Below are 56,516 nucleotides of genomic sequence, written 5' to 3' on the forward strand. Positions count from 1 at the left end.
CGCCATGCTCGCTTGATCAGCGCATAGACTTCGGCGTGCTCGCTCGCCGTGAGCGAGAAGTAGGACTCCACATGTCTTTTCGGGACGACCTCGACATGCCCCTTGGCGGCTGGGAAGTTGTCCCACCGGACATAGATCTCGTTTCCCTTGAACAGAAGGTCATTCACCGAAGCGTCGTCGAAATGACAGAAGAGGCAATCGGCGGTCACCGGTTCGGCTTCGTTTTCCTTCGCCATCGCCGGTTTCATAACCGATACTCCTCGTCATTGATCGATCACTTGAAGTCATACCCATGGTCAACTTAGCTTCGTCGCAGACAAAGCAGAAGCGTACTCGCACTAACGGTTGATATCTAAACCTCTGTCGCGACACGCCGAGGTCATCAGCCGCAGTACCTGCTCGACGGTGAGCTCGGTGGTGTCGATTCTGATGGCGTCCTCGGCGGGGACCAACGGCGACGTCGTCCGGGACATGTCGGCCTCGTCCCGGCGGATCACGTCGTCGAGAACGTGTTCGTAGGACGCCGCCCGCTCTTGCCGTACTCGCCGCATCGCGCGGACTTCGGGCTTGGCGGTCAAGTAGAACTTCACGGTCGCGGCGGGAAAAATGGTGGTGCCGATGTCCCGGCCTTCGATGACGCACCGCGGCTGTGCTCCGGCCCAAAGCCTGATGAGGCTGGTGACCCGCCGGCGCACCTCCGCGATCTTGGCGACGGCCGAAACGGCGACATTGACCCGGGTCGCGCGCAGGTTGTCCGGGGCGTAGCGCTCGGAAGTCAACAGGTTCGCGGAACGGCTCGCCGTGATCAATTCGTCGCAGAGCCTGGTGACTTTCGTGGCGTTGTCGACCGGAATGCAACGCTGAAGTGCTTCGAAGGCGATGATGCGATAAGTTCTGCCGCTTTCCAGATAGCGCAGGTCGAACGATTTCGACAGTGCCAGACAGGTGGTGGTCTTGCCCGCCGCCGCCGGGCCGTCCACCGCCACGACGGTGCCGAGACCTTGTTCGGGCATGATTTTCCTTGCTGGTGCACGATGGGTGAAGCCGGACTGTGGGGAAGCAGGGCGCAGACGCTACCACGGTGGAAGCGCGTCGTGGGGTGCGTGTGCGATTGGCCTCGGAGCAGCGAAGATGGCCAGAATCCAGTTCTGGCAATGGTTTGCGGACCTCGGAGGGGGGTGAGCGTGGTCGATTCGGCCACGCTCCGACGCGGCCTCTCACTCGTCCAGGGTATGGCAGGTGCACCGGTTTGTGTTTGGAGTACGCGGAAAACCTGGTGTGGCGGTGGAGATTCCTTTTCGTGCGTGCAAGTTTCATCCGAATTTCGCACCTTCGGGTGCGCGTGCGGTCCAGACCAGTTCGCGGTTATCGTGAACCGCTTCGCATCGCGTTTTCGGCCGGTTGTTCGTCGAAGGGTGAAATTCTTGACGAGAATCTGTAACGAAGGCCACGGAGGCGACGTCGGCAAGGGTGACCACCCTTCCCGGGCTCGCGTGCGCAAGCGCGCCGGGTCTGGTCGCTCCGCGGGGGGCGAGACACGCCCGGGATCCTGCGAACTTGATTCATTCCAGAAAATGGGCCAGACTGCGGCCGTGCCCACGACCCAGGAGTTCGAGCGGATGCTGCGCGGGGCCTCCCTGCGCGTGACGCGTCCCAGGGTGGCCGTGCTGACAGCCGTACGCGACCACCCGCACGCCGACACCGACTCGATCATCGGTGCCGTGCGTTCAGAGCTCGGCGAGGTCTCTCACCAGGCCATTTACGACGTGTTGCGGGCACTGACCGCCGCGGGTCTCGTACGGCGGATCCAGCCGTCGGGGTCCGTGGCACGCTACGAGTCCCGAGTCGGGGACAACCACCACCACGTCGTGTGCCGAACCTGTGGTGCCATCGCCGACGTCGACTGCGCCGTCGGTCCCGCACCCTGTTTGACCGCGTCGAACGACCAAGGCTTCGTGATCGAAGAGGCCGAGGTCATCTACTGGGGCCGGTGTCCCGACTGTTCGATCGAACCCCGTTCCTGAGCCCTGCAGTTCTGATTCCCGGAAGGATTCCCGTGTCTGACAGCCCGGACGCCGTCGTCGGCGAAATGAACGAAGAGAGCGCGGGCGGCTGCCCCGTCTCGTCGGGCCGCCGCAACCACCCCACCGAAGGCGCGGGCAACCGCGACTGGTGGCCGAACCAGCTCAACCTGAAGATCCTCCGGAAGCACTCCGCCGCTTCCGATCCGATGGACGCCGGGTTCGATTACGCCGCCGAGTTCAAGACCCTCGACCTCACCGAGCTCGCGAAGGACGTCGACGCCGTCCTCACGACTTCGCAGGACTGGTGGCCCGCGGACTTCGGCCACTACGGCGGCTTCATGATCCGCATGGCGTGGCACAGCGCCGGTACCTACCGGATCGAGGACGGCCGCGGTGGCGCGGGCGCGGGCATGCAGCGCTTCGCCCCGCTGAACAGCTGGCCGGACAACGGCAACCTCGACAAGGCCCGCCGCCTGCTCTGGCCGGTCAAGAAGAAGTACGGCCGCAAGATCTCGTGGGCCGACCTGATGATCTTCACCGGCAACCGCGCGCTGGAGACCATGGGCTTCAAGACCTTCGGCTTCGCCGGTGGCCGCGCCGACGTCTGGGAGCCGGACGAGGACGTGTACTGGGGTCCCGAGCGCACGTGGCTCGGCGACGAACGCTACAGCGGTGACCGCCAGCTCGAAGGCCCGCTGGCCGCCGTGCAGATGGGTCTCATCTACGTGAACCCGGAAGGCCCGAACGGCAACCCGGACCCGCTGGCCGCGGCCCGCGACATCCGCGAGACCTTCGGCCGGATGGCGATGAACGACGAGGAGACCGTCGCGCTGATCGCCGGCGGCCACAGCTTCGGCAAGACCCACGGCGCGGCCGACCCGGACAAGTACGTCGGCCCCGAGCCCGAGGGCGCTTCGATCGAGGAGCAGGGCCTTGGCTGGAAGAACAGCTTCGGCAGCGGCAAGGGGCGCGACGCGATCACCAGTGGCCTCGAGGTCACCTGGACGCCGACCCCAACCCAGTGGAGCAACTGGTTCTTCCACAACCTCTTCGAGTACGAGTGGGAGCTGACCAAGAGCCCGGCGGGCGCCCACCAGTGGACGCCGAAGGACGGCAAGGCGAAGAACACCGTGCCGGACCCCGAGGACGGCAAGCTCAACCGCGCGCCCGGCATGCTCACCACCGACCTGGCGCTGCGTTTCGACCCGGTCTACGAGCAGATCTCGCGCCGGTTCTACGAGAACCCGGAGCAGTTCGAGGACGCCTTCGCCCGCGCCTGGTTCAAGCTGACCCACCGCGACATGGGCCCCATCCAGCGCTACCTCGGCCCGCTGGTGCCGCAGGAGACGCTGATCTGGCAGGACCCGGTGCCCGCCGTCGACCACGAGCTGATCGACGACGCGGACATCGCCTCCCTCAAGGAGAAGCTGCTCGCTTCGGGCCTGTCGGTCTCGCAGCTGGTCTCCACCGCGTGGGCGTCGGCCTCGACCTTCCGCGGCAGCGACAAGCGCGGTGGCGCGAACGGTGCCCGCATCCGCCTCGAGCCGCAGCGTGACTGGGAGGTCAACGACCCGCAGACGCTGTCTCAGGTGCTGCGGACCCTCGAAGGTGTCCAGGAGGCGTTCAACAGCGCCCAGACCGGCGGCAAGAAGGTCTCGCTCGCCGACCTGATCGTGCTCGGTGGCGTGGCCGCCGTCGAGCAGGCCGCCAAGGACGGTGGCCACGAGGTCACCGTGCCGTTCACGCCGGGCCGCACCGACGCGACCGCGGAGCAGACCGACGTCGAGTCGTTCGCGCCGCTGGAGCCGACCGTGGACGGGTTCCGCAACTACCGCGGCAAGGGACACCGGCTTCCGACGGAGTACCTGCTCATCGACCGCGCGAACCTGCTGAACCTGACCGCGCCCGAGCTGACCGTCCTCGTCGGCGGCCTGCGTGTCCTCGGCGCCAACGCCCAGCAGTCCCAGCACGGCGTGTTCACCGAGAAGCCGGGGTCGCTGACCAACGACTTCTTCGCGAACCTGCTCGACATGGGCGTGCAGTGGACCGCCACGTCCGCCGACGCGGAGGTCTTCGAAGGCCGCGACTCCGCGACCGGCGAGGTGAAGTGGACCGGTACGCGTGCCGACCTCGTGTTCGGATCGAACTCCGAGCTTCGTGCGGTGGCTGAGGTCTACGCCAGCGACGACGCCAAGGAGAAGTTCGTCCGCGACTTCGTGGCGGCGTGGGACAAGGTCATGAACCTCGACCGCTACGACGTGGCGTGAGCCAGGTCTGAACGTCCGGGTCCGTCGCTTCCGCGGCGGGCCCGGACGCCGGGGCTGAAGGCCCCATTCGTCGCATCAGACTCAGCGAAGTGAGCCTTCAGTCCACTGTCGGATATGGGGTCGTGCGTGGCGGTCCGGGGTTCAGGGTCACGGTGTCTCAGGTACCCGTTGCCGGGCGGTGTCGCGTGACTGGATGGACGACACACGTGACTGGATGGACGACACGGGGCGGGGACCCGGCTGATCACGTGTGTCGTCCGTCTGATCACACGGGGCGTCCATCCAGTCACGCGAAACACCATCGGCCCTCCGCACGCACCAGCCAGACCGGCAACCGAGACCCACCCGGGCCCGTCGCTTCCGCGGCGGGCCCGGACGTTTTCACACGTTGCCGGACGCCAGCAGGGTCAGCAGTTCGGCGTGCCCGGCCTGGGTGATCAGGCTGGCGGCGTCGAAGTAGATGCGCTCGTTGGTGATCCTGTCCTCGTCGAAGAAGAACACCGCGATGATCGGCACCCGGAACGCCTTGCCGGTCGGCGGACGGCCGTAGAACTCGCCGAGGTTGGTGCCGAGCAGGTCGAACTCGACGATGACCGACTCGTCGGCGAAGTGGTACCGGACGTTGTCGTGCCGCTGGTCCGGGAAGGCCGTGCGGGTCATGCGGTAGTACGCCATGACCTCTTCGTCGCCGTCGAAGATCTGCCCGGTCGCCATGATCTCGTAGTGCGGATGACCGTTGAAGGTGCCCAGCGTGCGGTCGAACTCGTGGGCCACCTCGGTGTCCATATGCTCTTCGATGATCTTGTGGCGGCGGTCGCGCAGGTCTTCGCTGATCACTGGTCCTCCGGGGCATTCCTGGTCGCGACCCGGAGCCTACCTCCCGCGGCCTCGTCGTCGGTGCCGTAGAGCAGGCTGCCGCACGAGCGCGAAAGGCAGGTCAGCGCCTCGATCTTGTGGCCGGGGAAGTCGCCGATCCGCACCGGGACGGGGGAGAGCGCGATCGAACCGTCGGAGCGGAGCACGCCCGCCTCGTAGACAGCCGAGTCGAACGGGCCTTCGTCGCCGGGGTCCGACGCGGCCGAGACCAGGACGCGGTCGTCCGCGGTGATCTCGACGTCCGAGGTGTGCCGGACATTCGTGGCCGGATACGGGACCCGGAACGGGATCGACTTCGGCTTCTTGAAGGACAGCTTCGAGACCGAGAACTCCGCGGAGTACAGCGTGGCGGGCCGGGCGTCCTGACCGCGGTCCGCCCAGACCGCGAACAATCGGTCATTCACCTTTTTCAGCGCGAAACCCTCGTAGTTGTCTTCCGGGTCGCCTTTCGGCACCCGGAAAGTGCCGAGCACGTTCAGGTTCCGGTCCTTCAGCTCGAAGTGAAAGCCCTTGCCGTCGCTGGCCAGTGCGATGAATTCGCCGGTCTTTCCCGGCACCGGTTCGGCTGCTTCCAGATCGACCGGGAGCTCTCCCGGCCAGTCGATCGTGTCCACCTTGGACACCTTGCCGTGCTCGAGCCGGACCCGCACCGCCCGGTTCTCGCCGGGCTTCTTGTTGTCCCGCAGGACGAGCGCGTCGATCCGGCCGTCGTCCCGGTCGAGCACGGCGATGCCGCTGGCGCCGGAGGTCATGCCGGTGCCGATGGATTCCCAGCCGTCGCCGGCGAGTGCGGCGGACGGCAGGAGCATGGGAAGGGCCAGGGCCGGAAGAATCGCGAGGGAGGCGAATTTCATGCTGGGCCGCCTCAGCCGCAGGAAAGGGTGCCGGCGCGGAGCGCGTGACCGCCGTCGTTCCCGTCGTCGGCCCAGACGACCTGCTTGGTCCCGGAGGCGCACGTGGCCGAAATCGCGAAGCCTTCGTTGTTGTAGTCCGGCATTCCGCTCGGCCGGTCGTGGGTGGCCGTGACGGCGAACTTGCCCTGCGCGTCGACGGCGAGCGTCGCCGAGTCGCCGCCGCAGGTGTCGTCGCAGACCGCCCACAGCTTGCCGGTGGAAGCCTCGTACTCGAGTTCCATGATCGAGCCGAGCCCGCTCGCGAAACTTGCCACCCGGGTGTACTTCCCGCCCGCCTGGTCGAGCGCGTAGGCGTAGATCATCCCGTTGCTTTCGAGGCCGACGAGATAGAGACCGGTCCCGTGGCCTGGGTAGCTGCCCGGGTTGTACGGCGCCTTCGTGCGCTGATCGACGAACCCCTTGGCGGTGAGGGCGCTGTCCGGGATCCAGGAGACCGCTTCGAGACCGTCGTTGGCCGACACCTTCGGCAGGTCCGCCGTCAGATCCCATTCGGCCTTCGCCGTGAGGGTCTTGGCCGTGCCGGAGACGTCGTACCGGAGCACCTTGAGCGCGCTCGTCTTGCTGTTGTCGCCATCGCGTTCGGTAGCCGCGACCACGCCGTCCGGGGTGGCGACGACGGCTTCGGCGTCGGGGTCGCCCTTGCCGCCGCGGTAGCGCAGCTGCTTGCCCGACGACCAGCCGTTGGCGGTGTCCGGCTGCCACTTCGCGCCGTTGCGCACGAGGCGGTACAGCGTGCCGGGGCCGTTCTTGACCGCCCAGAGGACGTCCGGGCCGCCGAACGACAGGCCGCTCATGTTGCCGCCGAGGACGTTCGAACCGTCGGCGTTCGTGACGGCGGAACCGCCCGGCCACGGGCTGTTCGCCGTCGTGCTCGCGGTGGCGGTGGTGGCGGGCAGGACCAGCAGGGCCGTGGCGATGGTGGCCATGGCGGCGGGCCGGATCCTGCGAGGTGATCGAGGCATTCGCGCTCCTTCGGGCGGACGAAGTGGGTCGCGGCGTGTCGTCACAAGTTAAGTAAGTTTCCTTACGAACACAAGATCTCGCCAAGTTCTCACCGAATCAAGCAACGCTGGGTTTACAAAAGATGGCCTCTTGTCAAACCGGGTGTACATCACCTATGGTTTTGTAAACCCAGCCAATGGAGGAGGGTGCGATGAGCGAGATGACGGGCACGATCCCGGCGGGCTCGACCGAACGCTGGACCGACAGCAAGCGATATCTGTGGCTGATCGGCCTGGTGGTGCCTTCGCTCGCGTTCCTGGCCATCGGACTGCACGCGGCCACCGGCTGGGGAGTGTGGTTCTGGATCGGGCCGATCGTGATCCTGATGATCGTGCCGCTGATCGACCTGGTGGCCGGGCTGGACCGCAGCAATCCGCCGGACGACGTGATCGAACGGCTGGAGCGGGATCGCTACTACCGGTGGATCACCTTCGCGTTCCTGCCCATCCAGTACGCGGGTTTCGTGGTCGCGTTCTGGCTGATCGCCCGCGGTGACCTGTCCGTCGTGGACAAGGTCGGCCTGGCGATCTCGATCGGCTGTATCGGCGGGATCGGTATCAACACCGCGCACGAACTCGGGCACAAGAAGGAGAGCCACGAGCGTTGGCTGTCGAAGATCGCGCTGGCGCAGAGCTTCTACGGCCACTTCTACATCGAGCACAACCGCGGCCACCACGTCCGGGTGGCCACTCCCGAGGACCCGGCCAGCAGCCGGGTGGGGGAGAGCTTCTACCGGTTCTGGCCGCGCACCGTGTTCGGCTCGCTGAAATCCGCGTGGGGGCTGGAGCGCAAGCGCTACGCCCGGCGCGACCGGCATCCCTTCCGGATCGGCAACGACGTGCTCAACGCCTGGCTGATGTCGGCGGTGCTGTGGGCGGCGATGGCCGTGTGGCTGGGGCCGGGGATCCTGCCGTACCTGGTGATCCAGGCGGTGATCGGGTTCTCGCTGCTGGAGGTCGTGAACTACATGGAGCACTACGGCATGCGGCGGCAGATGGTCGGCCCGCCGAACCGCCGCCGGTACGAACGCGTGGACCCCAGCCACAGCTGGAACTCCAACAACATCGCCACCAACGTGCTGCTCTACCACCTGCAGCGGCACAGTGATCACCACGCCAACCCGACTCGCCGCTACCAGACGCTGCGTGATTTCGCGGAATCGCCGGTGCTCCCGACGGGTTACGCCGGGATGATCGTGCTCGCGCTGGTCCCGCCGGTGTGGCGGCGCGTGATGGATCCGCGGGTGCTCGCCCATTTCGACGGCGACATCTCCCGCGCCAACATCCAGCCGTCGAAGCGGGGCAAGGTACTGGCTCGCTACGGAACGCGTGTCACCACGCCGTCGCGGCACGTCGCCGACACGCACGGCGACGCGACCGAGGGCGGGATGTGCCCCGGCTGCGGCTACGTGTACGACGAGAAACTCGGCGACCCGCGTGAGGGCTTCCCCGCCGGGACCCCGTGGTCGGCGATCCCGGATTCGTGGTGCTGCCCCGACTGCGGGGTGCGGGAGAAGGTCGATTTCGTGGCACCGGGAAGGGTCGGAGCATGATGAAGATCGAGGCGGACCGCGCGAAATGCGACGGCCTGGGCATGTGCGAGGCGATGGCGCCCGACTTCTTCGAGGTGGGCGACGACGGCACGGTCGTGGTGCTCGACGAGCGACCCGGTGAGGAACACCGTCAGGACCTGTCGGCCGCCGTCGACGCCTGCCCGGTCCTCGCCCTGAAGCTGCGGGACTGAGCATGGCACTGGTCGTCGTGGGAGCGTCGCTGGCCGGGTTGCGCGCGGTGGAGGCGGCGCGCCGGGACGGATACCGAGGGCGGATCGTGCTGATCGGCGCGGAGGACCACCCGCCCTACGACCGGCTCCCGCTGTCGAAGTCGTTCCTCGACGCGGAAGGACCCGGCAAGGTCGAGCCGTTCCACGGCGAGGACGCGTTGCGCGACGAGTTCGGCGTCGAGCTGATGCTCGGCGCACCCGCGGACGGGCTCGACACCATCGCCCGCGAGGTGTCGGTGGCGGAGATGACGGTTCCCTACGAGGCACTGGTGATCGCGACCGGCGCCACCGCGCGGCGGCTGCCCGGAAGCGAGGGGATCGCCGGGGTCCACACGTTGAGGACCGCCGAGGACGCGCTGGCGGTCCGTGCCGCGCTCGACGACGGGGCGCGCACGGTCGTGATCGGAGCGGGTTTCATCGGATCGGAGGTCGCCGCCGCGGCACGGAAGCGTGGGCTGCCGTCGACGATCGTGGAGGCGCTCGACGTCCCGCTCATCCGGTCCGTCGGCGCCGAGGCCGGTGCGGTGTGCGCCGCGCTGCACCGGGAGGCGGGCACGGAACTGCGGCTGTCCACCACGGTCACCGGCCTGGAGTCCGACGGCGCTGTGGTGACGGGCGTCCGGCTTTCGACCGGCGAAGTGTTGCCCGCCGACCTGGTGGTCGCCGGCATCGGCGTCGTCCCGGCCACCGGCTGGCTGGCCGGAAGCGGGGTGCCGCTGCACGAGCGCGACGGCGGCGTGGTGTGCGACGCCACGCTCGCGACCGGGGTGCCCGGCGTGTACGCCGCCGGGGATGTCGCACACGCCGCGAACCCGTTGTTCGACGGTGAGCTGATGCGGCTGGAGCACTGGACGAACGCCGCGGAGCAGGGTGCCGCGGCCGCTCGCCACGCGCTCGCCCCGGAAGCGGCGCGGGCGTTGTCGCCGGTGCCGTACTTCTGGTCGGACTGGTACGACCATCGGATCCAGTTCGTCGGTACCCCACGGGCGGATGAGGTGGTGACCGCTGTTCCGGAGTCCGGTGGTTTCACCGCGTTGTACCGGCGCGGGGACCGGATCGTCGGGGCGCTGACCGTCGACCGGCCGCGCGAGATCATGAAGTACCGTCGCCATATCGCCGGGCGGGCGCCGTGGCCGGAGGCGCTGGCGTTCGCAGCGGGAACGGCGGCTTAGAAGGTGTCTTCCGAACGAAGGTCAACACAACGGTGAGGGCACGCGCGCGTCTTTTTTCGGCCGGAGGCCTCGGATTCGCGGAGGCGGGCCGCTGACGTGGCGGCGTGAGTGACCAGCGGATGCCGCGGCCCGGCTACGGAAATCCGAAAGCGCGCCCGGAAAGGCACAGCCTAGAATGACGATCATGAGTGAGGTACCGGTTACGGGGGGTCCGTACCGTCAACCGATCGTCGCGTCGGCGATCGAGCTGACCGTGCGTTCCGGCTGGTCCTCGGTGACGATGAGCAAACTCGCGGAGATCGTCGGCGTCAGCCGCCAGACCGTCTACAACGAACTCGGCTCGAAGACCCAGCTCGCCGAAGCGATGATCTCGCACGAACTCGCCCGGTTCCTTTCGGTGGTCCGGGATGCCTTCGAGCGGCACCCCGAAGACCTCGTCGAGGCGATCCACGACGCTGTCCGCGGTGTTCTCGAACTCGCCGACGACAATCTTCTGCTGCGCGCCATCGTCTCGGCCACGCACGGCGCCGACACCGAGTTGCTGCCGCTGCTGACGGTGCGAGCCGGGAGCCTGCTGAGCGAAGCGACCGTGATGCTGCGCGGCCGTGTCCGCGCCTACGGTCCACCGCTGGACGCCGCACAGCTGGATGTGGCGATCGACGTCGTGGTCCGGACCGTGCTGAGCCACGTCATGCAGCCGTCGGACACCCCGGCGCGCACGGCCGACGCGCTGGCATGGATGGCTTCGCGGGTGCTCGGCGCGACGACGACCCGTTCACTGCGGCATCCTTCGGAGGATTAGGGCCGCCGTCTCCGCCGGGCTCAAGCGGGTGTTGTCGATGCGCACGTGGTCGTGCCGCTCGATCAGGTCCTGGGCGTGGGTGCGCCGCGTGCCGTCGGTGTTCATGACGTAGTCGCGGAGACCCTCTACGTAGGTGTAGACGAGGCAGGTGCCAGGATGCTTTGCCCGGGCGATGTCCACAAAGGACCTCAGCTGGTGTGGGCTGAAGGCTCCCTTCACCCCGGTCGGATACGGTCGCACGTGACGCTTCGGGTCAGGTCCGTGAAGGCCCCCTTGCCTCGGCTCAGCCGAGGAAACTCGACCTTGCCCAGTACATGAAGGCCTCCTTCCTTGCGCCTAGGTACAGGAAGGGGGCCTTCATGTACCTCTAGAGGGTGCCCAAGACACTCACGACCGCGCAATCATGTACGCAGGCGGCCTCGGGTCGCGCGGAACTGTCGGTCCCATATGCGACGCTCCAGGAATGATCGTCGTGTTCGATGCCGAACTCTGGGTCTGGGACGCCCGCCGAGGGGAGAGCTGGACCTTCGTCAGCCTGCCCCAGGACATCTCCGAAGAGATTCGCGAGATCACCGACGGACCGCGCCGCGGGTTCGGCGCGGTCCGGGTCCAGGTCGGGATCGGCGGCAGCAAATGGAAGACGTCGATCTTCCCGGACGCCAAACGGGGTGCCTACGTGTTGCCGGTCAAGAAAGCGGTCCGCAAGGCCGAGGGGATCGAGGAGGGTGATGTCGCGAAGGTGACCGTCGAGCTGATCGACCTCTGACCGTCAGAGCAAGCGTTCACCGAGCGGCGTCGTCAGGTAGAGGACGCCGCGGCCGGAGCGTTCACGCGCGACGAGCCCGCTGTCCCGCAGGACCTTGAGGTGCTGGGAGACGGCACTCGGCGTCACGCCCAAGGCGCGTGCCAGGTCGGTCGTGGTCGCGGGGGAGGACAACGCCGTCAGGAGAGTGGCCCGCGTCCGCCCCAGCAGCCGTACCGTGCTGGACCCGGCCGAGCGGGTTCCGGCGGCCCACAGGGCGCCGGTTCCCCGTGCCGGATAGCGGATCGTGGTCTGGGTCGAGGTGTTCTCCTTGACCAGCACATACGGTGACCCGAGGACGACCGGCATCAGCACCAGGCCGCCCGGCCCACGCGGGATGACACGATGCTGATCGCGCCACCGCCGGCCCGCCAGGATCACCCGATCGTTGTGCCAGCGGAGATCCGGATGCAGGTGCGTGAACAACCGCTCGGCACCTCCCGCGGTCAGGGCCCGGGCGTGGTACCCGACATCGGCGTCGAGCGCCGCCCGGATCCGCGGCCAATGCGGTGCGACAAGGCGGTCGTGGGCGTTACGCAGTTCCTCGGCGACCTCCCGCAGACCGGAGGTGGGATCATCGGCGAGGGCCGTGACGGCGGGAGGACGTTTTTCGCCGAAGACCCGGTCGAGGCTGGCCCTCACCCGGTCTTCAGGGGTGCGCCGCAGCGCGTCGAGGTCGTTTTCGAGGGAATCCCCCGAGTCTTGCGGGGCCGGGACCAGGAACTCCGGCCAGCCGAGCCTGCCGGTCACGACCAGCGGCCAGGTCCGGGAAAGATCGAGCGGCGCGCGATCGAGTTCCTCCCGCGCCCACCTCAGCCAGGGCAGATTGACCGCGTTCCGGTCGATCCCGGCGAGCTGCTGCAGGCAGGCCACGGTCTCGGACAGCGGCGAGATCGCGAACCGGGTCGCGGCCAGCTCGGCGACGCCCAGCTCGATGGTCATCGACATCGCCCGAGTATGTAGGCCAGGGCTAAATAGTGTCTCCGGAACATCGGACGTCGCCACGATCCGATCATGACCGACCTACCCCGCGCCTTCCGACGACTGTGGTGGGCCACCGGGATCGACAGCCTTGGCAACGGCGTCTTCACGGCGGCGCTGCCTCTGCTGGCGGTGACGGTGAGCCATGACGCCAGGGACGTCGCCCTGGTCTCCGCCGCGACGTACCTGCCGTGGCTTCTGCTCTCCCTCACCGCCGGCTCCGTCGTCGACAGGGTCGATCGGACCACCCTCATGTGGCGAACGCAGACGCTCCAAGCCCTGATCGTCGCCGTGCTCACCGCGCTCGTCGCGGCGGGGGCCGTCACCGTGCCGGTGCTCGTCCTGCTCGCGTTCGCTCTGGGGTCGTGCGACGTCTTCTACGACAACGCGGCGCAAACCGCGGTTCCGGATCTTGTCCCGAACGGCTCGCTGCACCGGGCGAACGGCGGTCAGCAGGTGGCGATGATCGTGGGCAGGCAGTTCCTGGGCCCGCCTCTCGGGAGCCTGTTCTTCGCACTCGCCGTGGCACTCCCGTTCGCCGTCGACGCCGCGTCGTTCGTCTTCGCCGCGGTACTCCTGGCAAAGCTGCCGAGGAGAGGTGGCCGGACGGAAAGCGTGAAGGTTCTCGATGGAGTCCGGTGGCTGATGAGGCACCGCCTGCTCCGTGCTCTTGCGTTGCTGCTGGGTATCAACACCTTCTGCGGTCAGCTCGGGAACGCGACCCTCGTCCTGTTCGTGACCGACGTCCTGCATCTCGGCGCGGGTGTGTTCGGTCTGCTGCTCGCCGGTGCGGCGATCGGGGGCGTCGTCGGCGGGCTGGTGATCACACGGCTGGTCGCCTGGCTCGGCGACCTCCGCGCGCTCCTCGTCTCGCTCGCCGTGAACGCCGCCGTTTTCGTCGGAATGGGGTTCAGCCCGAACGTCGCCGTACTCGGCGGGCTCTTCGCGGTGAGCAGTTTCGTGACGACCATCTGGAATGTCGTCACCGTCGGCGTCCGGCAACAAGAGGTGCCGTCGGCTCTGCTCGGCCGGGTCAACAGCGTCTACCGGCTGCTCGGCTGGGGGCTGATGCCGCTCGGCGCGCTGACCGGTGGGCTGCTCGCGCACAGGTTCGGGCTTCGCGTTCCCTATCCCGTCGCTGGCGTCGTGCGCGGCCTCGCGCTCCTGGCCGCGCTTCCGGTGCTGATCCCGGCGATGCGAGACGCTACTCCTCGGTGAGTTCGGCCAGCTGATCCGCGGCGTCCTGGTTCCCCTGTGCGGCCAGCCGGCGCAGTTCGTCCAGCGCGCCGAGTTCGGTGGCCGTTTCGATCAGCTGGTCCGCCGCGTCGCTGCTGCCGCCGTCGGCCAGCCGCCGGAGTTCGTCCAGATCGCCCCGCTCGCCGGCGTCCTGGATCCGTTCGTCGATGGCGTCCTGGTCGTCGCTCATGGTCACCAGGTTAGGGGCAGCGCGTTCATTCCCGGCCGGTCTTCGCCAGTTTCGACGGCCACCAGATCTTCCGTCCGACGTCCACCGCCAGAGCCGGTACCAGCAGCGAACGCACCAGGAGCGTATCGAGCAGGACGCCGAACGCGACGATGAAAGCGAGCTGTGCCAGGAAGAGGATCGGAAGGACGGCGAGGGCGGCGAAGGTCGCGGCGAGCACGACGCCCGCGGACGTGATCACGCCGCCGGTGACACGCAGGCCGCGCAGTGTCCCGTCCCGCGTGCCGATCCTGCCCGCCTCTTCGCGGACCCTGGTCATCAGGAAGATGTTGTAGTCGATCCCCAGCGCGACAAGGAAGACGAAGCCGAACAGCGGGACGACGGGGTCGGCACCGGGAAAGTCGAAGACGTGGTTGAATACCAGTGCCGACACCCCCATCGTCGCGGCGAAGGACAGCACCACCGTGCCGATCAGCAGCAACGGCGCCAGCAGTGACCGCAGCAGCAGCGCGAGCACGAGGAAGATCACGACCAGGACGATCGGGATGATCACCATCCGGTCGTGCTCTGAGGTCTCCCTCGTGTCGAGCAGGGTGGCCGTCGGCCCGCCGACCTTCGTGCCGTCGACGGTGTGCACGGCGTCGCGGATCCGGTGGACCGTCGCGACGGCCGCGTCGGAGTCCGGGGGATCGGCGAGCACGGCGTCGATCTTCGCGAGCCCGCCCGCTTCGGGGCCTTGGCGGACGTCGGAGACACCCGGGACACGCGCCAGCGCGGTGACGGCCTGAGCCTGACCGGCGGGAGTGATGATCACCGTCGGCGAGCCGGAGCCGCCGGGGAAGTAGCGCGAGAGGACTTCCTGTCCCGCGACGGAATCGACCGGCGTGAGGAAGACGTCGGACTGCGCGGTGCCGGAGGCCTTGAGCTGGGGGAGGAACGCGCCGCCCGCGAGCAGGACGACGCTCGTGACGATCCAGATCGTCCGCGGTGCGCGGGCGACCAGGCCCGACACGCGTGCCCAAAGCCCACCGGTCTCGTCGCGAGGCGGCGCCACCGCCGGGCGGAAGGGCCAGAAGGCGTTGCGCCCGCACAAGGCCAGGACGGCGGGCAGGAACGTGATGGTCGTGATGAAGGCGGCGCCGATGCCGATGGCGGCGACCGGGCCGAGGCCCTTGTTGGAGTTCAGATCGCTGAACAGCAGGCACAGCACGCCGAGGATCACGGTCCCGGCGGAGGCCGCGATCGGCTCGATGGTCGAGCGCCAGGCCGTGCGGAGCGCGGTGCGGGCGTCGTCGGTCGTCCGGAGTTCTTCGCGGTGGCGCGAGATCATCAGGAGCGCGTAGTCGGTGGCGGCGCCGAAGACGAGGATGAACAGGATCCCCTGGCTCTGCCCGTTCAGCGCCAGCACGTCATGCTCCGCGAGCAGGTACACGGCGAGACTCGCCGTGCCCAGCGCGAACACCGCCGACAGCAGGACGAGCAGGGGAAGGAGCGGGCTCCGGTAGACGATGATCAGGATGACCGCGACCACCGCACCCGCGACCAGGAGGAGCAGTCCGTCGATCCCGCCGAACGCCTCCTTCAGGTCGGCGACCTGCGCGGCGGGGCCGGTCACGAGCACTTTCAACCCGTCCGGGGTGTCACGGGCGAGCGACTCCCGCAGGGCCTCGACGCCGTCACCGGGGTCGGTCGTGGCGTCCAGGAGCACAACCACCTGCGCGCCCGCGTTGCTCCGCGGGGCAGGCACGAGCCGTGCGTTCGACGTCCGGTCGGCGAGGAATCGCTTGTCGGTCTCGGTCAGGCCCGACGGCCGCTCGGCGACGACGATCGCCGGGATGACGGAGGCGCTGGAGAACCGCTTCTGGAGTTCGCCCACTTCGGTCGCTTCGGCCGACGCCGGCAGGAAACTGCTGCTGTCGTTCTCCGTGACCTGGCTGAGCTTGCCCGCGTACGGGCCGCTGAAGCCGCCGAAGATCAGCCAGGCGACCGCCACCAGGGCCGAGAGCAGCCACCGGAGACGTGACCGCGTGCGGGCGGGGCGTTCGACTTCCGAGATCATGGACCGATGGCTCCCGTGACAGCGCTACTTCGACGAGTGAATAGTTTGACCATCGAAATAGTAGAGTGGTCACCCGGACGGGGCAACGCGAGGGGAGTTACCCGACATGGCTGAGGACGTCGAACAGGTCCCTGACGACCTGCTCGTACTCCTGCTGCGGCAGTTGACCGTCGAATCCGACCGGTTCGCGGAGTTGTTCGGCGAGAAACACGGCCTGCACCGGACCGACCTCAACGCGCTCGCGGTGATCATGGACGCCGCCAGGATGGGGACGCCGATGAGTCCGAGCACGCTCGCGAGCGCGTTGCACCTGAGCGCGTCGGCGACGACGGCGGTGCTGGATCGGCTTGAGCGGGCCGGGCACCTCCACCGGGACCGGAGCGCGACCGACCGGCGCAAGGTCGAGTTGCGGATGCACGAGAAGGCGCGGGAGATCGGCGCCGAGTTCTTCCTTCCGCTCGGAAAGCGCTACGCCGAAGCGTGGCGGGAGATGGGGGAGGACGAGCGGAGGACGGTCGCCCGGTTCCTCCGGGGCACCATCGCCGCGACGGTCGAAGTGCGCGGCCGGCTGGCGCCGTGAACACTCGGGAGTATGCGATGTGTGGTGCTCGGGGCGACGGGTTACGTCGGCGGGCGGCTGGTGCCGCGACTGCTCGAAGCGGGTCATGAGGTCCGCGTGGTGGCCCGTTCTCCGGAGAAGGTCGCCGAGGAGCCGTGGCGTGACCGTGTCGAGGTCGAACGTGGAGACGTCACCGATCCGTCCTCGATCGCGACGGCGCTGACCGGCTGCGAGATCGTCTACTACCTCGTGCATTCGTTGTCGCGCAGGGACTTCGTCGACGTCGACCGGGAGGGGGCGAAGACGGTCGCCGAGGCGGCGAAGGCGGCGGGCGCGCGGCGGCTGGTGTACCTGGGCGGCATCGTGCCGGACGACGAGGAATTGTCGCCGCACCTGGCCTCGCGCGCCGAAGTGGGCCGGGTCCTGCTGGAGTCCGGGGTGCCCGCGATCGTCCTGCAGGCCGCGGTGATCATCGGCTCCGGCTCGGCGAGTTTCGAGATGCTGCGTTACCTGACGGAGCGGCTCCCGGCGATGGTCACGCCGCGCTGGGTGCGCAACCGCATCCAGCCGATCGCGATCCGGGACGTGCTGCACTACCTCGTGCACGCCGCGGAACTGCCGTCCGAAGTGAACGGTGCCTTCGACATCGGCGGGCCCGACGTACTGACGTATTTGGACATGATGCGCCGGTACGCCGTCGTGGCGGGCTTGCCGAGGCGTGCCGTCGTACCGGTACCGGTGCTGACTCCGTGGCTGTCCGCGCAGTGGGTCAACCTGGTCACGCCCGTACCGAAAGCGATCGCGGTGCCGCTGATCGAATCGCTGGTGCACGAAGTCGTCTGTCACGACCACGCGATCGCCGAGCACATCCCCGACCCGGAGGCGGGGCTGACCCACTATGAGCGCGCCGTCGAACTGGCGCTGTCCCGGATCCGCAACGCCGACGTGCCGACCCGCTGGTCGGACGCGTCGGGCGACGCGGCGCCCTCGGATCCGCTGCCGAGCGATCCGGACTGGGCAGGCGGGACCGTGTACGAGGACGAACGCGAGCAGCGGACGGACGCCTCGCCGGAGGCGCTGTGGGACGTCATCGAGTCCATCGGAGGGGAACACGGGTGGTACTCGTTCCCGCTGGCCTGGTCGGTCCGCGGCTGGGCCGACCGGCTCGTCGGCGGTGTCGGGTTGCGGCGCGGCAGGCGGGATCCGCGACGGCTGCATCTCGGCGAGGCGCTGGACTGGTGGCGCGTCGAATACCTCGACCGGCCGAGGCTGCTGCGGTTGCGGGCGGAGATGAAGCTGCCGGGACGCGCCTGGCTCGAACTCGGCGTCGAGTCCGATGAGGACGGTGGGACGATCTACCGGCAGCGCGCGGTGTTCGAGCCGCACGGGCTCGCCGGGCACGCGTACTGGAAGGGGATCGCGCCGTTCCACGGTGTGGTCTTCGGCGGCATGGTCCGCAACATCACCGGTGCGGCGCAGAAAGCGGCCGGTGTATCCGGGAGCTGACGGGGACTTCAGCTCCGTCCGTGAGCCGGTGGCGCGGTGCTGGAGCGGACGACGAGTTCGGTCGGGACGCTGATCGCCTCCGCCGCCACCTCTTCGGACATCCCGGCCAGAAGCGCCGCGACGGCGCGCTTCCCGACCTCGCCGAACGACTGCCGGACCGTGGTGAGCGGCGGCCAGAAGTGGGCGGCCTCGTCCATGTCGTCGAAGCCGACGACGCTCACATCGCCCGGAACGGACCGGCCCTTCTCGTGGAGCGCTCGCAGCAGTCCGAGCGCCATCTGGTCGTTGGCGGCGAAGACGGCGGTGACCGCGGGATCGCCCGCCAGCCGGACGCCGTGTTCGTACCCGGATCGCGACGACCAGTCGCCGGTGAGCGGTGGCGGTACCTTCCGTCCCGCGTCTTCGAGCGTCTCCTGCCACGATCTCCGGCGGCGTTCGGCCGCGTAGGACTCGGGCGGTCCGGCCACGTGCCAGACGGTCTCGTGGCCCAGGTCGAGGAGATGCCTGGTCGCGGCGGTGGCGCCGGAGGCCTGGTCGAAGTCGACCACCGGATGGTCGCGTCGCCCGCCCGCGTCGATGACGACGACCGGGAGCCCGTGGGGTAGTTCGATTTCGCTCTGGTCCAGTTCGTGTTGCTCGATCAGGATGATGACGCCGTCGACGGCCTGTTCGTCCAGCCTGCTGAAGGCCCCCGACACCTCGCCTTGGGACGGCCTGGTCACCGGCATGAGGACGATCGAGAACCCTTCGCGGGAGGCCGCGGACGCGACGGCGTCGAGGGTACGGCTGTTGCCGAACGTCGAGAGCGCGGAGATGATCACGCCGATACTGCGGAAGCGGCCGTTGCGCAGCGCGCGGGCGGCGCTGTTGGGCCGGTAGCCCACCCGGCGCATCGCGGCGAGCACGCGTTCGCGCGTCGCCTCGTCGACGTTCGACCTGCCGTTCGCGACCCGCGAGACGGTCTGGCCGGACACGCCGGCTTCCCTGGCGACGTCGGCCATCGACGGCCCGCGGCCGCTCCTGGACATGTTCACGTCAACACGATAGCCTCCGCCGGTCTGATGTTGACGTAAACATCTCGCGAGCCGCGCCTTCGCTCGGAGAATCCGGAGGGACGATGACGTCCACAGCGGTCGCGCCCACGCCGGCGCCACCCCGCCGTGCGGCCACCGCGCGCCGCGCCCGCCGCGACTGGCGAGGCTGGCTTTTCGTCGCCCCGTTCATGCTGGTGTTCGCGCTGACATTCCTGGCTCCGATCGGCTACGCGTTCGTCCTGAGCCTGTTCCGTGAACAGGCTTTCTTCGGGGGCACCATGTTCGTCGGGGTGGACAACTACGCGCAGGTGCTCGCCGACCCGAAGTTCTGGGACTCCTTCCAGCGGGTGCTGGTGTTCCTCGCCGTGCAGGTGCCGGTCATGCTGGTGCTCGCGCTGATCGCGGCGCTGGCGATCGACAGCGCCCGGCTGCACGCCGCCGGTCTCTTCCGGATCGTGATCTTCCTGCCCTACGCCGTTCCCGCCGTGGTCGCCGCGCTGATGTGGGGATTCCTCTACGGCGACCACTTCGGACTGGCCGCCGACCTGAACCACCTGCTCGGCCGCGACGTGGTGAAACCGTTGTCGGACAACTGGATGCTCGCTTCCATCGGCAACGTCGTCACCTGGGAGTTCGCCGGGTACAACATGCTCATCTTCTATTCCGCGCTGAAGGTGATCCCCAAGGAGCAGCTCGAGGCCGCGGCGATCGACGGCGCCGGGGCCGTCCGCACCATCCTGAACGTGAAGCTGCCCGCGTTACGCGGGGCGATCGTCATCGCCACGATCTTCTCGATCATCGGCAGCTTCCAGCTGTTCAACGAGCCGAACATCATGCGCACGTTGGCGCCCAACGTGATCGGCACCTTCTACACGCCGAACATGTACGCCTACAACCTTTCCTTCGGCGCGCAGCAGTACAACTACTCCGCCACCGTGGCCATCGTGATGGGCGTCATCACCGCGATCATCGCCTACGCCGTGCAGCTGCGCGGCTCCCGGAAGGGGATGTGATGGCGACGTTCTCGGTGACGCGGCCACGGAAGTCGCGAGTCCTCACCGCCGTCATGGCGCTGTACCTGATCTACACGCTCGTGCCGCTGGTATGGCTGGTGATCAACGCGAGCAAGACGCAGCCCGCCCTGTTCACCACGTCGGGCCTGGCGTTCGGCGGGCCGTTCGCGTTGTTCGACAACATCGGCGAGACCTTCACCTACGACAACGGGATCTTCCTGCGGTGGCTGGGGAACACGCTGCTCTACGTCGTGGCGGGCGCCGGGGGAGCGACCGTTCTCGCCACCGCGGCGGGATACGGCCTGGCGAAGTACCGCTTTCCCGGCCGTCGTGCGGTGTTCGCGGTCGTGCTCGGCGCGGTCGCGGTCCCCGGCACGGCGCTCGCGGTGCCGACCTTCCTGATGTTCAGCGAACTCGGCCTCACCAACACCCCGCTGGCGATCATCATCCCGTCGCTCATCAGCCCGTTCGGCCTGTACCTGATCTGGGTGTACGCCTCCGACGCGATCCCTGACGAGCTGCTCGAGGCGGCACGGATCGACGGCGCGGGAGAGATCCGGATCTTCCTCACCGTGACGCTGCGCCAGCTGGCGCCTGGGATCGTCACGGTGGCCTTGTTCACCGTGGTGTCCACTTGGAACAACTACTTCCTGCCGCTGATCATGCTCAGCGAGCCGAAGTGGTATCCGCTCACCGTCGGGCTCAACCAGTGGAGCGCGCAGGCCTCCGGGGCCGGTGCCCAGCCGGTCTACCACCTGGTGCTGACCGGCTCGCTGCTCACCATCGTCCCGCTCGTCATCGCCTTCCTGCTCATGCAGCGCTACTGGCAGTCCGGCCTGAGCGCGGGCAGCGTCAAGCAATGAACACCGTCCCGAAAGGACATTCGATGTCGCGAATCCACAGACGCGTCAAGGCCGCCGTCGCCGTCGCACTGGCGGCGGCACTGGCCGTCGGCTGTTCGTCCGGCGCGGACGGCCCGGCCGCCGGGTCACAGGACTCGGTCGACGCCGCGCTCAAAGCGGGCGGCACGATCACCTACTGGAGCTGGACGCCGTCCGCGAAGGACCAGGTCGCCGCGTTCGAGAAGGAGTTCCCGAACGTCAAGGTCAACTACGTCAACGCCGGCACCAACAAGGAGCAGTACACCAAGCTGCAGAACGCCATCAAGGCAGGCTCCGGGGCGCCGGACGTCGCGCAGATCGAGTACTACGCCCTGCCGCAGTTCGCGCTGACCGAGTCGCTGGCCAATCTCGATCAGTACGGCTTCGGCGCCTTCGAAAAGGACTACGCGCCCTCGACCTGGTCCAGTGTCCGGGTGAATAACGGCCTATACGGCCTCCCGCAGGACTCCGGCCCGATGGCGCTGTTCTACAACAAAGAAGTCTTCGACGCCTACGGCATCGCCGTGCCGAAGACCTGGGACGAATACGTCGCCGCGGCCAAGAAGCTGCACGCGGCCGACCCCGGCAAGTTCCTCACCTCCGACACCGGTGACCCCGGCTTCGCCACCAGCATGATCTGGCAGGCGGGCGGGAAACCGTTCACCTCCGACGGGCGGAACGTCAAGGTCGACCTGGCCGACGCGGGGACCAAGAAGTGGACGGCCACCTGGAACCGGCTGGTCGAAGGCAAGCTCCTCGCCCCGATCAAGGAGTGGTCCGACGAGTGGTTCCGCGCGCTCGGTGACGGCACCATCGCCTCGCTGGTCACCGGTGCCTGGATGCCGGGCAACTTCAAATCCTCGGTCCCCGGGGGCGCGGGCAAATGGGCGGTGGCGCCGATGCCGACCTACGACGGGCAGCCGGTCACCGCGGAGAACGGCGGCAGTACGCAGTCGGTGCTGAAGCAGAGCGGCAACCCGGCGCTGGCGGCGGCGTTCGTCCGCTGGCTCAACCACGGCAACGGGGTCAAGCCGTTCATCGCCAGCGGTGGTTTCCCGGCGACGACGGCCGACCTGAACTCGCCCGCCTTCCTCGACCAGGCCGATCCCTACTTCGGCGGCCAGAAGATCAACCAGGTGCTCAACGACGCCTCGAAGAACGTCGCGAAGGGCTGGACCTACCTGCCGTATCAGACCTACGCCAACAGCGTCTTCAGCGACACCGTCGGGAAGGCCTACCTCGGCGGCACCTCGCTCGACGCCGGACTGAACGCCTGGCAACAGGCGATCGTGGACTACGGCAACCAGCAGGGCTTCACCGTCAGCGCGGGGTGAGGCGTGGGTATCGAGATCGAAACCGACGTCTCCGACGTGATCGGACCGGTGCCGCGGCGGCTGTTCGGCTCGTTCGTCGAGCATATGGGCCGGTCCGTCCACACCGGGATCTTCGAACCGGGACACTCCACTTCGGACGGTCAGGGCTTCCGTGGCGACGTCCTCGGGCTGGTCCGCGAGCTGGGTCCGTCCGTCGTCCGCTATCCCGGCGGGAACTTCGTTTCCGCGTACCGCTGGGAGGACGGCGTCGGGCCGGTGGAAAGCCGCCCCGTCCGGCTGGATCCCGCGTGGCACAGCATCGAGTCGAACCGCTTCGGGCTGCACGAGTTCGCGGCGTGGGCGGAGGCCGCGGAAGTCGAGGTGATGTACGCGGTCAACCTCGGCACCCGAGGTGTCCAGGAGGCCGCCGACATCCTCGAATACTGCAACCACCCCGGCGGAACGGAACTGAGCGAGCGGCGGCGCGCGAACGGCGCCGACCGCCCGTTCGGCTTCCGCCTGTGGTGCCTCGGCAACGAGATGGACGGACCGTGGCAGGTCGGCCACAAGACCGCGGAGGAATACGGCCGCCTGGCCGCCGAGACCGCGCGTCTCATGCGGATGATCGACCCCGGCGTCGAACTCGTGGTCGCGGGGAGTTCGAACAGTGAGATGCCGACGTTCGGCGAATGGGAGCGCACCGTCCTGGAGCACACCGCCGGGCTCGTCGACCACCTCTCACTGCACGCCTATTACCAGGAACACGATGGCGACGTCGCGAGTTACCTCGCCAGCGCCGCCGCCCTGGACGGCTACATCCGGACCGCCGGCGGGATCATCGACGACGTCCTGGCGACGGCCGGGTCGGACAAGAAGATCGGCATCAGCGTCGACGAGTGGAACGTCTGGGACCAGCGACACTGGAACGAAATCGAGCAGCACGAACTGATCGACGCTGGCTGGCGTGAACATCCCAGGATCATCGAGGACGACTACACCGTCACCGACGCGGTCGTCGTCGGCTCCCTGCTCGGCTCCCTGCTGCGCAACGTCGACCGCGTCACGATGGCCAACCAGGCGCAGCTGGTGAACGTCATCGCGCCGATCCGGACCGAACCCGGTGGCCGGGCGTGGCGGCAGTCGACGTTCCACCCGTTCAGTCTCACCTCCGCGCTCGCCGCGGGGAACAGCCTCCGGCTCACCGTCACGGGTGACACCGTCCATACCGGGCTTCTCGGCCGCGTGGACGTCGTCGACGCGGCGGCGACCATCGACGAAGACGGCCGCTGTGCCGTGTTCCTGACCAATCGTGCCGTCGCGTCCGCGACCGGCGTGCGGTTGCGGATCCGCGGCGCGCGGCTGGCGCTCGCGGAGACCTGGACCGTCGCGGTCCCGGACGGGCACGACCGCCATCTCACGAATTCCGCCGGCGCGGAGCCGGTCCGGCCAGTCCCGTTGCCCGGCGCGACCGCCGGGCACGATCCGGAAGGAACCACCATCACCGTCACGCTCCCACCCCTTTCCTGGACCGCGCTCCGGCTGACCGCGGAGGAGGTCCGGGATGCCTGAGTTCGCCATCGGGGAGACCGACTTCCTGCTCGACGGGAAACCGTTCCAGATCATTTCCGGGGCGCTGCACTACTTCCGGGTGCATCCCGACCTCTGGGCCGATCGCATCGACAAGGCCCGCCGGATGGGTCTCAACACCATCGAGACCTATGTCGCCTGGAACGCGCACTCGCCGGAGCAGGGAGAGTTCGATGTCTCCGGCGGTCTCGACCTCGACCGGTTCCTCCGGCTGATCGCCGAGGCCGGGATGTACGCGATCGTCCGGCCGGGGCCGTACATCTGCGCGGAGTGGGACAACGGCGGCCTGCCGACCTGGCTGCTGCGGGACACCGAACTCCGTGTCCGTGAGTTCGAACCGCGCTACCTCGCCGCCGTCCGGGGCTATTTGGACGACGTGTACCGAGTGGTGGCGCCGCACCAGATCGACCGGGGCGGGCCGGTGCTGCTCGTGCAGGTGGAGAACGAATACGGCGCCTTCGGTTCCGACAAGCGGTACCTGGCCGCGCTGACCGACCACACCCGCGCCGCCGGGATCACCGTCCCGCTGACCACGGTGGACCAGCCGACCGGCGAGATGCTGGCGAACGGTGGTCTCGACGGGGTGCTTCACCGGACGGCGTCGTTCGGCTCGCAGAGCACGGCGCGGCTGAAGACCCTGCGGGAGCATCAGCCGACGGGGCCCTTGATGTGCAGTGAGTTCTGGAACGGCTGGTTCGACCATTGGGGCGCGCACCACCACACCACGTCGGTCGCGGACTCGGCCGCGGATCTCGACGCGCTGCTCGCGGCCGGTGCTTCGGTCAACCTGTACATGTTCCATGGCGGCACCAACTTCGGGCTCACCAACGGGGCCAACGACAAGGGCGTCTACCAGCCACTGGTCACCTCCTACGACTACGACGCCCCGCTCGACGAAGCGGGCGACCCGACGCCGAAATACCACGCCTTCCGCGAGGTGATCGCGCGCTATCACAAGGTTCCCGACAGCGTCCCGCCCGAGGCACGGCCTGCCCCGGCGGCGGTCGCACCGCTGGGCGACCCCACGTGGCTGCTCGACTCGCCACGCCGCTGGGGGACCGCGCAGGAGCACGAGAACCCGCCCACCTTCGACGAACTGACCCCGGCCCCGCGCCTGGCGTTCCTGCGGACGACCGTCGACGCCGGGGAGCCGGGTGTACTCACCATCGGCGAGGTGCGGGACCGGGCGACGGTGTTCTTCGACGGCGACCGTCTCGGCACCCTCCTGCGCGAGCACCACGATCGCGCGATCCGGTTGCCCCGGGCCCGAGGCGAGCTCCTGATCCTGGTGGAAGACCAGGGGAGGGTGAACTACGGGCAGCGGATCGGCGAGGCCAAGGGGATCATCGGCGGTGCGTGCCTGCACGGCGCACCCCTGACGGGCTGGGAGGTCATCCCCATCGACGTGCCCGCGCTGCCGGATCTCCTGCCCGAGGTCTCCGCGGGTGAGCGCCCGGCGGGGCCGTTGTCCGGGCCGGTGGCCGTGCGGGGCGGATTCGAGCTCGACGAGCCCGCCGACCTCTTCCTGGACACCGGGCACTGGGGCAAGGGATTGGTCTGGATCAACGGATTCCTGCTCGGCCGCTACTGGCGGCGTGGTCCGCAAAGGACGCTGTACGTGCCGCGGCCGGTGGTCCGGGCCGGGCGCAACGATCTCGTCGTGCTGGAGCTGGACACGATGCTCGAACCCGAGGCGAGGTTCGTGCCCCGGCCGCTGCTGGGGCATACGGAGGCTTGAGCCCCGCGAGGGGCCGCCCGCGATCGTGTCGCGAAAGCCACTTTCGGGACATCACACGTCGCGAAAGTGGCTTTCGCGACGCATGCCCAGTGTGGCCGGGCAGTATGGGATCGTGAGCGGATGAGGATCTTGCTCGTGGAGGACGAGCGACGCCTGGCCGAGTCGCTCCGGGCGGGATTGAGCGCCGAGGGCTATGCCGTGGACGTCGCGCACAACGGCCGCGACGCGCTTTGGTACGCCGCTGAACATCCGTACGCCGCGATGATCCTCGACATCATGCTGCCGGGGTTGAACGGGTACCGCGTCTGCCGGAGATTGCGCGAACGAGGCGACACCACCCCGATTCTCATGCTGACCGCGAAGGACGGCGAGGACGACGAGATCGAGGCACTGGACACCGGCGCCGACGACTTCCTCCCGAAGCCGTTCTCCTACGGCGTCCTGCTCTCCCGGCTGCGGGCGCTGATCCGGCGCGGGGGAGCGATCCGGCCGGGCACGCTGCGGCTCGGCGACCTCGAACTGGACCAGGCGAGTCACACCTGCCGTCGCGGCACCGCCGAGATCCCGTTGACCACCAAGGAGTTCGCCCTGCTGGCGTATCTGATGAAACGGCAGGGCGAGGTGGTCACCAAGGCGGAGCTGCTGGAGAACCTCTGGGATTTCGCGGCGTCGGCGACCGTGAACCTGGTGGAGGTCCACGTGAGCGCGTTGCGGCGGAAGATCGACCTGCCGTTCGGCGCGGAGACGATCCGGACGGTGCGCGGCGCCGGCTACCACGTCGTGGGCTCCGGTGCCTAAGGCGTGGAGGTCGACCCGCTTCCGGGTCGCGCTGACGTCGTTCGTGACGTCGTTGGTCGCGCTCGGCGTCGTGTCGGCCTGGCTGGTGATCGACGCACAGAACCGGCTGGGTGCGGGGGCGGTGCAGGTGGCGAGGGCACGCGCGGCGGCGATCGTGCAGTTGCTGAACAACGGTGCCGCACCGGCCGACCTGCTCCTGCTCGTCCGGGACTCGGCCTACGAGGTGGTCGACCAGTCGGGCAAGCGCGTCATCGGCTGCCCCGGTCTGCGGCACGGTCTGCTCGTCCAAGCGGACGACTACCAGCGCGGGGACTCCGTGTCGGTGCTCGAGGCGGGTGCCGTCGACGAGGCGATGGCGGGGTCGGTCGGCTGCCGGGGAGTGCTCGGCCGGGATGTCGAGACCACCGAAACCCGGGTGCACGTCGCGGCCGATACGAGCGGGGACAGCAAGTACCGGATCTACGGCGCCGCCGTCGTCGACGAGTCCGGACAGGCCGCGCTCGATTCGGTGCGGGTGACGCTGCTGGTGGGTGTCCCGGTGATCGCGCTGCTGATCGGGGCGATCGCGTGGTTCGCGGTCCGCCGGTCACTGCGCCCGGTCGAGGCGATCCGTTCCGAGGTGGCGGAGATCGGCGCGCACGACCTCTCCCGCCGGGTCCCGGCCCCGGACAGCGCCGACGAGATCGCGAAGCTCGCCGAAACGATGAACACGATGCTCGCGCGCCTGGACACCGCGGTCACCCGGCAGAGCCGGTTCACCTCGGACGCGTCCCACGAACTGCGCACTCCGCTGGCGTCCCTGCGGACTCAGTTGGAGGTGTTGCTCGCGCATCCGGACCGGCTGGACTGGCGCGACGCCTGCCGCAACGCGCTCCTCGACATCACCCGGCTGCAGGACCTCGTCGGCGACCTCGTCCTGCTCGGCAAGCTGGACAACGCCGAGCCGGAACGGTCCACCCCGGTGCGGCTGTCCGAAGTGGTCGAATCCTGTCTGTCCGGGCGGCAGGGCGTCCGCGCCGAGATCGAGGAGGATCCGACGGTCCTCGGCGACCGCGGCAGGCTGGAACGGCTGCTGCGGAACCTGGTGGACAACGCGCAACGCCATGCCCGTACCGGCGTCGAGGTGCGCACGTCCATTGTGGACGAATTCGCGGTGGTGACGGTGACCGACGACGGTCCCGGCATTCCCGCCGCGGACCGCGAGCGGGTGTTCGACCGCTTCGTGCGCCTGGACGACGGACGTGCACGTGACGAAGGTGGCGCGGGCCTCGGGCTGGCGATCGTGGCCGAGATCGCGCAGGCGCACGGCGGCACCGTCGAGGTCGCCGATCACGACGGCGGCGCCCGCCTCGTCGTCCGCCTGCCGTTGGCGGAAGCGCGAAGCTGAAGGCGTCTTCAGCTTCCTTAAGCTTCGGTTCAGCGTCCGAGCCCGAACCTTCGGGCCATGTTCGCTCCTTCGCTACGTTCGTGGTGGCGGCCTCTCGGCCACGCCGACTACCTGGCCTCGTCGTGGTTCCCCGGCCTCACCGGCGTACGCGCGCTCGCCGCCGTGGCCGTCGTGTTCTTCCACTACGGAGGTCCCGTCGTGGACCGCCTCCAGGGCTGGATCGCCGTGCAGTTGTTCTTCGTGCTGTCCGGATTCCTCATCACGACACTGGCCCTGCGCGAGGAAGACCGTGACGGCCGGATCTCGCTGCGCGGGTTCTACCTGCGCCGGGTCTTCCGGATCATGCCGGTGTACTTCCTGCTACTGGCGCTGACCACGGTCGCGGTGACACTCGGCGGCACGTATCAGAGCAGCAGGCTCGCCGACGCCATGCCGTACTACCTCGTCTTCGGCAACGAACTCGTCGACTTCAACACGCCTTATCCGACCTCGTGGTCGCTGGGGGTGGAGGAGAAGTTCTACCTGGTGTGGCCGGCGTTGCTGGTGCTGACGTCGTTCGCGCGAAGCGGGAAGACCGCGTTGCGGCTGCTGCTGGGCGCCTCGGCCGTTCTCGGTGTGGTGCTGTTCGCGCTGCCGCTGGCGCCGTCGCACACCTGGGCGAGCCTTTCGGTGCACTACTGCTCGCTGGTCGTCGGTTGTCTCCTGGCGATGACGCTCCACCATCCGCGCGGGTTCGCCGTGCTCCGGCTGCTGACCAGCCCGGCCGTCGCCACGGTGATCGGCTGCGGCTTCGTCGTGCTGCAGTTCTCCGTCGGACCGCTGGCGAAGGCGCTCGGCGGTCATTGGCAGTTCGTCGTCCCGGTCTACGCGGCGGGCTCGGCGCTACTGCTCGTGGCCGTCGTCTCGCCGGGCCCGGTGCGGAGACTGCTCTCGAGCAGGCCGATGACCTTCGTCGGAGATCGTTCGTACGCGCTCTACCTCGCCCAGACCGGCGCCGCCGGGGTCACGGGCTGGCTGCTGCCCAGCGGACTCGCCAAGGCCGCCGCGACCACGGGTGTCGCGTTGGTGTTCGCCTGTGCGCTGCGCCGCTGGGTCGAACAGCCTGCCATCGTCTACGGCCGGAAGGTGCTCCGACGACGCGCGCCCGCCGTACCTCCGGTGGAGGCCACGGCGGGCGCGCGGTGAAGCGGTGGATCAGTGGTGAGCGGCCACCGGGGTGGCTCCGGCGCTCTTCTTGACGAACAGCGAACCGACGAACGCGGCCAGCCCGATACAACCGGCGACCATGAACGTGGTGCGGATACCCGCCGAGTCGGGGCTGGTCGCCCCGGCCGTGGTCGTGCTCGCCGTGGCCACCGCGATGAACAGGGCGGTGCCGAGCGCGCCGGCGAGCTGCTGCAGCGTGGCGAGGATCGCGCTGCCGTGTGAATAGAGGTGCTCGGGCAGCGACCCGAGCGACTCGGTCATCAACGGTGTCATCATCAGGCCGAGCCCGCCCATCAGGAGGACGTGGATGGCGATGGCCGCGATCAGCGGTGATTCCGGGCCGAGCAGCGCGAACAGCCACAGGGAGACCGCCATCGCGGCCGCGCCGGGGATGACCAGGGGCCGGGGACCGAAGCGGTCGTACAACGCGCCGACCGGACGGCCGAGCAGCCCGAGGACCAGGCCGCCGGGAAGCACCGCGAGCCCGCTGACGAACGTGCTGGTGCGCAGGACGGTCTGCAGGTACAGCGGAAGCAGGATCGCCGCGGCGCCGAGCAGGCACATGAACAGCAGCGCGGTCAGCACCAGCGAGACGATGAAACTGCGATGGGTGAACGGGCGCAGGTCCAGCAGCGCGCGATCTTCCTTCTGCAGGCGCAACTGGCGCCAGGTGAACACCGCGAGTGCCACGGCACCGACGACGATCGGCACCCACGGCGGCACCGGCTGATGCCCGCCCGCGGATTCGCCGGACACGGACAGGCCGTACAGCACGCCACCGAAACCGACGGCGGACAAGATCACCGACAGCACGTCCAGCGGAACCTTGCGGGTGTCGCTCTCCAGCCTCAGCTGCAGCATGCCGACCACCAGGGCGGCGACCGCGAGCGGCAGCACGATCCAGAACATCCAGCGCCAGCCGAGCGAGGAGAGCACGGCACCGCCGATGGTCGGGCCGATCGCCGGGGCGACCGCGATGACGATGGTGATCGTGCCCATCGTGGCGCCGCGTTTCTCGACCGGGACCAGGCGCATCACCGTGGTCATCAGCAGCGGCAGCATCACCGCCGTACCGCAGGCCTGGATGACCCGGCCGGTCAGCAGGAGGGCGAAGCCCGGGGCGAGCGCGCTGACCAGGGTGCCGGTGCTGAACAGGGTCAGCGAGGCGAGGAAGACCTGGCGCGGGGTGAACCGTTCGAGCAGGAACCCGGTGGTCGGGATGACGACCGCCATGGTCAGCAGGAAGCCGCTGGTCAGCCACTGGACGGTGGTGGTCGGGACCTTCAGGTCGACGGTCAGGTCACGCAGCGCGACGCTCAGGATGGTCTCGTTGAGGATCATCACGAACGCGGACAGGACCAGGACCCCGATCAGGAGCCCGGCTTTGGCCGGTGCCCGTTCCTGGTCGTGGGTGGTTTCGGGCAGGGTCTCGGTCATCAGTGAAGGGCTCCTGGAAGGGCGCGGGTCCGCGTGGGCCGCCTTCGACGACGGCAACGGTGACAGCGAAGGCGAGGGTGAATTCGTCCTTCAGTCTGCCTGTGCCGGTCGGTGCCTGTCACGTGAATTTCCGTAGTGAGTACGGTCACTGTCCTTTCGAGAGGCTTCGGACCGCACGTGAGCGGAACGGATTTCCCGCGGTGGCACGATAAAATCGGCTCGTGACCAGAGCTATCACGGCGGATCGGTGGCATTCGGTGCGGCGAGCCTATCGGGTGACGGGCGCGCGATTCGCGGAAATGGTGGGCCGCGTCCCGGATCCAGCCGCGATGGTCACCGCGGAGTGGACGGTGGCCGAAACGGTCGCCCACGTCGCGATGATCGCGAAGATGTACACGTCGCTGGTGCGCCCGGACAGCGCCCCGGTGCTCGACGCCCGCGGGCAGAGCCAGGTCGAAAAGACCACTGTGGACACGGTTTCCGTGTTGAACGGCTTGGTGCTGCGGGACTTCCCCGAACGCGACCTCGGCGTGCTGGTGGCGGGATTGCTCGCGGACATCGAAGAAGTACTGCGCGTGACCGAGGACGCCGACCCGGCGATGCCGCTGGACTGGCTCGGGGACTCGAAAGTGCCGCTCGCCGGTGTGCTCGCACATCTGGTCAACGAACTGCATATCCACGGCTGGGACATCGCCAGGGCACTGAAACTGCTGTGGACGATCCCGCCCGGTGACGCGGCGCTGTTCTTCGATCTCTTCCTGGTCGGTGTGCTGAGCCATGACGTCGGGCATCTCCTGGACACCGACGAGCCGCCGCGAGAGCGACGGATCGCGGTGGCGTTCCGGTCGGCGTACACGTCCCCGGTGGTGCTGGTGCTGCATCGGGGACGAGTGACCGTCGAGGAGCCCGGAGGCCGGGTCGACGCGCGGATCTCGTTCGATCCGCCGTCGCTGAACCTGATGCTGTTCCACCGGGTCGGCAAGGTGCGTTCCGCGCTGACGGGCAAGATCGTTGTCAGTGGCCCGCGACCGTGGCTGCTGCCCGGCTTTCTGCGCGTCGTGCGTTTGCCCTGATGCGGCTGTCAACGGTTGACGGGCGCGTCGAACCGGCGGCGTGAGTTCTCGATGTGGCCGAGGAACCGGTGGGTCCAGTCGCACATCCCGTCGACCGTCGCGCGCAGGCCGTGGCCCGCCTCGGTGAGGGTGTAGTCGACACGCGGCGGCACCGTCGGATGCACCGTCCGCTCGATCAGGCCGTTGCGCTCCAGCATGCGCAGGTTCTGGGTGAGCATCTTGTGGCTGATGCCCTCGATGTCGTCGCGGAGCTCGGTGAACCGCCGCGTGCGGTCGCCGACCGTTTCGATGATCAGGAGTGCCCACTTGTTGGCGACATCGGAGAAGATCTCCCGCGCCAGTGAGTCCGCCCGCAGGAGATCGGCGTCGTCCGAACCGTTGAGCTGCTTGGTCACCATCAGGTTCCCCAGTCACGAAAAAGTGCGTTCTTCCAGGTCGTCGCACACTCTCCTACAGTTCCTGGGTAACCACAAGTGACCACTGACGAGGAGTACGGATGAGCATCACCCTGGTGAATCCCGCGGGACTGCCGGAGATCCCCGCCTACCGGCAGGTGTCGATCGCGACCGGGTCGAAGCTGGTCTTCATCGCGGGGCAGGTCTCCTGGGACGCCGACGGCGCTGTTGTCGGCGAAGGTGATCTTGCCGCCCAGGTCGAGCAGTGCTACCTGAACATCGGCACCGCGCTCGCCGCGGCCGGCGCCACCTTCGACGACGTCGCGAAGATGACCGTCTACGTCGTCGACTGGACGCCGGACAAGCTCACACTGTTCCTTGAAGGCGTGGACCGGGCCGCCGCGAAGCTGGGCGGCGCCCCGGTCCCGCCGGGAACGTTGATCGGTGTCGCGGCACTCGATGTGCCCGAACATCTCGTCGAGGTCGAGGCGACCGCCGTCATCGACTGACGCTCACTGGCCGCGCGCGGCGCGCCAGATCGGGCTGTCGACGTAGTGGTTGTCGTACTGCTTCGAGGACGCGGCGATCTCCGAGGGGTCCGCTTCGCCGCGTGCGACCCGGTCGAGGAGCCGGTAGTAGTCGAAGCGGGCCATGCCCGGTGTAAAGGTGACCAGGACGTCCGCGTCCGACCCGGCGGCGGGCCCGAACGCGTGCGGCACCTTTGGCGGCACGGCGAGGAAGTCGCCCTTCTCCAGGGTGTGCAGCGTTTCGTCGACGAGGACCTGAAGCTTTCCTTCGAGTACGAAGAAGAACTCGGTCGCGCGGGTGTGGAAGTGGGCCGGGGTGCCGAAGACGCCGTCCTTCAGTGTCGCGCGGTTCGCGGTGAAGCCCCCGTCGGTGGTGTCCGAGTCGGCCAGCAGCGTGATCTCGCTGCCCGGCGCGTCGCTGACGATCTCGGCGTCGGCGGCCCGGAGGAGGATGGGGTCGAACATGGTGGCGTCTCCTTGATTCTTCGTGTTCAGCAGGCTCGCTGACAGGACCAGCTTCTCCCGGGGCGAGAGGTTGATCAACGCGGAACGCCGCACCGATCGATAATGTAGAGGTTATCAATGCGGAGCTTTTGGCGGACGCCAAGTACATGAAGGCCTCCTTCACTGCGCTAGGCGCAAGGAAGGGGGCCTTCATGTACTTAGCGCGCCCATCGGTCAGGCGGCGAAGACCTGCGAGTCGTCGGCGAAGGCCTTGAACTCCAGCGCGTTGCCCGCCGGGTCCAGCAGGAACATCGTCCACTGTTCACCGGTCTGGCCTTCGAAGCGGACGTAGGGCTCGATGACGAACGCGGTGCCCGCGGCACGCAGCCGGTCCGCGAGCTTCTGGAATTCCGGAACGGCGAGGATCAGGCCGAAGTGGGGGACGGGCACGTCGTGACCGTCGACGGGGTTGTGGATCCGCTGCGGCCGCTCCGGGGCGAGGTGCGTGACGAACTGGTGGCCGTGGAGGTTCCAGTCGATCCAGGTGTCGGAGCTGCGGCCCTGTTCGAGGCCGAGGACTTCGCCGTAGAAAGTGCGCGCGGCGGCGAGGTCGTCGACGGGCATGGCGAGGTGGAAGCGCGGGATGGGGGAGTCGAGGACGGTCATACCGAGGAGGTCCTTTCCGGCGGGACGAGCACTTGTCGCAATGTTAACATTAGGACAAAGTGTGTGGTCGCTACGATCGGGCGTCCCGGCGGAAGGATGAGGATGAGCGAACCCGGCAGGGTGGTGCCGGCGCGTCGTCGCGGACTGGCGGACGAGGTCGCCGACAGGGTCAGGGACGCCATCTTCGGCGGCGCCTATCCGCCCGGCGCGCAGTTGCGCGAGGTCGAGCTTTCGGCGGCGCTCGGCGTCAGCCGCGGTCCGGTGCGCGAGGCACTGCTTAAACTGGAGCGCGAGGGCTTGGTCCGCAGCGAATGGCATCGCGGCGCGATCGTCACGACACTGTCCGAAGTGGACGTCGCGGAACTCGACAGCCTGCGCTCGGCGCTGGAACAGCTGGCCGTCCGGCTCGTGGTCGCGAACGCACCGGAGGCGGACCTGGCCGCGATCGACGAGGTCGTCGACCGGATGGACCGGGCGCGCGACGAGCACGAGATGGTCCGCTGCGACATCGACTTCCACGACGCGGTCTATGCCGCGTCCGGGCATCGGCGGCTCGTCGAGGCATGGCAGGCGATCCGGTCCCAGGTCTACCTGTTCCTGCTGACCCGGATCGGCGTGAACTCCGACGGCTACCTCGCGAGCATTCCGGCCGAGCATCGTCGGCTGGCGTCCGCGCTTCGCGCCCGTGACGCCGAGAAGGCGCTCGAACTGTTCGCCGTCCATCGCGGCGAGGCCTTCGCTGTGCTGACGGGGAGAAGATGATCACTGGGTGGAACCCCCTGGTGAACGATACGGTGCCGAGGCGGACGAAATGGCGTTCAAGGTCTTGACGGCACGGTGGGCCACGGCTTAACTCAAGCCCTGAAATAAGACGTGTCCCGGGTCACAGGTCCGGACACGGCTTGGCCACTCACCCCGAGGACCATCGATGCGAATCGGAAAGATCGCTCCCGCGCTCGTCCTGGCGCTGGCGGCCGCCGCCACGACGGCGTGCGGCGGCGGCGACACGTCGTCCAGCGCTCCCAAGGAGCTCGTGTACTGGGCGTCCAACCAGGGCACCAGTCTCGACAACGACAAGGCCGTCCTGCAGCCCGAACTGGACAAGTTCGAGAAGGCCTCCGGGATCAAGGTCAAGCTCGAGGTCGTCCCGTGGACGGATCTGCTCAACCGGATCCTCGCGGCCACCACCTCCGGCAAGGGGCCGGACGTGCTCAATATCGGCAACACCTGGTCGGCCTCGTTGCAGGCGACCGGAGCGTTCCTGCCGTTCGACGACGCCGCGCTGGAGAAGATCGGCGGGAAGTCGCGGTTCCTCGGCCCGTCGCTGGCGGCCACCGGGGCGACCGGACAGCCGCCGGTCGGCGTACCGCTCTACGGCCAGGCGTACGGCCTGTACTACAACAAGAAGCTCTTCACCGAAGCCGGCATCACCAAGCCGCCCGCCACCTGGGAGGAGCTCGTCGAGGACGGCAAGAAGCTCACCAAGCCCGACAAGGGCCAGTGGGGGCTCTCGCTCCAAGCGGGCCAGGTCACGGAGAACAGTCACCACGCCGCGATCCTCGGCGCTCAGCACGGGGCGCAGTTCTTCACCTCCGAGGGCAAACCGCAGCTCGCGTCGGATCCGTCGGTCGCGGCCGTGCAGCAGTTCGTCGACCTGATGCAGAAGGACAAGATCGTCAACCCGGCCAACGCCGAGTACGCCGACACCGCCAAATCCCTCAAGGATCTGTCCGACGGCAAGGCCGCGATGTTCATGAACCAGGCTTCCGCGGGGTCGTTCAAGAACATCGGGATGGACATGGCGAACCTCGGCGTCGCGCCGATCCCGTTGCCCGCCACCGCGCCGCCGAACGGCCGGAAGGTGACCAGCTTCGTCGCGGGTATCAACATGTCGGTCTTCAAGAACACCAAGAACCCCGACGCCGCACTGGACTTCGTGAAGTTCATGGTCTCGGCGCCGGAGCAGGCACTGCTCAACAAGACCTACGGTTCGCTGCCGACCGTCCAGGACGCCTACAGCGACGCGGCCTTCCAGACCGAAGACGTCAAGGTGTTCCAGAACGTGCTCGCGAATTCGGCCGAGCCGATGCCGCAGGTTCCGCAGGAATCGCAGTTCGAGACCCTGATCGGCACCGCGATGAAGGGGATGTTCGCCGACGTCGCGGCCGGCAAGCCGGTCGACGGGGCCAAGATCCGCGACCAGCTGAACCAGGCGGACCAGCAGATCGCGGCCGGTGGTTGATGCCGACCGCGCTCGACGACGCCCCGGCCGTGAAGGCGGCCGGGGCGCCCAGGCCGCGGCGTGCCCGGCGTAACCGGCGCCGGGTCGCGCTGCCGTATCTGCTCCTGCTGCCCGCGATCCTGCTGGAACTGCTCGTCCACCTGATCCCGATGGTCGCCGGGCTGGTGATGAGCTTCTTCAAGCTCACGCAGTTCTACATCCGGGACTTCTCGTCCGCCCCGGCGGCCGGGCTGGACAACTACAAGTTCGTCCTGGACTTCGACGCCGCGGCGGGGAAGTCGCTGCTCGGCTCGTTCTGGATCACCGTCCTGTACACCGTCGCGTCGGTCGGGTTCTGCTGGCTCTTCGGAACGTCGGCCGCCGTGCTGATGCAGAAGAACTTCCGGGGACGCGGCCTGCTCCGGACATTGTTCCTGGTGCCCTACGCGCTGCCGATGTACGCCGCGGTGATCACCTGGTCGTTCATGTTCCAAAAGGACACCGGCCTGGTGAACGACCTGCTGGGCACGGATTCCTTCTGGCTCATCGGGGACAACAGTTTCTGGTCGCTGCTGGTCGTCTCGGTGTGGCGCAACTGGCCGTTCGCGTTCCTGATCGTGATGGCCGGGCTGCAGAACATCCCCGGCGAACTGTACGAAGCGGCCGCCATCGACGGCGCGGGCTGGTGGCGCCAGTTCCAGGCGATCACCCAGCCGATGCTGCGCCCGGTCAACCAGGTCCTGCTGCTGGTGCTGTTCTTGTGGACGTTCAACGACTTCAACACGCCGTATGTCCTTTTCGGAGCGTCCGCGCCCAAGGAGGCGTCGCTGATTTCGATCCACATTTACCAGAGCTCCTTCGTGACCTGGAACTTCGGCCTCGGCTCGGCGATGTCGGTGCTGTTGCTGCTGTTCCTCCTGATCGTCAGCACCGTCTACTTGGGACTGACCGCGCGCAGGAGGAACGCCGTTGTCTGAGCCTCGCTGGGTCCCGTGGGCCCGCCGATTCGTCCTCGGCTTCCTCGCCCTGTTCACCCTGGTGCCGCTGTACGCGATGGTTTCCTCGTCGCTGAAGCCGCTCGGAGATGTGCAGGGCACCTGGGAATGGATCCCGACGACGCTGACCATCCAGCCGTTCTTCGACATCTGGGAGACCATCCCGCTCGCCGACTACTTCGTGAACAGCCTGATCATCTCCGGCTCGGCGGCGATCCTCTCGGTGGTGATCGCGATCTTCGCGGCGTACGCCCTGAGCAGGTTCCGGTTCCGTGGCAAGAACTTCTTCAAGATGACCGTGCTGTCCACGCAGATGTTCCCCGGCATCCTGTTCCTGCTGCCGCTGTTCCTCATCTTCGTCAACATCGGCAACACCACCGGAATCGTGCTGTACGGCTCCCGGCTCGGGCTGATCATCACGTACCTGACCTTCTCGCTGCCGTTCGCCATCTGGATGCTCGCCGGCTACATCGACTCGATCCCCAAGGAACTCGACGAGGCCGCGATGGTCGACGGCACCGGGCCGTTCGGCGCGCTGATCCGGGTGGTGGTGCCGGCGGCCATGCCGGGCATCGTCGCGGTGGGGATCTACTCGTTCATGACGGCCTGGGGCGAGGTCCTGTTCGCGTCGGTGATGACCGACTCGGGCACGCGGACCCTCGCCGTCGGCCTCCAGGAGTACTCCACCCAGGTCCAGGTGTACTGGAACCAGGTCATGGCCGCGTCATTGATCGTCTCCGTCCCGGTCGTCGCCGGATTCCTGCTGCTCCAGCGTTATCTCGTCGCCGGGCTCACCGCCGGTGCCGTGAAATGACCAGCCCGTCGCTCCGTACAGAGAGGTCCGCCTTGAATCTGCACCTGCCCGCCGATTTCCTGTGGGGTGCGGCCACCGCCGCGTACCAGGTGGAAGGCGCCGTCGACGCCGATGGCCGCCTCCCGTCCATCTGGGACGACTTCGTCCGGGTCCCGGGTGCCGTCCTGAACGGCGACACCGCCGACGTCGCGTGCGACCACTACCGGCGCTGGCCGGAGGATCTCGCCATCATGAAGCGGCTGGGCCTGGACGCCTACCGCTTCTCCGTCGCTTGGCCACGGGTGATCCCGACCGGCCGCGGCGCGGTCAACGCGGCCGGCCTCGACTTCTACGACCGGCTGGTCGACGCGTTGCTCGAAGCCGGGATCCGGCCGTTCGCCACGCTGTTCCACTGGGACCTGCCTTCGGCGCTGAAGGGCGGCTGGCCGGAACGTGATACGGCCTTTGCCTACGCCGATTACGCCGCCGTCGTCGCGGCCAAACTCGGTGACCGGGTCGCGGACTGGAACACCGTCAACGAACCGCTGTGCTCGGCCTGGCTCGGCTATCTCGAAGGCCGGTTCGCCCCTGGTGTCAAAGACCTCAAGCAGGCCATCGACGCGTCGCACCATCTCCTGCTCGCGCACGGTCTCGGCGTTCAGGCGATCACCGCCAACGCCGCGCGGCCCGCCAACGTCGGCCTGGTGGTCAACCTCAGCGGGATCGAGCCCGCGTCGGACTCCACCGCGGACGTCGAGGCGGCGGCGCGGATGGACGGGCACGTCAACCGCTGGTGGCTCGACCCGTCGAACGGCCGCGGCTACCCGGCGGACATGATCGAGGTCTACGGCGTCGAACCGCCCGTGGTCGGAGACGATCTCGAGGTGATCTCGACGCCGGTCGGCTTCCACGGGCTGAACTACTACTTCCGGCAGATCGTCGAGGACGACCCGCACGGTCCCGTGCCCCGCGCCCGGCAGGTACCGGTCGAGGGCGCGGCGACCACGGCGATGGGCTGGGAGATCCACGGGCAGGGGCTCGCGGACCTGATCCACCGGCTCGCCAACGAGTACGGCGCCCGCACCATCTACGTCACCGAGAGCGGGGCGGCCTTCGACGACAAGGTCGCCGAGGACGGCTCGATCCACGACGCCGACCGCATCGCCTACCTGGAGGAACATCTGGGTGCGGTGGCCGGAGCCGCTGAAGCGGGTGCGCCGGTGAAGGGCTACTTCGCCTGGTCGCTGCTCGACAACTTCGAATGGGACAGCGGGCTGAGCAAACGGTTCGGGCTCGTGCGGGTCGACTACGACACGCAGGTCCGCACGATCAAGGCGAGCGGGCACCGGTACGCGGAGATCATCGCGGAACATCGGAAGCGCTGAGGGTCCCGGTATGTCATGAAAGGGTCGTTCAGGACATGTCTCGTCCTGAACGACCCTTTCATGACACGGGCGGAGGAGCCTGAGCCGGTTCGTGCGGGCGGATGGACCGAGGGGCCCGGATTCGTCGCGCGGTACGAACGGACGCTCGCCGAAACCTCCTAGGGTCGCCATGAACGAGGCGATCCTAGGAGGCGAAGTATGCGGACACTCTTGCGCGGCGGTCGTGTCATCGATCCGGCGACGGGCTTCGACGGTACGGCCGATGTGCTGGTGACCGATGGCGTGGTCACCGCCGTCGGGGAGGGCTTGGCCGCGGAGCCCGGCGACGTGGAGATCGACGTCCGCGGGCTCGTCGTCGGACCGGGCTTCATCGACCTGCACAGCCACGTGCACACCATCGCGGGCCAGCGGCTCCAGGCGATGGACGGGGTGACGACCGCGCTCGACCTCGAAGCCGGCTTGATGCCGATCGAGCGGGCCTACGCGGAGGCGGCCGCGGCGGGACGGCCGCTGCACTACGGGTTCTCCGCGTCCTGGGGTGCCGCGCGGGCGCAGGTGCTCGCCGGGATCGAACCGGACGCGAATATCGACAGCGGGCTGGCGGTGCTCGGAAACCCGGCCTGGCAAAGGACTTCGTCGCCGAAGGAGATGGCGGCCTGGCTGTCCCTTGTGGACGGTGAGCTGGCCGCGGGCGCGCTCGGCGTCGGGGTGCTCCTCGGCTACGCGCCCGACACCGACCCCGGAGAGTTCCTCGCATTGGCCCGGCTGGCCAAGGAGGCCGGGGCACCGACCTACACCCACGTCCGTGAACTGGTCGAGGTGAACCCGCGGACGCCCATCGACGGCTCGGCGGAGATCGCGATCGTCGCGGCCGAGACCGGCGCCGCGATGCACCACTGCCACGTGAACAGCACCTCCGGCCACCAGATCGAGCGAGTGCTCGCGGCACTCGAAGCGGGCCGCGCGGCCGGGTCGAGGGTGACGGTCGAGGCCTATCCGTACGGGGCCGGCAGCACGGGGATCGGCGCGGCGTTCCTTTCGCCCGAACGCCTGAAGATGAAGGGACTGTCCCCGTCCAGCGTGATCATGCTGGAGTCGGGGGAGCGGATCGCCGACGAAGGCCGCCTGCTCCAGGTGCGTGCCGAGGATCCCGGCGCGCCGTGCATCCTGGAATTCCTCGACGAAAGCAGCCCGCACGATCTCGGCCTGCTGCACCAGGCGCTCGCGTTCCCGGACGCCATCGTCGCCAGCGACGCGCTGCCCGTGTACTGGAAGAACGGCACCAGCGAGAGCACCGAATGGCCGCTGCCGCCCGGTGGCGCGACACATCCGCGCACGGCGGGGACCTACGCCAAGACGTTGCGCCTGATGGTGCGAGAGAGCAAGGCCTGGACGTGGCTGGAGGCGTTCCGGCGCTGCTCCTACCTGCCGGCGCGCGTGCTCGACGAGGTCGCCCCCGGTGCGGTGGCGAAGGGACGGCTGAACGTCGGCGCCGACGCCGACATCGTCGTCCTCGACCCGGAAGCCATCACCGATGCGGCGACCTACTTCGACTCGACCAGGCCTTCCGTCGGCGTCCGGCACCTGTTCGTTTCGGGGGTCCCCGTCGTCACCGACGGGAATCTGCGCACGGACGCGTTCCCCGGGAAGCCGTTGCGGGGTGAGCCGCGATGAGCGACCTGCTCGCCGACATCGAGACGCTCGTGCGCTGCGAGTCGCCGTCGTCGGATCACGAGGCGGTGGCCCGTAGCGCCGAAGTGGTGGCCGAAGTGGGACTGAGACTGCTCGGTGCGGAGCCGGAGAGGATCGTCGTCGACGGGGTCACGCACCTGCGCTGGCGATTCGGTGACGGGCCGCCCCGGGTGCTGCTGCTCGGTCACCACGACACGGTGTGGCCCCACGGTTCGCTGGAGACACATCCGTTCTCGGTGCGGGACGGGGTGTTGCGCGGACCCGGCTGCTTCGACATGAAGGCGGGTGTCGTGATGGCGCTGCACGCCGCGGCGACCGTGCCCGACCGCGACGGACTGTCCATTCTGGTCACCGGTGACGAGGAGCTCGGTTCGCCTTCGTCCCGCGCGCTGATCGAGGAGACTGCGGCGGGCTGCGACGCGGCGTTCGTGCTGGAGGCTTCGGCCGACGGCGGTGCGCTGAAATGCCGCCGCAAAGGCGTTTCCCACTATCGGGTCGAGGTCACCGGCCGGGCGGCGCACGCCGGGCTGGAACCGGAGAAGGGGGTCAACGCGGGAATCGAGATCTCCCACCAGATCCTCGCCGTGGCCGCGCTCGCCGACCCGGTGGCCGGGACGAGCGTGACGCCCACCGTCGTCTCGGCGGGAACCACGGTCAACACGGTTCCCGCCGCCGCGAGCGTGGCCGTCGACGTCCGCGTGTGGGACGAGGCCGAACAACTCCGTGTCGACAGGGCCATGCGGGTACTCCCGCCGGTGCTGGAAGGAGCCGAGGTCCGGGTGACCGGCGGGATCAACCGGCCGCCGCTCGAAGCGGGCTCGTCGGCCGGATTGTTCGCGCTGGCCCAGGACCTGGCGGACGACCTCGGCCTCGGGGAACTGACCTCCGCGTCGGTCGGCGGCGCCTCGGACGGCAATTACACGGCGGGGATCGGTGTTCCCACGCTGGACGGCCTGGGCGCCGTCGGGGGCGGGGCGCACGCGGATCACGAACACGTCGTCGTCGCGGAATTGCCGCGCCGCACCGCTTTGCTGGCCGCGCTCGTGGAGAACGTGCTCGCGAAACGGGATCCGTCCGGTGCGACGAATCGCGCCGGCGAATCTGGTACGGCACGACGGTGACTCGGCCGTCGTGCGGGGAAAGGATTGTCCCGTGACGAATCTTGCGACGAACGCGGAGAGCCTCGCGTCGGCGGAGGTGCGCGACGAAGCCGTCGCCGCCGCGCGGGCGGCGGCCGCGGCTTCGGGCGTCGAAATCCGCGAACTCACCGAAATCGCCGATCTGGCCGCCGTGGTCGGCCTGTTCGAGTCGATCTGGCAAACGGCACCCGGCGCGCGGCCCGTGAGCACGGAACTGCTCCGCGCGATGTCCAGTGCCGGGAACTACGTCGCGGGCGCCTTCGAGAACGGTGAACTGCTGGGGGCCTGTTTCGGGTTCTTCGGGAATCCCGGAAAGGCGAGCCTGCACAGCCACATCGCCGGAGTCGCCAAAGCCGGGGCGGGGCGCGGGATCGGGCAGGCGCTCAAACTGCACCAGCGCGGGTGGGCCCTGCTCCAGGACGTCTCGGTGATCACCTGGACCTTCGACCCGCTGGTGCGGCGCAACGCCTATTTCAACCTGGGGAAACTCGGCGCGCGCCCGATCGGCTACCTGCCCGACTTCTACGGTCCGATGGAGGACAGCATCAACGGGTCGGGTGACACCGACCGGTTGATGGTCGGATGGGACCTCCAGAGCCCGGAGGTCCGTGCCGCCTCCTTCGGTGAACCCGTGTTGATCGACGCGGAGGCGTTGGGCGCGGCGAAGGCGCTGTCGGTCGACCCCGACGGCGGTCCGAGTATCGGATCCGCCGACGCGCCGACCGTGCTCGTCGCCGTCCCGTCCGATATCGAACGGTTGCGCCGCACCGACCCCGGTCGCGGCAACGCGTGGCGCGCCGCCCTGCGTGAAGTCCTCGGTGGACTGATGGCGGACAACGCCCAGGTCACCGGTTTCGATCGTGCCGGCTGGTACGTGATCTCGAAGGAGCAGTCGTGAAACTCAGCGGTGTGGAACTGCGCCGGGTCCGGATGCCGCTCGTGGCCCCGTTCCGGACTTCGTTCGGAACGCAGTCGGAACGGGAACTGCTGCTCGTCCGCGCGGTGACCCCGGCGAGCGAGGGGTGGGGCGAATGTGTCGCGATGGAGGCGCCGCTCTACTCGTCGGAGTACAACGACGCCGCCGAACACGTGCTGCGCAACCATCTGATCCCCGCCCTGCTGGCCGCGGACGACGTCACCGCGTACAAGGTGACGCCGTTGCTGGCGAAGTTCAAAGGGCAGAGGATGGCGAAGGGGGCGCTGGAGATGGCGGTCCTCGACGCCGAACTCCGCGCGCACGAACGATCCTTCGCGGCCGAGCTCGGGTCCACACGCGACTCCGTGGCCTGCGGGGTCTCGGTCGGGATCATGGACTCGATCCCGCAACTGCTCGATGTCGTCGGCGGCTACCTCGACGAAGGCTATGTCCGGATCAAACTGAAGATCGAGCCCGGCTGGGACGTCGAGCCGGTCCGCCAGGTGCGTGAGCGCTTCGGTGACGACGTGCTGCTCCAGGTCGACGCGAACACTGCGTACACCCTGGGCGACGCGCCCCTGCTGTCCCGGCTCGACCCGTTCGGCCTGCTGCTGATCGAGCAGCCGCTCGAAGAGGAGGACGTGCTCGGCCACGCCGAACTGGCCAAGCGGATCCGGACGCCGATCTGCCTCGACGAGTCGATCGTCTCCGCCAAGGCCGCCGCGGACGCGATCAAGCTGGGTGCCTGCCAGATCGTCAACATCAAACCGGGCCGCGTCGGCGGTTATCTCGAAGCACGCCGGGTGCACGACGTCTGTGCGGCGCACGGGGTGGCGGTGTGGTGCGGCGGGATGATCGAAACCGGACTCGGCCGGGCGGCCAACGTCGCGCTGGCCTCGCTGCCCGGTTTCACGCTGCCGGGTGACACCTCGGCGTCCGGCCGGTTCTACCGCACGGACATCACCGAGCCGTTCGTGCTGGACGCCGGGCACCTGCCGGTGCCGACGGGGCCGGGGCTCGGCGTGACTCCGATTCCCGGCCTCCTGGACGAGGTGACCACGGAGAAAACGTGGATCGGTTCGTAGCGCCCTACGAAATCCGGGGTTAGATTTGGTCGCATCGAACCAGTCGGTTCGGTGAGACCGGGTTTAACTTCGGGGGGTGCTGACACCGGTGCCCAGCAAGCCGCATACGAGCTTGGGACGCGTCCTCGAAAACCTCGGGGACGTGCTCCTGGAGCCGGTCGCCGTCGGCCGGACCACCCGCAAGCAGCTCGGCGGGGTGGTCATCCACGATCCGCACGACGAATCCGAAATCCCTGGCGGGGCCGTCGTGCTCGGCGTCGGGGTGCGGGATCAGGACGAGGTCGTCCGCCTCTTGCACGACGTGGGTGCGCGAGGCGCGGCGGCGCTCGTCGTCCGGTCTCCCGTCACCCCGGCGCCGGAACTCCGGCGTGCCGCGGACTCGTCCGGGGTCGCGCTGCTCGGGCTCGCGCGCGGCGCGTCGTGGGCGCAGCTCGCCGCCATGCTCAGGACCTTGCTCGCCGAAGAGGACGTCGGCGAGGTTTCGCCCCAGACGCTCGGCGGAATGCCGTCGGGTGATCTCTTCGCGCTGGCCAACGCGATCGCCGCGCTCGTGGACGCGCCGGTGACCATCGAGGACCGCAGCAACCGGATCCTCGCGTTCTCCGGGCGCCAGGACGAAGCGGACCCCTCCCGGGTCGAGACCATCCTCGGCCGTCAGGTACCGGAGCGGTTCGCCCGCGGCCTGGAACGGGACGGCGTCTTCGAGCGGCTGTACCGCGACCACGCGCCCGTCTACGTCGATCCGCAGCGTTACGACGACAACGAGATCGCGATTCCGCGCGTGGCGCTCGCCGTCCGCGCCGGCGACGAGATACTCGGCTCGATCTGGGCCGCGGTCCGGGAGCCGCTCAGCGAAGAGCGGACGCAGGCACTGATCGACGCAGCCAAACTCGTCGCGTTGCACATGCTCCGGTTGCGCGCGGGCGCCGACGTCGAACGGCGGCTGCGCGCGGACCTGGTGAGCACGGCGCTCGAAGGCGGCTCCGGCGCGCCGGAGGCGGTCGCCCGGCTCGGGCTGCTCGGCCAGCCGTCGATCGTGCTCGCCATGGGCCTGCTCGGCGCACCCGATCCCGAGGACGATCTCAAGCTGGTCGCGGACCGTCAGCGGGTCGCCGACGCGCTGGCCATGCACCTGAGCGCCGTCCAGCCTCGCTCGGCGGTCGCGCTGGTCGGCGACGTCGCCTACGGGATCCTCCCGATGCCCGGCGGGCACGCCGACTGGCAGGAGCGTTCGGTGCGGGTCGCGTCGACCTTCCTGGAGCGCACGGGACGCCGGGCGGCGGCCGCGATCGGCATCGGTCCGCTCGCGCTCGACGCGTCCGGCCTCCACACCTCCCGGGACGGCGCGGACCGGGCGTTGCGTGTGCTGCTCACCAACGGCGGCGCCAAACGCGTCGCGACCGCGGACGACGTCCACGTCGACGCGCTGATGCTGGATCTGGCCGATCTCGCCGCGGCCAGGGGAGACGTCGCGACAGGACCTGTCGCACGGTTGCTCGCCTACGACGCGCAGCATCAGTCACAACTGGTGCACACCCTCCGATGCTGGCTCGACGCCTTCGGTGACATCGGAGCCGCGTCCGCGTCGGCGTATGTCCATCCGAACACCTTCCGCTACCGGCTGCGGCGTCTCGCGGAGGTCGGCGGGATCGACCTCGACGACGCGGGGGAGCGGTTCGCCGCGATGCTGCAGTTGCGGCTGCTGCCCCGTGACGCGCGGACCGGGCCGCCGGGCGCCGAAGACTGACGTTGGTCTTCCGGCCCGAAACGACGGCGGATGTTCGTGGGATCGCACGAACTCCGCTCGCCGACCGCGTTTCAGAATGAGTGATCGGCGCCACTCTCGCGCCGTTCTCCTTCTCTCCCAAAGTTTCCGCGGAGGCGCCATGACGGCAGTGGTCAATGAGGACACCTGGACAGCACGGCGGATCAACCGGACGGCGCTCATCACCATGGTGGTGATGGTGTTCGCCTGGGCGGTCGACTACATCGATCGGTTCTCCATCGGGATGGCGCTGCCGATGATCGGCGCCGAGTTCGAGCTCAGCAAGACCCAGCAGGGCTGGCTCGTCACCGTGTTCGCGCTGGTGTACATGGTCTGCCAGATCCCGGCGGGCTTCCTCGCCGACCGGTACGGCTCGCGGGGGCCGATGCTGGTCACGCTGCTGCTCTGGTCGGCGTTCACCGCGATGACCGGGATGGCGGGCACCTTCGGGATGCTGCTCGTCGTCCGCGGCCTTTTCGGTGTGTGCCAAGGACTTTTCCCGGCGGCCTCGTTCAAGGCGATCGCCGAACGGACCACCCCCGGCAACCGCGCGACGGTGACCGGCGTGATGCTGTCCGCCGGTGGGATCGGCGCCGGCCTGGCGCCGTTGATCGTCGGCCCCCTGCTGATGGCCATCGGCTGGCGGCATACGTTCTTCTGGATGGCGGGCATCGGCGCGCTCATCGGCGTGGTCGTCTGGACACTGTTGCCCAAGGCGCTGCCCGAACGGCTGAGCAGCCTGCCGCGCGACGAGGTGAAAACCACCGAGGTCTCCCGCAAACAGGTACTGAAGTCCTTTGTGGTCTGGAAGTTCACCCTGCTGTTCTGCGTCACCAACATGCTCAATTACGGGATGATCACCTGGGTACCCAGCTACCTGCTGGAGTCGCGGGGGCTGTCGTTGAGCCAGACCGGGATTCTTGCCGCGATCCCGATGCTGGTGAGCATCGTGACGACCATCCTCGGCGGCTGGCTGTTCGACCGGTACTTCCACGATCACGGCCGCTGGTACCTCGGTTCGATCGCGCTGGTGACCGTGGTGCTGCTGACGTTGATGGTGAACGCGGACAGCACGGTGGAGTTCACCGTCTACGAGACGCTCGCGCTCGCTGTGTTCGGCATGGCGACGATGGCCGTCTTCGGCCTGCCGCTGCGGGTGCTCCCCACGGCGGTCACCGGGATCGGCATGGGAGTGATGAACTTCGGCGGCCAGGTGGCCGGCGCGGTCGCGCCGGTGGCGATGGGCTGGCTCGCCGACACCTTCTCCTACACCGCCGCGTTCGGGTTCCTCATCGGCACGACGTTCCTCACCGCCGTGATGGCGTTCTGGGTACCGCAGAACCCGGCGCAGTTCACTTTTTCCAAGGCGAGTGCCGGCTCGGCCTCGTGAGTGGCCCGGCTCGCTCGACACCCTCCCCGGCTCCCGACGAGTCCAACGTAGACAGGAGTTCCATGTCCACCGCGTCCGAAGTCATCGCAACGATCACCGAGCGCGCCAAGGAGGTCGGCGTCCGGGTCCGGCTGCACGCGGCCGAAATCGACGGCACCCGGCGGATCGGCGTCGACGAACACGCCCCGGTCGTCACGGCGTCGGTCTTCAAGGTCCCGATCGCGCTGGAACTGGCGAAGCAGGGTGCCGAGGGCGGGCTCGACCTCGGCGAGCGGATCACCGTCCCGCCGGGGCATCCCACGCCCAGCCCGTACGGCCTGGCCACCTTCCGGCACGAGATCACGATGTCCTGGTACGACCTCGCGATCCTGATGATCGGCATCAGCGACAACGTCGCCACCGACCTGATCCTCGACCGCGTCGGGAAGGAATCGACGGAGAAGACGTTGCGCGACCTCGGTTTCGAGCACACCACCGTCACGCACGACTGCGGAGAGGTGCTCGGCAGTATCGGGGAAGACCTCGGGATCTCCTACGAGGACGACGAAAGACTGCTGACGGAGCTTCCCATCGAGCGGATCAAGGCGTTGCGCGCGCTGCGACCGGAACACAGTTGCGCCACGACCGCCGAGGAGATCACCCGGCTGCTCGGGCTCATCTGGCGCGACGAGGCGGCCGCGCCGACGGCGTGCGCGGACGTCCGGCGCTGGATGGAGCTCCAGGTGTGGCCGCACCGGCTGCGGTCCGGGTTCCCGGACGACGGGATCCGCGTCGGCGGCAAGACCGGGACACTGCCGTCGGTGCGCAACGAGGTCGGTGTGGTCGAGTACCCGGATGGCGGCCGTTACGCGGTAGGGATTTTCACCGACGCGGTCGACGGGCGGTCACGGGTGCCGGAGCGTGACGCGTTCATCGGTTTCGCCGCGGCACAAGCCGTCGAATGGCTGAGGCTTCCCGAGGCCGACGGCGAATGATTCGTCCGCGCGGATGAATTTTCCCGCCGCTCTCGTCGTTCCGCACGAATCGGTGACGCCCGTCACCGGCCTAGCATTCCGGGAACCGCCGGACCTGCCCTTTCCACGGACAAGAGGTACGCATGTCGAAACTTTCCGAAATCGATACCTGGCTCGCGGAGAACTTTTCCGCTCTTCTGGAGAAGCACCAGGTGCCCGGCGCCGCCATCGCGGTCTTCGCGAACGGCGAGGTGATCGACCACGCGGCCGGTGTGCTGAACAAGAACACCGGTGTGGAGTCCACTGTGGACTCCGTATTCCAGATCGGCTCGATCACCAAGGTGTGGACGACCACCCTGGCGATGCAGCTCGTCGACGAAGGCAGGCTCGACCTCGACAAGCCGGTCCGCGACTACCTTCCCGAGTTCACCCTCTCGGACGACGACGCGGCTTCGCGGATCACGGTGCGGCAGCTGACCTGTCACACCGCCGGATTCGAGGGCGACATCTTCACCGACACCGGGCAAGGCGACGACTGCGTCGCGAAGCTCGTGGCGACGCTTTCCGACGTCCCCCAGCTGTTCCCGCCGGGGGAAATGTTCTCCTACAACAACGCTGGCTACTGCGTGCTCGGGCGGATCGTCGAGGTCCTGCGCGGAAAGTCCTACGACGACTGCCTGCGCGACCACCTCTTCGCGCCGCTCGGCCTGACCCACGCCGCGGCCGGACCCTACGACGCGATCCGGTACCGCGCGGCGATCGGTCACGTCCAGGCGAAGCCGGACGACGAGCCGGTGGCCGCGCCCGTCTGGGCGTTGACGCGGTCCAACGTGCCGGCGGGTTCGCATCTGGCGATGCGCCCGCGCGACCTGCTGACCTTCGTGCGCATGCACCTCAACGAAGGCCGCGCGGACGACGGCACCCAGGTCCTGCGGCCCGAAACCGCGCGGGCCATGTGGGAACGCCAGGTCGAGCTGCCCTACCTCGGCCTGATGGGCGGGGCGTGGGGCCTCGGCTGGATGATCTTCGACTGGGACGGCGGCCCGGTGATCGGCCACGACGGCGGGACCATCGGCCAGTCCGCGTTCCTGCGCGTCGTGCCGGGCAGCAACGTCGCGGTGGCCTTGCTGACCAACGGCGGCAAACCGATGCACCTCTACCTGGACATCTTCCGGAAGGTGCTGGGCGAGCTGGCCGGTGTCGAGGTCCCGTCGCTGCCGGAGCCGAACGCCGCGGAGGCCCCGGCGGACCCGTCGCGGTACGTGGGCGAGTACTCGTCGCAGGTGGCGGACATCGTCGTCACGCAGGACGAGGACGGCGGTTTGTGGCTGGAACGCACGGCGAAGGGGATTTTCGCCGACCTCGGCACGGCGCCGGAGAAGACCAGGCTGCTGGGCTACAAGGGCGACACCCTGGTCGCCGAGCACGACGGCCTCGGCCTGCACATGCCGCACGCGTTCGTCGGTGACGACGGCACCGGCCGCGCGTTGTTCGTCCACACCGGACGCGCCGACCGCCGGGTGGCCCGGTGACGGCGATCGCCGGCGAGATCGAGGCCGTCTTCGCGGACGCGGGGGCGCGCGGATTCGTGCACGCGCGCGAGATCGGCGTCCCCGACGGTCCCGAAGTCGGTGTCGGCGCGGACGACCCGGTCGTGCTGGCGTCGGTGTTCAAGATCCCGGTGGCGGTCGCCTTCGCCCGTGAGGTGGCCGCCGGGCGGATCGACGAGGCCGAGCGGACCCGGGTCACCGCGCGGTACCGGATCGGCGGGATCGGGACGGCAGGCTGCGCGGACGACGTCGAGATGAGCTGGCGCGACCTGGCGCATTTCATGCTGACGATGAGCGACAACGCCGCGACCGACGTCGTCTACCACCGGGTCGGACAGGAGGCCGTCGACCGGGTGCTCGCCGACCTCGGCCTCACCAGGACGCGGCTGGTCGGCTGCTGCGAAGACCTCTTCGCCTCGGTGATCGCCGATCTCGGCGCGAAACCGGACGAAGACCTGGAAGCCGTCTTCAGCGCGGCTTCGGAAGAACAGATGTGGAAGCTCTCGGTGCTCGACCCGGAACGCACGACGTCGTCGACGCCGAGGGAGATCACCGCGTTGCTCGACGCGATCTGGACCGACCGCGCGGGCGCCCCGGCCGCCTGTGAACGCGTGCGGACGATCATGGCGCAGCAGATCTGGCCGCACCGGATCTCGTCCGGTTTCCCCGCCGGGGTGGCGATCGCGGCCAAGACCGGGACGCTCCCCGCCGTCCGCAACGAAGCGGGGGTGGTGACCCATGTGGACGGTCGCCGGTACGCCGTCGCGGTGTTCACCCGCGCCGAATCCCTCGCCGACCGCTTGCCCGCGGTCGACTCCGCCATCGGCGAGGCCGCCCGCCTCGCCGTTGATCACCTCCGCGCGTAGACCATGACCCAGTAGGAGAAACCGCATGAAGAAAGCTCGGCTCACCGCCGCGATCACGAGCGTGGTGGCCTTGACCGTGAGCGCGTGCGGGGGGACGTCGCAATCCGGGCAGGACCGGACCGCGAACCAGAAATTGACCGAGGGCAAGACCTTCACGATGGCCATCGGCACCGACCCGGGGGCACTGGACCCGGCGATGACCGTGCTCGCGGTGGCGCTCGACATCGGGCGCTACCTCTACGACAGCCTGATCAATCTCGACGAGTCGGGCAAGCCGATCGCCGGGCTCGCCGAAAAGTGGGAGGCGTCCACGACCACGGCCTCCTTCACCCTGCGGAACGGGATCACCTGTGACGACGGCACCCCGCTGACCGCGAGCGACGTGGCGGCGAACGTCAACTTCGTCGGCGATCCCGCCAACAAGTCGCCGATGTCCGGGCTCACCGTCGCCCCGGGCACGAAGGCCACCGCCGACGACGCGGCACGGACTATCACGCTCACCAGCGGAGCGCCGGACGCCTTCCTGCTGCGCAACGTCGGCGGCCTGCCGATCGTCTGCGGCAAGGGGGTGACCGACCGGCAGGGGCTCGCCAAGGGCAAGTACGGCACCGGCATGTTCACCATGACCGAGATCGTGCCGAACGACCACTACACCCTCACCAGGCGCAAGGACTACGCGTGGGGGCCGGGGGACTGGCAGCGTGAGCAGCCCGGTCTGCCGGAGAAGGTGACCTTCCGGGTCATCCAGAACATGACGACCGCCGCGAACCTGCTGCTGTCCGGTGAACTCAACGGTGCCCGGATCACCGGTCAGGACCAGCAGCGTCTACGGGCCCAGAAGCTCTTCCACGGCGAGCAGGTCGTACCGCTGGGCGAGATGTTCTTCAACCAGGCGCCCGGCCGCGCGGGCGGCGACCAGGCCGTGCGCCGCGCGCTGGTGCAGGCGCTCGACCTCGCCCAGATCGGGAAGGTGCTCACCAGCGGCTCCGGTGCACCCAGCCAGGGGCTGGTCACCACCGAACCGAGGGTGTGCGCCGGGGACGCGGTGTCCGGCAAACTGCCCGCGTTCGACGCCGCCGCCGCGAAGTCGGCCCTCGACGCGGCGGGCTGGCAGCCGGGAGCGGACGGGGTGCGGGTCAAGGACGGCAAACGGCTCGCGCTGACCGCCATCTACGGTACGCAGGTCGGGCCGACGATGGCGCCCGCCGCCGAACTGATGCAGCAGTCGTGGAAGGCCATCGGCGCCGAGGTGACGCTCAAAGGCCTCGACAGCCCGGGGACCAGCCAGGTGCTCTTCAACACCGGTGAGTGGGACATCTCGCTCGCGCCGGTGACCCTGTTGCTGCCGAGTCAGGCCGTCCCGTTCGTCTCGGGGCCGAAACCGCCGGCGGGTACCAACTTCGCGCATATCGAGAACGAGAAGTACACGGCGCAGGCCGCGCAGGCGGCGCGGATGGCCGGTGACTCGGGCTGCGCGACCTGGCTCGCGGCGGAACAGGCGCTCATCGAGCGGCTGGACGTCGTGCCCTACGTCAACTCGGTCATCCCGACCTTCGGCAGCAACGCGCGGTTCAAGGTCAACTTCGGTTCGGTCGAGCCGTCGTCGATCCGGATGTACGGCTGATGGCCGTCGCGGTCGCCCCGGCCGGGTTGCGCGGCAGTCCGTGGCTGTCGTTCGCCGTGCGCCGCCTCGGCCGGTTCGCGATCTCGTTGTGGGTCCTGATCACCACGGCGTTCCTGATGATCCAGCTGATCCCCGGCGATCCGGTCCGCGCGGCGCTCGGGCTGACCGCGCCGGTCGAGCTGGTGAACGCGCGCCGGGCGGCGCTCGGTCTCGACGATCCACTGTGGCTGCAGTACGTCCACTACCTCGGCGGCCTGGTCACCGGTGACTTCGGGACGTCGATGACGAGCGGGCAGCCGGTCTCCGAGGTGATCGGCGACCGGCTGCCCGCCACCCTCCAGCTGGCGTTGCCCGCCTTCGCGGTGGTCATCGCGCTCGCGATCCCGCTGGGCCTGTCGTTCGCCGTGCTGACCCGCGGCGGACGACGGCGGGGTGGCGAGCTGGCGTTCACCTCGACGACCGTGCTGCTCGCGGCCATCCCGGAGTTCCTGCTCGCCGTGGCGCTGGTCGCGTTCTTCTCGGTCCAGCTGGGCTGGTTCCCGGTCGCGGGGAACGCGGACGCGAGTTCGTTCGTGCTCCCGGTGATCGCGCTGGCGCTCGGTCCGGCGTCGGTGCTCGCCCGCATCGTCCGGGTGGAGACGCTTTCCGTGCTGGGCAACGACTTCATCCGCACCGCGCGGGCGAAGCGGCTGCCCGCGCGGCTGGTCTACCTGCGACACGCCTTGCCGAACGCGCTGACCGCCACGCTCACCATGGGCGGGCTGATGCTGACCGGGATGGTCGCCGGGACGGTGCTGGTGGAGAACGTCTTCGCCTGGCCGGGCCTCGGTTCCACCATCGCCCAATCGATCCTGCAGAAGGACTATCCGCTGGTGCAGGGGATCGTGCTCGTCTACGGCATCGGGGTCCTGCTGGTGAACCTGACGGTGGACGTGCTGCTGGCCGTTCTCGATCCGCGTTCGACGATCCGGGAGAACTGAGATGGCGAAATGGTTCGCGGCCCTGCGCACCCCGGTGGGCGGGTTCGCGGCGGCCCTGCTGGCGCTGGTGCTCGCCCTCGCGGTGTTCGCCCCGATCCTGTGGCACGACAACGCTTTCGCGATCGACACGGACGCGATCGCGCAGGGCCCGTCGGCGGCGCATTGGCTGGGCACCGACGACCTCGGCCGTGACATCCTTTTCCGGGTCCTGGTCGCGACCCGGCTTTCGGTCCTGCTCGCGGTGCTCGCGACGGTGATCGGGGTGGTGACCGGTCTGATCCTCGGCACCTTGCCCTCGCTGCTGCCGCGGCCCGCCGCCCGGCTGGTGACGTCCGCGGTGAACATCGCGGTCGCGTTTCCCGGGCTGTTGCTGGTGTTGTTCTTCTCGGTCATCTTCGGGGTCGGAACCCATGGCGCGGTGTTCGCGGTCGGTTTCGCGCTGGCCCCGGCGTTCGCGCGGCTGGCGCAGACGCTGTCCGCGTCCGTCGCGGGGCAGGATTTCGTGTCGGCCGCGCGGATCTCCGGGGTCGGCCGGATGCGGTTGCTGATCCGGCACATCCTCCCCAATATCGGCGAACCGCTGGTGGTGAACGCGACCATCGGCGCGGGCGCCTGCCTGCTGGCCTTCTCCGGGCTGTCGTTCCTCGGCATCGGTGTCCAGGCACCGGATTACGACTGGGGACGGCTGCTCGGCGAAGGCCTCAACGGGATCTACGTCAATCCGGCGGCCGCGCTCGCGCCGGGGGTCGCGGTGGTACTCGCCGGGCTCGCCTTCAACCTGGTCGGCGAGACCGTCGCCGGGGTGATCGGCGTCCGCACCGGGCTGCGCAAGCTCGCCCCGCGGCCGGTCACTCCCGCCAGGGAGGACGTCGCCGACGCCCGCGACGACACGGTGCTGGTGGTGGAGAACCTCCAGGTGGCGTTCCCGCGTCCGGCAGGCTGGACCGTTCCGGTACGCGGGGTGAGCTTCACCGTCCACGCGGGCGAGGCGATCGGTGTCGTCGGCGAGTCCGGCTCGGGGAAGAGCCTGACCGGGCTGGCGGTGTCACGGCTGGTGGAAGCGCCGGCCGTGGTCACCGCGGACAAGCTCGAATTCGCCGGGAAACCGGTACTGACGACTCCGGAACGGGACCTGCGCGCCTTGCTCGGCACTTCGCTGGCGATGGTGTTCCAGGATCCGATGACCTCGTTCAACCCGACCAGGCGGATCGGCCGTCAGCTGGCCGAAGTCGCCGAGCAGCACCAGGGACTCCCGCGTGCCAAGGCTTTCGAGCGGGCCGTGGACCGGTTGCGCGCGGTGCGGATCCCCGCCGCCGAACGGCGTGCACGGCAATACCCGCACGAGTTCTCCGGTGGGATGCGGCAGCGCGCGATGATCGGCATGGGCCTGATGGGCGATCCGAAGCTCATCATCGCCGACGAGCCGACCACGGCGCTCGACGTCACCGTCCAGCGCCAGTTGCTGCGCCTGCTGGCGCGGACCAGGACCGAACGGGATACGGCGATCATCCTGATCAGCCACGACATCGCGGTCGTTTCGCAGACCTGCGAGCGGATGCTGGTCATGTACGCGGGCCGGGTGGTGGAGGATCTGCCGTCCGCCGCGACCCCGCGGCATCCCTACACGCGGGCCTTGCTCGCCGCGACGCTCGACCTCGAGACCGATCGTGAGGCTTCGCTCGCGGTGATTCCCGGCCGTCCACCGGAACCGGATCGCGTGCCCAACGGGTGTGCTTTCGCCGACCGGTGCCCGGCGGCGACCGACCGGTGCCGCCTCGAAGATCCGGTGCTGCAGCACGTGGAATCCGGGCATCGCGTCGCGTGCTGGTATCCGGCGCCGCTTTCCCGGCCCGTCAAGGAAACCGTGACCGCAGGAGGTGCGGAGTGAGCGATCTCGTCTTCGACGCGGTGAGTGTGCGGTACGGCGGCAGGCGCGGGCTCACCGCTGTCGACCGGGTCGGTCTGACCGTCCCTTCCGGACAGGTCGTCGGGCTCGTCGGCGAATCGGGCTCCGGGAAATCGACGCTGGCCCGGGCCGCCGTCGGGCTGTCGCCGATCAGCGCCGGACGGGTCCTGCTGGGCGGCGTGGACGTGCGCAAGCTGCCCCGCCGCCCTCCGTTGCAGATGGTGTTCCAGGATCCGTATTCCTCTTTGGACCCCAGGATGAGCATCGGGGAGTCGATCACCGAAGCGATCCCGCGCGGTGTGCTCCCCGGTCGTGCCGCGCGCCGGGACGAGGTCGCCCGGCTCCTGGAACTGGTCAACCTCGACCCCGAACGGGCGGGCCATCTGCCGGGACAGCTTTCCGGCGGCCAGCGGCAGCGGGTGGCGCTCGCCCGCGCGCTGGCCGGCCGGCCCGAGGTGCTGATCGCGGACGAGATCACCTCGGCGCTCGACGTGTCGGTGCAGGGCGCGGTGCTCAACCTCGTCCGGTCCGTGCAACGGCGGCTGGGCCTGTCGATGCTGTTCATCTCGCACAACCTCGCGGTGATCCGCTATCTCAGCGACATCGTCGCCGTGATGTACCTCGGCCGGATCGTGGAGATCGGCCCGGCGGAACAGGTGCTCACCGACCCGCAGCATCCGTACACCCGTGACCTGCTCGCGGCGGCGCCGTCGGCGACCGGTTCACTGCTCGACCTCGGCGAAGCGAGCGAGACCGCGGACGTCGAACCCGCCGACCCGCACCATCCACCGGCCGGGTGCCGCTACCACACCCGCTGTCCGGTCGGCCCGCTCGTGCGTACCGGCCGCGAACTCTGTCTCCAGGCGGATCCCGCCGCAGACTCGGCACACCGACGTCATTCGGCGGCCTGCCACTTCAGCGACAACGAGAGCCACCAGCTCACGATCTCCAGAGGAGCAAGCGCATCATGACCCGACGTCTCGGTCTCGACGACCTGTACGACATCGCCGTCCCCAGTCAGCCTTCGTTCTCCCCGGACGGCGACCGGATCGTCTACGTCCTGCGTACGGCCGACCGCGACGAGGACCGGAACGTGTACACGCTCTGGGAAGTCGGCGCGACCGGCGGCGAAGCGCGGCAACTCACGCGCGGAACCGCCGACATGGCACCGAAGTGGGCGCCGGACGGCACGCGGATCGCGTTCCTCCGTGCCCAGGACGGACCGCCGCAGGTGTGGTTCCTGTCGTCGTCGGGCGGAGAGGCCGAACGGATCACCGAACTCCCGCTGGGTGCGGGCGCCCCGGTCTGGAGCCCGGACGGCGGCAAGATCGCGTTCTCGGCCGCGGTCGATCTGGCGGGCGGGGAAGCGGGGCCGACCGCCCCGGTGGTCGCCGACCGACTGGACTTCAAGGCCGACGGCGCCGGGCTGATCAAGACCGTTCGCAAGCATCTGCACGTCCTCGACGTCGCCACCCGGGAGGTCCGGCAGGTGACCTTCGGCGATTGGCACGCCGGCGAACCGGCCTGGTCGCCCGACGGCACTCGGCTGGCCTTCTCCGCCGGGCGGGACGGTGACGCGGATCTGACG

At 68.7% G+C, this 56,516-nt stretch carries 53 protein-coding genes (2 of these 53 cut by a window edge); 39 read left to right on the forward strand and 14 right to left on the reverse strand.

Annotation, left to right across the window (positions count from 1 at the left end; translation table 11 throughout):
- Both ACIBTM_RS25180 and cmk read right to left on the reverse strand, forming a co-directional pair.
- Positions 1-248, reverse strand: partial view of an HIT family protein gene (locus ACIBTM_RS25180; RefSeq protein WP_395879566.1) — the 5' portion only. It extends 187 nt beyond the left edge of the window; only the first 248 of its 435 coding nucleotides appear in the window; its start codon is at positions 246-248; its stop codon lies beyond the left edge, outside the window.
- 90 nt (positions 249-338) lie between these two features.
- A complete protein-coding gene (gene cmk, locus ACIBTM_RS25185) occupies positions 339-1,013 on the reverse strand; it encodes a (d)CMP kinase (protein WP_395879567.1) in 675 nt (224 codons plus the stop codon).
- Between the two features lie 579 nt (positions 1,014-1,592).
- Here cmk and ACIBTM_RS25190 point away from each other — a divergent pair.
- Positions 1,593-2,024 carry a Fur family transcriptional regulator gene (locus tag ACIBTM_RS25190; protein WP_395879568.1) on the forward strand — a complete coding sequence of 144 codons (432 nt, stop codon included), beginning with the start codon at positions 1,593-1,595 and terminating at the stop codon, positions 2,022-2,024.
- 32 nt (positions 2,025-2,056) lie between these two features.
- On the forward strand, positions 2,057-4,291 hold the full coding sequence (gene katG / locus ACIBTM_RS25195; protein WP_395879569.1) for a catalase/peroxidase HPI: 2,235 nt from the start codon (positions 2,057-2,059) through the stop codon (positions 4,289-4,291).
- A gap of 381 nt (positions 4,292-4,672) precedes the next feature.
- Here katG and ACIBTM_RS25200 read toward each other — a convergent pair whose 3' ends face one another.
- From ACIBTM_RS25200 to ACIBTM_RS25210, 3 genes are read right to left on the reverse strand one after another with little or no spacing between them, the layout of a single operon-like run.
- Positions 4,673-5,128 (reverse strand): ester cyclase, encoded by a 456-nt coding sequence (locus tag ACIBTM_RS25200; RefSeq protein ID WP_395879571.1) that lies wholly within the window; start codon positions 5,126-5,128, stop codon positions 4,673-4,675.
- The gene (locus tag ACIBTM_RS25205) at positions 5,125-6,021 is read right to left on the reverse strand and encodes a hypothetical protein (protein ID WP_395879572.1); all 897 of its coding nucleotides are present in this window, start codon (positions 6,019-6,021) and stop codon (positions 5,125-5,127) included. The genes ACIBTM_RS25200 and ACIBTM_RS25205 overlap by 4 nt, the downstream gene beginning before the upstream one ends.
- 11 nt (positions 6,022-6,032) lie before the next feature.
- A complete protein-coding gene (locus tag ACIBTM_RS25210; RefSeq protein ID WP_395879573.1) occupies positions 6,033-7,043 on the reverse strand; it encodes a hypothetical protein in 1,011 nt (336 codons plus the stop codon).
- Between the two features lie 191 nt (positions 7,044-7,234).
- On the opposite strand from ACIBTM_RS25210, the gene ACIBTM_RS25215 reads away from it, so the two are divergent.
- The 4 genes from ACIBTM_RS25215 (at position 7,235) to ACIBTM_RS25230 (ending at position 10,839) form a co-directional block, all read left to right on the forward strand.
- The gene (locus tag ACIBTM_RS25215) at positions 7,235-8,635 is read left to right on the forward strand and encodes a fatty acid desaturase (RefSeq protein WP_395879574.1); all 1,401 of its coding nucleotides are present in this window, start codon (positions 7,235-7,237) and stop codon (positions 8,633-8,635) included.
- The gene (locus tag ACIBTM_RS25220) at positions 8,632-8,826 is read left to right on the forward strand and encodes a ferredoxin (protein ID WP_007029462.1); all 195 of its coding nucleotides are present in this window, start codon (positions 8,632-8,634) and stop codon (positions 8,824-8,826) included. Before ACIBTM_RS25215 ends, ACIBTM_RS25220 begins: the two co-directional genes overlap by 4 nt.
- Before the next feature lie 2 nt (positions 8,827-8,828).
- Positions 8,829-10,037: an NAD(P)/FAD-dependent oxidoreductase gene (locus ACIBTM_RS25225; RefSeq protein ID WP_395879575.1), complete on the forward strand. Its 1,209-nt coding sequence runs from the start codon at positions 8,829-8,831 to the stop codon at positions 10,035-10,037.
- A 175-nt stretch (positions 10,038-10,212) separates the two neighbouring features.
- Positions 10,213-10,839 carry a TetR family transcriptional regulator gene (locus tag ACIBTM_RS25230; RefSeq protein ID WP_395879576.1) on the forward strand — a complete coding sequence of 209 codons (627 nt, stop codon included), beginning with the start codon at positions 10,213-10,215 and terminating at the stop codon, positions 10,837-10,839.
- Here ACIBTM_RS25230 and ACIBTM_RS25235 read toward each other — a convergent pair.
- On the reverse strand, positions 10,813-11,079 hold the full coding sequence (locus ACIBTM_RS25235; RefSeq protein WP_395879578.1) for a hypothetical protein: 267 nt from the start codon (positions 11,077-11,079) through the stop codon (positions 10,813-10,815). The two genes, ACIBTM_RS25230 and ACIBTM_RS25235, sit on opposite strands and share 27 nt — an antisense overlap.
- Before the next feature lie 223 nt (positions 11,080-11,302).
- Here ACIBTM_RS25235 and ACIBTM_RS25240 point away from each other — a divergent pair, with 223 nt between their 5' ends.
- Positions 11,303-11,605, forward strand: coding sequence for a DUF1905 domain-containing protein (locus tag ACIBTM_RS25240; RefSeq protein WP_395879579.1), 303 nt, complete (start codon positions 11,303-11,305; stop codon positions 11,603-11,605).
- Positions 11,606-11,608: 3 nt separating this feature from the next.
- Here ACIBTM_RS25240 and ACIBTM_RS25245 read toward each other — a convergent pair whose 3' ends face one another.
- Positions 11,609-12,589, reverse strand: coding sequence for an ArsR/SmtB family transcription factor (locus ACIBTM_RS25245; RefSeq protein ID WP_395879580.1), 981 nt, complete (start codon positions 12,587-12,589; stop codon positions 11,609-11,611).
- 66 nt (positions 12,590-12,655) lie between these two features.
- On the opposite strand from ACIBTM_RS25245, the gene ACIBTM_RS25250 reads away from it, so the two are divergent.
- Positions 12,656-13,840 carry an MFS transporter gene (locus tag ACIBTM_RS25250; protein ID WP_395879581.1) on the forward strand — a complete coding sequence of 395 codons (1,185 nt, stop codon included), beginning with the start codon at positions 12,656-12,658 and terminating at the stop codon, positions 13,838-13,840.
- Here ACIBTM_RS25250 and ACIBTM_RS25255 read toward each other — a convergent pair.
- Together ACIBTM_RS25255 and ACIBTM_RS25260 are read right to left on the reverse strand one after the other, a co-directional pair.
- Positions 13,827-14,048, reverse strand: a complete 222-nt coding sequence (locus ACIBTM_RS25255; protein WP_395879582.1) for a hypothetical protein — start codon at positions 14,046-14,048, stop codon at positions 13,827-13,829. The two genes, ACIBTM_RS25250 and ACIBTM_RS25255, sit on opposite strands and share 14 nt — an antisense overlap.
- Positions 14,049-14,073: 25 nt before the next feature.
- Complete coding sequence (locus tag ACIBTM_RS25260) at positions 14,074-16,104, reverse strand: MMPL family transporter (protein ID WP_395879583.1); 2,031 nt, start codon at positions 16,102-16,104, stop codon at positions 14,074-14,076.
- A gap of 106 nt (positions 16,105-16,210) precedes the next feature.
- On the opposite strand from ACIBTM_RS25260, the gene ACIBTM_RS25265 reads away from it, so the two are divergent.
- Positions 16,211-16,684: a MarR family winged helix-turn-helix transcriptional regulator gene (locus ACIBTM_RS25265; RefSeq protein WP_395879584.1), complete on the forward strand. Its 474-nt coding sequence runs from the start codon at positions 16,211-16,213 to the stop codon at positions 16,682-16,684.
- Positions 16,685-16,696: 12 nt separating this feature from the next.
- Complete coding sequence (locus tag ACIBTM_RS25270) at positions 16,697-18,169, forward strand: SDR family oxidoreductase (protein ID WP_395879585.1); 1,473 nt, start codon at positions 16,697-16,699, stop codon at positions 18,167-18,169.
- Positions 18,170-18,177: 8 nt separating this feature from the next.
- Here ACIBTM_RS25270 and ACIBTM_RS25275 read toward each other — a convergent pair whose 3' ends face one another.
- Positions 18,178-19,197: a LacI family DNA-binding transcriptional regulator gene (locus tag ACIBTM_RS25275; RefSeq protein WP_395879937.1), complete on the reverse strand. Its 1,020-nt coding sequence runs from the start codon at positions 19,195-19,197 to the stop codon at positions 18,178-18,180.
- An 89-nt stretch (positions 19,198-19,286) separates the two neighbouring features.
- Here ACIBTM_RS25275 and ACIBTM_RS25280 point away from each other — a divergent pair, with 89 nt between their 5' ends.
- The 8 genes from ACIBTM_RS25280 (at position 19,287) to ACIBTM_RS25315 (ending at position 29,105) form a co-directional block, all read left to right on the forward strand.
- Positions 19,287-20,216, forward strand: a complete 930-nt coding sequence (locus ACIBTM_RS25280) for a carbohydrate ABC transporter permease (RefSeq protein ID WP_395879586.1) — start codon at positions 19,287-19,289, stop codon at positions 20,214-20,216.
- Positions 20,216-21,079 (forward strand): carbohydrate ABC transporter permease, encoded by an 864-nt coding sequence (locus tag ACIBTM_RS25285; RefSeq protein ID WP_395879587.1) that lies wholly within the window; start codon positions 20,216-20,218, stop codon positions 21,077-21,079. The genes ACIBTM_RS25280 and ACIBTM_RS25285 overlap by 1 nt, the downstream gene beginning before the upstream one ends.
- A gap of 23 nt (positions 21,080-21,102) precedes the next feature.
- Positions 21,103-22,431, forward strand: a complete 1,329-nt coding sequence (locus ACIBTM_RS25290) for an ABC transporter substrate-binding protein (protein ID WP_395879588.1) — start codon at positions 21,103-21,105, stop codon at positions 22,429-22,431.
- A 3-nt stretch (positions 22,432-22,434) separates the two neighbouring features.
- Entirely contained in the window at positions 22,435-23,979 is a 1,545-nt protein-coding gene (locus ACIBTM_RS25295; RefSeq protein ID WP_395879589.1) for an alpha-N-arabinofuranosidase, read from the forward strand.
- On the forward strand, positions 23,972-25,735 hold the full coding sequence (locus tag ACIBTM_RS25300) for a beta-galactosidase family protein (protein ID WP_395879590.1): 1,764 nt from the start codon (positions 23,972-23,974) through the stop codon (positions 25,733-25,735). Before ACIBTM_RS25295 ends, ACIBTM_RS25300 begins: the two co-directional genes overlap by 8 nt.
- 120 nt (positions 25,736-25,855) lie before the next feature.
- The gene (locus tag ACIBTM_RS25305; RefSeq protein WP_395879591.1) at positions 25,856-26,533 is read left to right on the forward strand and encodes a response regulator transcription factor; all 678 of its coding nucleotides are present in this window, start codon (positions 25,856-25,858) and stop codon (positions 26,531-26,533) included.
- Positions 26,526-27,920: a sensor histidine kinase gene (locus tag ACIBTM_RS25310; protein ID WP_395879592.1), complete on the forward strand. Its 1,395-nt coding sequence runs from the start codon at positions 26,526-26,528 to the stop codon at positions 27,918-27,920. The genes ACIBTM_RS25305 and ACIBTM_RS25310 overlap by 8 nt, the downstream gene beginning before the upstream one ends.
- 57 nt (positions 27,921-27,977) lie before the next feature.
- Positions 27,978-29,105: an acyltransferase family protein gene (locus ACIBTM_RS25315; RefSeq protein ID WP_395879593.1), complete on the forward strand. Its 1,128-nt coding sequence runs from the start codon at positions 27,978-27,980 to the stop codon at positions 29,103-29,105.
- A gap of 9 nt (positions 29,106-29,114) precedes the next feature.
- On the opposite strand, the gene ACIBTM_RS25320 is transcribed toward ACIBTM_RS25315, so the two are convergent.
- Positions 29,115-30,563 carry a DHA2 family efflux MFS transporter permease subunit gene (locus ACIBTM_RS25320; RefSeq protein WP_395879594.1) on the reverse strand — a complete coding sequence of 483 codons (1,449 nt, stop codon included), beginning with the start codon at positions 30,561-30,563 and terminating at the stop codon, positions 29,115-29,117.
- A gap of 299 nt (positions 30,564-30,862) precedes the next feature.
- Here ACIBTM_RS25320 and ACIBTM_RS25325 point away from each other — a divergent pair, with 299 nt between their 5' ends.
- Positions 30,863-31,636, forward strand: coding sequence for a maleylpyruvate isomerase N-terminal domain-containing protein (locus ACIBTM_RS25325; protein ID WP_395879938.1), 774 nt, complete (start codon positions 30,863-30,865; stop codon positions 31,634-31,636).
- An 8-nt stretch (positions 31,637-31,644) separates the two neighbouring features.
- Here the strand turns inward: ACIBTM_RS25325 and ACIBTM_RS25330 are convergent, their stop codons facing one another.
- Positions 31,645-32,034, reverse strand: coding sequence for a winged helix-turn-helix transcriptional regulator (locus ACIBTM_RS25330; protein WP_395879595.1), 390 nt, complete (start codon positions 32,032-32,034; stop codon positions 31,645-31,647).
- 98 nt (positions 32,035-32,132) lie between these two features.
- Between ACIBTM_RS25330 and ACIBTM_RS25335 the strand changes: the two genes are divergently transcribed.
- Positions 32,133-32,540, forward strand: a complete 408-nt coding sequence (locus ACIBTM_RS25335; protein WP_395879596.1) for a RidA family protein — start codon at positions 32,133-32,135, stop codon at positions 32,538-32,540.
- Positions 32,541-32,543: 3 nt separating this feature from the next.
- Here ACIBTM_RS25335 and ACIBTM_RS25340 read toward each other — a convergent pair whose 3' ends face one another.
- Together ACIBTM_RS25340 and ACIBTM_RS25345 are read right to left on the reverse strand one after the other, a co-directional pair.
- Positions 32,544-33,023, reverse strand: a complete 480-nt coding sequence (locus ACIBTM_RS25340; RefSeq protein ID WP_395879597.1) for a cupin domain-containing protein — start codon at positions 33,021-33,023, stop codon at positions 32,544-32,546.
- Positions 33,024-33,236: 213 nt separating this feature from the next.
- The gene (locus tag ACIBTM_RS25345; protein ID WP_395879598.1) at positions 33,237-33,668 is read right to left on the reverse strand and encodes a VOC family protein; all 432 of its coding nucleotides are present in this window, start codon (positions 33,666-33,668) and stop codon (positions 33,237-33,239) included.
- 102 nt (positions 33,669-33,770) lie between these two features.
- Here ACIBTM_RS25345 and ACIBTM_RS25350 point away from each other — a divergent pair, with 102 nt between their 5' ends.
- From ACIBTM_RS25350 to ACIBTM_RS25440, 19 genes are all read left to right on the forward strand, one after another.
- Complete coding sequence (locus tag ACIBTM_RS25350; protein ID WP_395879599.1) at positions 33,771-34,430, forward strand: GntR family transcriptional regulator; 660 nt, start codon at positions 33,771-33,773, stop codon at positions 34,428-34,430.
- 166 nt (positions 34,431-34,596) lie between these two features.
- Positions 34,597-35,910, forward strand: coding sequence for an ABC transporter substrate-binding protein (locus ACIBTM_RS25355; RefSeq protein WP_395879601.1), 1,314 nt, complete (start codon positions 34,597-34,599; stop codon positions 35,908-35,910).
- Positions 35,910-36,866: a carbohydrate ABC transporter permease gene (locus ACIBTM_RS25360; RefSeq protein ID WP_395879603.1), complete on the forward strand. Its 957-nt coding sequence runs from the start codon at positions 35,910-35,912 to the stop codon at positions 36,864-36,866. Before ACIBTM_RS25355 ends, ACIBTM_RS25360 begins: the two co-directional genes overlap by 1 nt.
- Positions 36,859-37,698: a carbohydrate ABC transporter permease gene (locus ACIBTM_RS25365; protein WP_395879604.1), complete on the forward strand. Its 840-nt coding sequence runs from the start codon at positions 36,859-36,861 to the stop codon at positions 37,696-37,698. Before ACIBTM_RS25360 ends, ACIBTM_RS25365 begins: the two co-directional genes overlap by 8 nt.
- 32 nt (positions 37,699-37,730) lie before the next feature.
- The gene (locus tag ACIBTM_RS25370; RefSeq protein WP_395879605.1) at positions 37,731-39,062 is read left to right on the forward strand and encodes a GH1 family beta-glucosidase; all 1,332 of its coding nucleotides are present in this window, start codon (positions 37,731-37,733) and stop codon (positions 39,060-39,062) included.
- 198 nt (positions 39,063-39,260) lie between these two features.
- Positions 39,261-40,736: an amidohydrolase family protein gene (locus ACIBTM_RS25375; protein ID WP_395879606.1), complete on the forward strand. Its 1,476-nt coding sequence runs from the start codon at positions 39,261-39,263 to the stop codon at positions 40,734-40,736.
- Complete coding sequence (locus ACIBTM_RS25380) at positions 40,733-41,875, forward strand: M20 family metallopeptidase (protein WP_395879607.1); 1,143 nt, start codon at positions 40,733-40,735, stop codon at positions 41,873-41,875. Before ACIBTM_RS25375 ends, ACIBTM_RS25380 begins: the two co-directional genes overlap by 4 nt.
- Before the next feature lie 31 nt (positions 41,876-41,906).
- Positions 41,907-42,791 (forward strand): GNAT family N-acetyltransferase, encoded by an 885-nt coding sequence (locus tag ACIBTM_RS25385; protein WP_395879608.1) that lies wholly within the window; start codon positions 41,907-41,909, stop codon positions 42,789-42,791.
- The gene (menC, locus tag ACIBTM_RS25390; protein WP_395879609.1) at positions 42,788-43,894 is read left to right on the forward strand and encodes an o-succinylbenzoate synthase; all 1,107 of its coding nucleotides are present in this window, start codon (positions 42,788-42,790) and stop codon (positions 43,892-43,894) included. Before ACIBTM_RS25385 ends, menC begins: the two co-directional genes overlap by 4 nt.
- Positions 43,895-43,970: 76 nt before the next feature.
- A complete protein-coding gene (locus tag ACIBTM_RS25395) occupies positions 43,971-45,641 on the forward strand; it encodes a PucR family transcriptional regulator (RefSeq protein ID WP_395879610.1) in 1,671 nt (556 codons plus the stop codon).
- A 139-nt stretch (positions 45,642-45,780) separates the two neighbouring features.
- Positions 45,781-47,049: an MFS transporter gene (locus ACIBTM_RS25400; protein ID WP_395879611.1), complete on the forward strand. Its 1,269-nt coding sequence runs from the start codon at positions 45,781-45,783 to the stop codon at positions 47,047-47,049.
- A gap of 62 nt (positions 47,050-47,111) precedes the next feature.
- On the forward strand, positions 47,112-48,023 hold the full coding sequence (locus tag ACIBTM_RS25405; RefSeq protein ID WP_395879612.1) for a serine hydrolase: 912 nt from the start codon (positions 47,112-47,114) through the stop codon (positions 48,021-48,023).
- A 122-nt stretch (positions 48,024-48,145) separates the two neighbouring features.
- On the forward strand, positions 48,146-49,534 hold the full coding sequence (locus ACIBTM_RS25410; protein ID WP_395879613.1) for a serine hydrolase domain-containing protein: 1,389 nt from the start codon (positions 48,146-48,148) through the stop codon (positions 49,532-49,534).
- Positions 49,531-50,418, forward strand: a complete 888-nt coding sequence (locus tag ACIBTM_RS25415; protein WP_395879614.1) for a serine hydrolase — start codon at positions 49,531-49,533, stop codon at positions 50,416-50,418. Before ACIBTM_RS25410 ends, ACIBTM_RS25415 begins: the two co-directional genes overlap by 4 nt.
- Before the next feature lie 25 nt (positions 50,419-50,443).
- Complete coding sequence (locus ACIBTM_RS25420; protein ID WP_395879615.1) at positions 50,444-52,042, forward strand: ABC transporter substrate-binding protein; 1,599 nt, start codon at positions 50,444-50,446, stop codon at positions 52,040-52,042.
- Complete coding sequence (locus tag ACIBTM_RS25425; protein WP_395879616.1) at positions 52,042-53,022, forward strand: ABC transporter permease; 981 nt, start codon at positions 52,042-52,044, stop codon at positions 53,020-53,022. The genes ACIBTM_RS25420 and ACIBTM_RS25425 overlap by 1 nt, the downstream gene beginning before the upstream one ends.
- 1 nt (position 53,023) lies before the next feature.
- Positions 53,024-54,910, forward strand: a complete 1,887-nt coding sequence (locus tag ACIBTM_RS25430) for a dipeptide/oligopeptide/nickel ABC transporter permease/ATP-binding protein (protein WP_395879617.1) — start codon at positions 53,024-53,026, stop codon at positions 54,908-54,910.
- Positions 54,907-55,899 (forward strand): ABC transporter ATP-binding protein, encoded by a 993-nt coding sequence (locus tag ACIBTM_RS25435; protein WP_395879618.1) that lies wholly within the window; start codon positions 54,907-54,909, stop codon positions 55,897-55,899. The genes ACIBTM_RS25430 and ACIBTM_RS25435 overlap by 4 nt, the downstream gene beginning before the upstream one ends.
- A protein-coding gene (locus ACIBTM_RS25440) for a serine hydrolase (protein ID WP_395879619.1) crosses the window boundary here: on the forward strand, positions 55,896-56,516 show its 5' portion. 2,697 nt of this gene lie beyond the right edge of the window; only the first 621 of its 3,318 coding nucleotides appear in the window; the start codon lies at positions 55,896-55,898; its stop codon lies beyond the right edge, outside the window. The genes ACIBTM_RS25435 and ACIBTM_RS25440 overlap by 4 nt, the downstream gene beginning before the upstream one ends.

The sequence above is a fragment of the Amycolatopsis sp. NPDC049868 genome, assembly GCF_044461365.1.
GTDB lineage: Bacteria > Actinomycetota > Actinomycetes > Mycobacteriales > Pseudonocardiaceae > Amycolatopsis.

What these genes read in the sequence shown, in the direction of transcription:
- ACIBTM_RS25250 (WP_395879581.1), top strand. Translation starts at nt 12,656, where the DNA reads ATGACCGACCTACCCCGCGCCTTCCGACGACTGTGGTGGGCCACCGGG.
- ACIBTM_RS25420 (WP_395879615.1), top strand. Translation starts at nt 50,444, where the DNA reads ATGAAGAAAGCTCGGCTCACCGCCGCGATCACGAGCGTGGTGGCCTTG.
- ACIBTM_RS25265 (WP_395879584.1), top strand. Translation starts at nt 16,211, where the DNA reads ATGGCTGAGGACGTCGAACAGGTCCCTGACGACCTGCTCGTACTCCTG.
- ACIBTM_RS25290 (WP_395879588.1), top strand. Translation starts at nt 21,103, where the DNA reads ATGTCGCGAATCCACAGACGCGTCAAGGCCGCCGTCGCCGTCGCACTG.
- ACIBTM_RS25350 (WP_395879599.1), top strand. Translation starts at nt 33,771, where the DNA reads ATGAGCGAACCCGGCAGGGTGGTGCCGGCGCGTCGTCGCGGACTGGCG.
- ACIBTM_RS25425 (WP_395879616.1), top strand. Translation starts at nt 52,042, where the DNA reads ATGGCCGTCGCGGTCGCCCCGGCCGGGTTGCGCGGCAGTCCGTGGCTG.
- ACIBTM_RS25410 (WP_395879613.1), top strand. Translation starts at nt 48,146, where the DNA reads ATGTCGAAACTTTCCGAAATCGATACCTGGCTCGCGGAGAACTTTTCC.
- ACIBTM_RS25360 (WP_395879603.1), top strand. Translation starts at nt 35,910, where the DNA reads ATGCCGACCGCGCTCGACGACGCCCCGGCCGTGAAGGCGGCCGGGGCG.
- ACIBTM_RS25430 (WP_395879617.1), top strand. Translation starts at nt 53,024, where the DNA reads ATGGCGAAATGGTTCGCGGCCCTGCGCACCCCGGTGGGCGGGTTCGCG.
- ACIBTM_RS25280 (WP_395879586.1), top strand. Translation starts at nt 19,287, where the DNA reads ATGACGTCCACAGCGGTCGCGCCCACGCCGGCGCCACCCCGCCGTGCG.
- ACIBTM_RS25225 (WP_395879575.1), top strand. Translation starts at nt 8,829, where the DNA reads ATGGCACTGGTCGTCGTGGGAGCGTCGCTGGCCGGGTTGCGCGCGGTG.
- ACIBTM_RS25245 (WP_395879580.1), bottom strand. Translation starts at nt 12,589, where the DNA reads ATGTCGATGACCATCGAGCTGGGCGTCGCCGAGCTGGCCGCGACCCGG.
- cmk (WP_395879567.1), bottom strand. Translation starts at nt 1,013, where the DNA reads ATGCCCGAACAAGGTCTCGGCACCGTCGTGGCGGTGGACGGCCCGGCG.
- ACIBTM_RS25285 (WP_395879587.1), top strand. Translation starts at nt 20,216, where the DNA reads ATGGCGACGTTCTCGGTGACGCGGCCACGGAAGTCGCGAGTCCTCACC.
- ACIBTM_RS25300 (WP_395879590.1), top strand. Translation starts at nt 23,972, where the DNA reads ATGCCTGAGTTCGCCATCGGGGAGACCGACTTCCTGCTCGACGGGAAA.
- ACIBTM_RS25220 (WP_007029462.1), top strand. Translation starts at nt 8,632, where the DNA reads ATGATGAAGATCGAGGCGGACCGCGCGAAATGCGACGGCCTGGGCATG.
- ACIBTM_RS25355 (WP_395879601.1), top strand. Translation starts at nt 34,597, where the DNA reads ATGCGAATCGGAAAGATCGCTCCCGCGCTCGTCCTGGCGCTGGCGGCC.
- ACIBTM_RS25335 (WP_395879596.1), top strand. Translation starts at nt 32,133, where the DNA reads ATGAGCATCACCCTGGTGAATCCCGCGGGACTGCCGGAGATCCCCGCC.
- ACIBTM_RS25320 (WP_395879594.1), bottom strand. Translation starts at nt 30,563, where the DNA reads ATGACCGAGACCCTGCCCGAAACCACCCACGACCAGGAACGGGCACCG.
- ACIBTM_RS25330 (WP_395879595.1), bottom strand. Translation starts at nt 32,034, where the DNA reads ATGGTGACCAAGCAGCTCAACGGTTCGGACGACGCCGATCTCCTGCGG.
- ACIBTM_RS25305 (WP_395879591.1), top strand. Translation starts at nt 25,856, where the DNA reads ATGAGGATCTTGCTCGTGGAGGACGAGCGACGCCTGGCCGAGTCGCTC.
- ACIBTM_RS25270 (WP_395879585.1), top strand. Translation starts at nt 16,697, where the DNA reads ATGCGATGTGTGGTGCTCGGGGCGACGGGTTACGTCGGCGGGCGGCTG.
- ACIBTM_RS25400 (WP_395879611.1), top strand. Translation starts at nt 45,781, where the DNA reads ATGACGGCAGTGGTCAATGAGGACACCTGGACAGCACGGCGGATCAAC.
- ACIBTM_RS25380 (WP_395879607.1), top strand. Translation starts at nt 40,733, where the DNA reads ATGAGCGACCTGCTCGCCGACATCGAGACGCTCGTGCGCTGCGAGTCG.
- ACIBTM_RS25205 (WP_395879572.1), bottom strand. Translation starts at nt 6,021, where the DNA reads ATGAAATTCGCCTCCCTCGCGATTCTTCCGGCCCTGGCCCTTCCCATG.
- ACIBTM_RS25260 (WP_395879583.1), bottom strand. Translation starts at nt 16,104, where the DNA reads ATGATCTCGGAAGTCGAACGCCCCGCCCGCACGCGGTCACGTCTCCGG.
- ACIBTM_RS25315 (WP_395879593.1), top strand. Translation starts at nt 27,978, where the DNA reads ATGTTCGCTCCTTCGCTACGTTCGTGGTGGCGGCCTCTCGGCCACGCC.
- ACIBTM_RS25340 (WP_395879597.1), bottom strand. Translation starts at nt 33,023, where the DNA reads ATGTTCGACCCCATCCTCCTCCGGGCCGCCGACGCCGAGATCGTCAGC.
- ACIBTM_RS25255 (WP_395879582.1), bottom strand. Translation starts at nt 14,048, where the DNA reads ATGAGCGACGACCAGGACGCCATCGACGAACGGATCCAGGACGCCGGC.
- ACIBTM_RS25375 (WP_395879606.1), top strand. Translation starts at nt 39,261, where the DNA reads ATGCGGACACTCTTGCGCGGCGGTCGTGTCATCGATCCGGCGACGGGC.
- ACIBTM_RS25210 (WP_395879573.1), bottom strand. Translation starts at nt 7,043, where the DNA reads ATGCCTCGATCACCTCGCAGGATCCGGCCCGCCGCCATGGCCACCATC.
- ACIBTM_RS25345 (WP_395879598.1), bottom strand. Translation starts at nt 33,668, where the DNA reads ATGACCGTCCTCGACTCCCCCATCCCGCGCTTCCACCTCGCCATGCCC.
- ACIBTM_RS25215 (WP_395879574.1), top strand. Translation starts at nt 7,235, where the DNA reads ATGAGCGAGATGACGGGCACGATCCCGGCGGGCTCGACCGAACGCTGG.
- ACIBTM_RS25325 (WP_395879938.1), top strand. Translation starts at nt 30,863, where the DNA reads ATGGTGGGCCGCGTCCCGGATCCAGCCGCGATGGTCACCGCGGAGTGG.
- ACIBTM_RS25240 (WP_395879579.1), top strand. Translation starts at nt 11,303, where the DNA reads ATGATCGTCGTGTTCGATGCCGAACTCTGGGTCTGGGACGCCCGCCGA.
- ACIBTM_RS25230 (WP_395879576.1), top strand. Translation starts at nt 10,213, where the DNA reads ATGACGATCATGAGTGAGGTACCGGTTACGGGGGGTCCGTACCGTCAA.
- ACIBTM_RS25405 (WP_395879612.1), top strand. Translation starts at nt 47,112, where the DNA reads ATGTCCACCGCGTCCGAAGTCATCGCAACGATCACCGAGCGCGCCAAG.
- ACIBTM_RS25275 (WP_395879937.1), bottom strand. Translation starts at nt 19,197, where the DNA reads ATGTCCAGGAGCGGCCGCGGGCCGTCGATGGCCGACGTCGCCAGGGAA.